The following is a 56550-nucleotide window of genomic DNA, read 5'->3' as shown; positions in this document are numbered from 1 at the left end:
GATGCTGGTGTTGGACGTCCTCGATCAGGCCTTGCCCATCGCCCAGCAGAAACGCATCGAGCTGCTCAACGAGGTCGATGAGCAATGCCAAGAGCGGTTGTTACTCGCCGATCAGAGTCTGCTGACGCGCGCCCTGTTTAACCTGCTGGAAAACGCGATCAAGTACAGCCCGGCAGACAGCACGGTGCAACTGACGGTCAGCTGTGATGGGCAGTGGCTGCGCTGCGAATTGTCCGATCAGGGCAAGGGCATTGCCGCCGATGAATTGCCTGACCTGTTCAGCCAATATCGGCGTTTCTCCTCCGCCCAGGGCATCGACGGCGTAGGCCTGGGTCTGTCGATGGTCAAAGCCGTGATTGATCATCATGGCGGCACAATCGAGTGTCGCAGCGTGGTCGACGCGGGAACCACATTCCGCATCGAGTTGCCGCTGATTGCTGAATGAAAAAGGGGCACAAAAAAACCGGCTATAACGACCGGTTTTTTTACATCCGAATAAAACTTATGCACGGATTTCGTTCAACTTATCGATTTAAAAATATCGATGAAAATCAATAAGTTACAAAACGACCACGGACTTTTGAAGCAAAAGCGTACACAGGTTATCCACAAAATTCAGACAGCCAGTTGATCACTCGCGGCCGGTGCCTGTGGCGCCGGTGGCAGCGAGCCCATTTCGCGCTGGGTCTTCTCGTTCCATGCCTGCACACGGTCATTCAGATCAGCGATGGCGCGCGGCCCGCTGCCTTCGGCATACATCGGTTCGCCGATGACCACAGTGATCACTCCAGACTGTTTGCCCCAGCCGATTTTTGGCCAGAATTTGCCGGCATTGTGTGCAATCGGCAGCACCGGAAGCGCCGCATTCACCGCCAATGCGCTGCCACTGCGGGAGAATTTTCCGACAGTGCCGTAGGGGACTCGTGTGCCTTCGGGGAAGATCAGCACCCAGACGTTATCCTTGAGCAGCTCGTCGCCTTTGGCCGCGACTTGTTTGAGCGCGGCCTTCGGGTTGTCGCGGTCGATGGCGATCGGGCGCAGCATGGCCATGGCCCAGCCGAAGAACGGCACGTAAAGCAATTCGCGCTTGAGCACTTGGCTCAATGGCGAGAAATAAGCGGAGAGAAAGAACGTCTCCCATGTGCTCTGGTGGTTCGATTGAATCACGCAGGGCCGGTCCGGCACGTTTTCCGCGCCTTTGATTTCGTAGCGGATGCCGAGGAAAACCTTGGTCAGCCACAGGGCGCAACGGCACCAGTACACGTTGATGAAACGATAGCGCGCCTTGAAGGACAGAAACGGCGCGATGAAAAAGCTCAGGCTGCACCACAGCAACGCTGTTGTGCCCAGCAGCAGATAAAAAACAAAGATTCTGAAGGCCCGCAGTATCGACATGGCGACGGTTACCGTTACGGGGCAATGCCCCGACTGTTCAAGCGCACTCCCGAGCAATCCCTGGCCAGGAAATTCAGAAGTACTCTAGTTGTGGATAAGTTCTGCGGCAATCGCCGCCAGATCGTCAAAAATCAGGGTGCCAACCGGCAAGGTTTTGCCCTGAGTCTTTTCGCCTTTCCCGGTCTTCACCAAAACTGGCTGTGAATCGACGGCTTTGGCGGCCTCCAGGTCACCAAGGCTGTCGCCGACGAACCAGACGTTGGTCAACGGCACCGTGTAATGCTCGGCAATGGTTTTGAGCATTCCCGGTTTCGGTTTGCGGCAATCGCAACCTTCGTCCGGGCCATGCGGGCAATACACGATCAAACCGACTTCACCGCCCTGCTCCGCGACCAGCTCGCGCAGGCGCGCGTGCATGGCCTCGAGGGTGGCGAGGTCGTAATAGCCGCGAGCAATGCCCGACTGGTTGGTGGCCACCGCCACCGTCCAGCCGGCCTTGCTCAACTGCGCAATCGCTTCGATCGAGCCGGGCAACGGAATCCACTCCTCCACCGACTTGATGTAGGCATCGGAGTCGTAATTGATCACGCCGTCACGATCGAGAATCAGCAGTTTCAACAGCAATCCCTCAACCCAGCAGCGAAATGTCGGCAACACCGAGGAACAGGCCACGCAGACGCGCCAGCAGCGCGTAACGGTTGGCCCGCACATTGGCATCGTCGGCATTGACCATCACCGCGTCGAAGAACGCATCGACCGGCTCGCGCAGTGCCGCCAGGCGTGCCAGCGATTCGTTGTACTGACGCGCCGCGGCCATTGGCTGCACGGCCTGATCCGCTTGCTGGATTGCCGAATACAGCGAGAACTCGTTGGCGTTGTCGAAATACTTGGCTTCGACCACGGTCGGTACCGAGCCTTCGACTTTGCTCAACAGGTTCGATACGCGCTTGTTCACCGCCGCCAGCGCTGCCGCTTCCGGCAGTTTGCGGAAGGCCTGCACCGCCTGCACACGCTGGTCGAAGTCCAGCGCCGAACCCGGCTTCAGTGCACGTACCGACAGGTAGGTGGCGACGTCGACGCCTTCGTCTTCATAACGCGCACGCAGACGGTCGAAGATGAATTCCAGCACGGCTTCGTTGAGACCGGCCGCCTTGACCTTGCCGCCGAACGCATTCACCGCGAAAGCCACGGCGTCGTTCAGGTCCAGATCCAGTTGTTTCTCGATCAGGATCCGCAGCACGCCCAGTGCCGCACGGCGCAGGGCATACGGGTCTTTGCTGCCGGTTGGCAGCATGCCGATACCGAAGATGCCGACCAGAGTGTCGAGCTTGTCGGCGATGGCGACGGCTGCACCGGTCAGGGTCGCCGGCAATTCGGCACCGGCACCGCGTGGCATGTACTGCTCGTTCAGTGCCAGCGCGACATCCTGTGGCTCGCCGTCATTGAGGGCGTAGTAGTAACCGGCGACACCTTGCATCTCCGGGAACTCGCCGACCATTTCGGTGGCCAGGTCGCACTTCGACAGCAGGCCCGCACGGGCAGCCCACGAGGCGTTGCCGCCGATGCGTGCGGCGATGTACGCGGCCAGTTTGGAAACGCGCTCGGCCTTGTCGTAGACGCTGCCGAGTTTTTCCTGGAACACCACATTTTGCAGGCGCAGGTTGAAGTCTTCGAGCTTCTGCTTCTTGTCCTGCTTGAAGAAGAACTCGGCGTCGGTCAGGCGTGGGCGAACCACTTTCTCGTTACCGGCGATGATCTGCTGCGGGTCTTTGCTTTCGATGTTGGCCACGGTAATGAAACGTGGCAGCAACTTGCCGTCGGCATCCAGCAGGCAGAAGTACTTCTGGTTGTCCTGCATGGTGGTGATCAGCGCTTCCTGCGGCACGTCGAGGAAGCGTTCCTCGAACGAGCACACCAGCGGCACCGGCCATTCGACCAGCGCGGTCACTTCGTCAAGCAATGCCGGCGGAACGATCGCCGTGCCTTCCTGACGGGTGGCCAGCTCTTCGGTGCGCTTGCTGATGATCTCGCGACGCTCGTTGGCATCGGCCAATACATACGCGGCACGCAGGTCGGCGAGGTAGCTCGACGGCGAACCGATGCGTACGGCTTGGGGATGGTGGAAACGGTGACCACGAGATTCACAGCCAGCCTTCTGCGCGAGGATCGTGCAGTCGATGACCTGGTCACCGAGCAGCATCACCAGCCACTGGGTCGGACGCACGAATTCTTCCTTGCGCGCACCCCAACGCATGCGTTTCGGGATCGGCAGGTCGTTCAGCGAATCTTCGACGATGGTCGGCAGCAGGCTCGCAGTCGGCTTGCCGGCGATGTTCTGGCTGTAGCGCAGTTTCGGACCGCTCTGGTCGATTTCGCTCAGCTCGACGCCGCACTTCTTGGCGAAGCCCAGGGCGGCCTGAGTCGGATTGCCATCAGCGTCGAACGCGGCCTGACGTGGCGGGCCATCGAGGTTGATGCTGCGATCCGGCTGCTGAGTGGCCAGCGCAGTGATCAGCACGGCCAGACGACGTGGCGCGGCATACACGGTTTTGCTTTCGTAGCTCAGGCCGGCGGCTTGCAGGCCCTTGTCGATACCGGCGAGGAACGCATCAGCCAAAGTGTTCAGGGCTTTGGGTGGCAGTTCTTCGGTGCCCAGTTCAACCAGAAAATCTTGCGCACTCATTGTGCAGCCTCCAGCTTGGCCAGTACTTCGTCACGCAGGTCCGGGGTCGCCATCGGGAAGCCCAGCTTGGCGCGTGCCAGCAGGTAGGCTTGCGCAACGGAACGCGCCAGGGTGCGCACGCGCAGAATGTATTGCTGACGCGCAGTCACCGAGATCGCCCGGCGCGCATCCAGCAGGTTGAAGGTGTGCGACGCCTTCAGCACCATTTCGTAGCTCGGCAACGGCAGCGGCTGGTCGAGTTCGATCAGGCGCTTGGCCTCGCTTTCATAGAAGTCGAACAACTCGAACAGTTTGTCGACGTTGGCGTGTTCGAAGTTGTAGGTGGACTGCTCCACTTCGTTCTGGTGGAACACATCGCCATAGGTGACTTTGCCGAACGGGCCGTCAGCCCAGACCAGGTCGTAGACCGAATCGACGCCTTGCAGGTACATCGCCAGACGCTCGAGACCGTAGGTGATCTCGCCGGTCACCGGGTAGCACTCGATGCCGCCCGCTTGCTGGAAGTAGGTGAACTGGGTGACTTCCATGCCATTGAGCCAGACTTCCCAGCCCAGACCCCAGGCGCCGAGGGTCGGCGATTCCCAGTTGTCTTCGACGAAGCGGATGTCGTGCACCAGCGGGTCGAGGCCGACATGCTTGAGCGAGCCCAGGTACAGTTCCTGGAAATTGTCCGGGTTCGGCTTGAGCACGACCTGGAACTGGTAGTAGTGCTGCAGACGGTTCGGGTTTTCGCCGTAACGGCCGTCAGTCGGACGGCGGCTTGGCTGCACGTACGCGGCGTTCCAGGTTTCCGGGCCGATGGCGCGCAGGAAGGTCGCGGTGTGGAAAGTGCCGGCGCCTACTTCCATATCGTAGGGCTGAAGTACCACACAACCTTGCTCGGCCCAGTATTGCTGGAGCGCGAGGATCAAGTCTTGGAAGGTACGCACGGCTGGCGTAGGCTGGCTCACGAAATTCACCTGTTTCTTGGGCTGCGATTTAAAGAGCGGGAGTATACCCGATTCGTTGCTGCGCACGCCCCCTGGAGCCTTATGCCACGCTGCTTTTGGTGTACCGAAGATCCGCTGTACATGGCTTATCACGACCAGGAGTGGGGCACGCCGCTACGCGATGCGCAGGGTTTGTTCGAGTTGCTTTTGCTCGAAGGGTTCCAGGCCGGGCTGTCGTGGATCACTGTGTTGCGCAAACGTGAGCGCTATCGCGAGGTGCTGTTCGGCTTTGACGTGCAGCGCGTGGCGCAGATGAGTGACGCCGAAATCGACGAGCTCATGCTCGACCCGGGCATCATCCGCAATCGCCTGAAACTCAACGCCGCCCGACGCAACGCCCAGGCGTGGCTGGCGCTGGAGGATCCGGTGGCATTGCTCTGGTCGTTCGTGGGCGACCAACCGATCATCAATCATTTCAAGGATCGCAGCGAAGTCCCGGCGATCACCCCGGAAGCGCTGGCAATGAGCAAGGCGCTGAAAAAAGCCGGGTTCACCTTCGTCGGTCCGACCATTTGCTACGCGCTGATGCAGGCGTCGGGCATGGTCATGGACCACACCCAGGATTGCGACCGCTACGCGCAGCTCGCCAACGCCGGTTAGAATGCCCGCCTCGCGCACAGCACAAAGATCAGGAGTGACCTGTGGAAAAGTTTAAAGGCGCCTTGCTGGTAGGCGCTCTGCGGCTGTTTGCCCTGCTGCCATGGCGAGCCGTGCAGGCCGTGGGGTCGGCGATCGGCTGGATCATGTGGAAAACCCCCAACCGTTCCCGCGACGTGGTGCGGATCAACCTCGCCAAGTGTTTTCCCCAGATGGATGCGGCCGAACGTGAGCGTCTGGTCGGGCAGAGTCTGAAGGACATCGGCAAGTCGCTGACCGAAAGCGCCTGCGCGTGGATCTGGCCGGCGCAGCGCTCGATCGATCTGGTCCGTGAAGTCGAAGGCCTTGATGTGTTGAAAGACGCGCTGGCCTCGGGCAAAGGCGTGGTCGGCATCACCAGCCACCTCGGCAACTGGGAAGTGCTCAACCACTTCTATTGCAGCCAGTGCAAACCGATCATTTTCTACCGTCCGCCGAAGCTCAAGGCAGTGGATGAATTGCTGCGCAAACAGCGCGTGCAGCTGGGCAACAAGGTCGCAGCGTCGACAAAGGAAGGCATTCTCAGCGTCATCAAGGAAGTGCGCAAGGGCGGTGCCGTGGGCATTCCCGCCGACCCGGAACCGGCCGAATCCGCCGGGATTTTCGTGCCGTTCTTCGCCACACAGGCGCTGACCAGCAAATTTGTGCCGAACATGTTGGCCGGCGGCAAAGCGGTCGGTGTGTTCCTGCATGCGCTGCGCCTGCCTGACGGCTCGGGCTACAAAGTCATTCTCGAAGCCGCGCCCGAAGCGATGTACAGCACCGATACCGCAGAGTCCTGCGCGGCGATGAGCAAGGTAGTGGAACGTTATGTTGCGGCGTATCCGAGCCAGTACATGTGGAGCATGAAACGCTTCAAGAAGCGTCCGCCGGGCGAGGCGCGCTGGTACTGAGCAACTTCGATGGGGTGACGGTTGATGCAGACGGGCTCGCCTTGCTCATTCGGTAGCTCAAGGCGCCTGCCGCTCGAGCTTTTTCAGGAATACCGTCATCTCCTTCTCGGCCTGTTTGTCACCATGGGCGCGGGCCGCTTCCAGGCCCTGTTCCCAGGCCTGGCGCGCAGCGGCGTGATCGCCCAGCGCCAGCTGCGCCTTGCCCAGCAACTTCCACGCCGCTGAGTATTTCGGATCGAAAGCGACACAACGCTGAAAATGCTCGGCAGCCTTGGAGTTTTCACCCAAATCCAGATAACCCTTGCCCAGACCGAAGCGCAGCAGAGCGTTATCCACACCCTTGGCGAGCATTTTTTCCAGGGATTCGAGCATTTTTTGCAACCTCGTTTGAGTGATCGTTCCCACGCTCCGCGTGGGAATGCCTCAATGGACGCTCTGCGTCCGCTTATGGGGCGCAGAGCGTCCCGGGCTGCATTCCCACGCTGAGCGTGGGAACGATCAACCTCAGAAAAAGCTCAACCCCACATGAAACAGCTTCTCCACATCGCGAATATGCTTTTTATCCACAAGGAACAGAATCACGTGGTCGCCCGCTTCGATCACCGTGTCGTCGTGGGCGATGATCACTTTCTCGTTGCGGATCACCGCGCCGATGGTGGTGCCGGGCGGCAGGCCGATCTTCTCGATCGGCTTGCCGATGACCTTGCTCGATTTCGCATCACCGTGGGCAATCGCCTCGATCGCTTCCGCCGCGCCGCGTCGCAGTGAGTGCACGCTGACGATATCGCCTCGACGCACATGGGCAAGCAAAGTGCCGATGGTCGCCAGTTGCGGGCTGATGGCGATATCGATGTCGCCGCCCTGGATCAGATCGACGTAGGCCGGGTTGTTGATGATCGTCATGACCTTCTTCGCCCCCAACCGTTTGGCCAGCAGCGACGACATGATGTTGGCTTCGTCATCATTGGTCAGGGCGAGGAAGATATCGGCGTCGGCGATGTTCTCTTCCAGCAGCAGATCGCGGTCCGAGGCACTGCCCTGCAAGACCACGGTGCTGTCGAGGGTGTCGGAGAGGTAGCGGCAGCGCGCCGGGCTCATCTCGATGATCTTCACCTGATAACGGCTTTCGATGGCCTCGGCCAGGCGCTCGCCGATCTGTCCGCCACCGGCGATGACGATGCGTTTGTAGGTTTCGTCGAGGCGGCGCATTTCGCTCATCACCGCGCGAATGTCTTCGCGGGCGGCGATGAAGAACACTTCGTCATCGGCTTCGATCACCGTGTCGCCCTGAGGCAGGATCGGCCGGTCACGGCGGAAGATCGCCGCCACGCGGGTTTCGACGTTCGGCATGTGCTCGCGCAACTGGCGCAGTTGCTGACCGACCAGCGGCCCGCCGTAATAAGCGCGCACCGCCACCAGTTGCGCCGCGCCTTCGGCGAAGTCGATCACCTGCAAGGCGCCGGGATGCTGGATCAGGCGTTTGATGTAATTGGTCACGACCTGCTCGGGACTGATCAGCACGTCGACCGGAATCGCTTCGTTCTGGAACAGCTGTTCCTCGCGATTGAGATACGACGCTTCGCGCACCCGGGCGATTTTGGTCGGCGTGTGGAACAGCGTGTGCGCGACTTGGCAGGCGACCATGTTGGTCTCGTCGCTGTTGGTCACCGCGACCAGCATGTCGGCGTCGTCGGCACCGGCCTGGCGCAGCACCGACGGCAGTGAGCCCCGGCCCTGCACGGTGCGGATGTCGAGGCGGTCGCCGAGGTCGCGTAGCCGCTCGCCATCGGTGTCGACCACAGTGATGTCGTTGGCCTCGCTGGCCAGATGTTCGGCCAGCGAACCGCCGACCTGTCCCGCACCGAGGATGATGATTTTCATCCAGTCACTCCATGAATCCGTTTAGCCGCGCGCGGCGGCGATCTTGATCAGCTTGGCGTAGTAGAAGCCGTCATGCCCGCCCTGCTGGGCCAGCAACTGGCGACCATGGGGCTGCTTGATGCCGGCCGCGGTGGCCAGATCCAGTTCCCGCGCGCCGGGGGTGCGCTCGAGGAACGCGGCGATGACTTCGGTGTTCTCGGTCGGCAGCGTCGAGCACGTGGCGTAGAGCAGGATGCCGCCGACTTCGAGGGTTTTCCACATGGCGTCGAGCAGTTCGCCTTGAAGTTGCGCGAGCGTGACGATGTCGTCGGGCTGGCGGGTCAGTTTGATGTCCGGATGGCGGCGGATCACCCCGGTGGCCGAGCATGGCGCGTCGAGGAGGATGCGCTGGAACGGTTTGCCGTCCCACCATTTGTCGATATCGCGACCGTCGGCGGCGATCAGTTCAGCGTCGAGGCCGAGGCGCTCGAGGTTTTCCTTTACGCGCACCAGACGCTTGGCCTCCAGATCCACCGCCACCACCCCGGCCAACGCCGGTTCGGCTTCGAGGATGTGGCAGGTCTTGCCGCCAGGGGCGCAGCAGGCGTCGAGCACCCGCTGGCCCGGCGCCAGATCGAGCAAGTCGGCGGCCAGTTGCGCGGCTTCGTCCTGCACGCTGATCCAGCCTTCGGCGAAACCCGGCAGGCTGCGCACATCGGCGGCGGTTTCAAGGACGATGCCGTCGCGGCTGTAAACGCACGGCGTCGCGGCGATCCCGGCTTCGCCCAGCAACGCAAGATAAGCATCGCGGCCGTGATGACGGCGGTTGACCCGCAGGATCATTGGCGGATGCGCGTTGTTCGCTGCGCAGATGGCTTCCCACTGTTGCGGCCAGAAAGCCTTCAGGGATTTTTGCAGCCAGCGCGGGTGGGCCGTGCGCACCACCGGGTCGCGTTCCAGTTCGGCGAAGATCGTCTCGCTTTCGCGCTGGGCATTTCGCAGCACGGCGTTGAGCAGACCTTTGGCCCAGGGCTTTTTCAGCTTGTCGGCACAACCGACGGTTTCGCCGATGGCGGCGTGGGCCGGCACGCGGGTGTAGAGCAATTGGTACAGACCAACCAGCAGCAACGCCTCGACATCAGCGTCGGCGGCCTTGAACGGTTTCTGCAGGAGTTTTTCCGCCAGTGCCGACAGGCGTGGCTGCCAGCGCGCGGTGCCGAAGGCCAGATCCTGAGTGAAACCGCGATCGCGATCCTCGACCTTGTCCAGTTGCGTCGGCAGGGAGCTGTTCAGCGAGGCTTTGCCGCTGAGTACGGCAGCGAGAGCCTTGGCGGCGGCCAGACGCGGATTCATTGTGAGTCCACCGCTGCGCCGAGCACGCTGCCGACGGCGAACTTCTCGCGGCGGCTGTTGAACAGGTCGCTGAAGTTCAGCGCCTTGCCGCCGGGCAATTGCAGGCGGGTCAGGCACAGCGCTTGTGCACCGCAGGCGACGATCAGGCCGTCCTTGCTGGCGCTGAGGATTTCACCCGGAGCGCCAGTGCCTTCGGCCACGGTGGCGGCCAGCACTTTCAACGCTTCGCCATTGAGTGTGCTGTGGGTGATCGGCCATGGATTGAAGGCGCGGACCAGACGTTCCAGCTCCACCGCCGGACGGCTCCAGTCGATGCGTGCTTCGTCTTTGTTGAGTTTGTGTGCGTAGGTGGCGAGTTCGTCATTCTGCACCTCACCTTGCAGGGTGCCGGCAGCCAGACCGGCAATCGCCTGCACCACTGCGGGCGGCCCCATCTCGGCGAGGCGATCATGCAGGGTGCCGCCGGTATCTTCAGCGCTGATCGCAGTGACAACCTTGAGCAACATCGGTCCGGTGTCGAGACCGGCTTCCATGCGCATCACGGTCACACCGCTTTCGGCATCGCCGTGTTCGACCGCGCGCTGAATCGGCGCCGCACCGCGCCAGCGCGGGAGCAACGACGCATGGCTGTTGATGCAACCCAGACGCGGAATATCCAGCACCGCTTGCGGCAGGATCAAACCGTAAGCGACCACCACCATCAGATCCGGCTTCAGCGCGGCCAGCTCTGCCTGGGCGTCGGCATTGCGCAAGGTCGGCGGCTGCAACACCTGGATATTATTTTCCAGGGCGAGTTGTTTGACCGGGCTCGGCATCAGTTTTTGCCCACGGCCGGCCGGCCGATCCGGCTGGGTGTAGACCGCGACGATCTCGTATGGGCTGCTCAGCAGGGCCTTGAGGTGTTCGGCGGCGAATTCCGGGGTACCGGCAAAAACAATGCGCAGTGGCTCAGTCATGAAAGGCGTCTCATAAAAAGAAAAAGGCTTGCCGCAGCAAGCCTTTGAAGAGGGGCATCAAGCGTTCTGGCGGTGCAGCTTTTCCAGCTTCTTCTTGATCCGGTCGCGTTTGAGCGTGGACAGGTAATCGACGAACAATTTGCCGTTGAGGTGGTCGCATTCGTGCTGGATGCACACCGCGAGCAGACCTTCGGCGATCAGCTCATAAGGCTTGCCGTCGCGGTCCAGCGCCTTGATTTTGACCTTCTGCGGGCGGTCGACGTTTTCGTAGAAGCCCGGTACCGAGAGGCAGCCTTCCTGATACTGGTCCATCTCGTCGGTCAGCGGTTCGAACTCGGGGTTGATGAACACCCGTGGCTCGGTACGGTCTTCGGACAGGTCCATCACGACGATACGTTTGTGCACGTTGACCTGGGTCGCGGCGAGGCCGATGCCCGGCGCTTCATACATTGTTTCAAACATGTCGTCGACCAACTGACGCACTTCGTCGTCCACTACAGCCACTGGTTTGGCGATAGTGCGCAGACGCGGGTCCGGAAATTCGAGGATGTTTAAAATGGCCATAGGCTTCGCTTGCTGCACACGTTGAGTAAAGTCGGGTCGATGGCCTGGCGGGTCCGAGGATGCAGGCTACCGTTGTGAAGCGTAGCTTCTGAAAAACAGAAGCGAGCCACGGGGGCTCTGACGATTCACGCGAATGCACATGATAAAGGGATTCACTGCATGAGGAAAACACTACTCGCCCTGCTGCTTCTGGCTTCGGCCGGCGCCGCGCAAGGGCAAGTGCAACTCAGGGATGGTTTTCCACAGCAATACACGGTGGTTTCCGGGGACACGCTCTGGGACATTTCCGGCAAATACCTGCGCGAGCCCTGGCAGTGGCCACAATTGTGGCGGGCCAATCCGCAGGTCGAAAACCCCAACCTGATCTATCCCGGCGACACGCTGACGCTGAGCTACGTCAACGGCCAGCCGCAACTGACCGTCAATCGTGGCGAGTCGCGCGGCACCATCAAGCTCTCGCCACGGATTCGTACCAGCGCGGTGGCCGAGGCGATTCCGAGCATTCCGCTGAAATCGATCAACAGCTTTCTGCTGAGCAACCGCATCGTCGACAAGGCCGAAGACTTCGACCAGGCGCCGTATATCGTCGCCGGCGATGCCGAACGGGTGCTCAGCGGTACCGGTGACCGCATCTTCGCTCGTGGCCATTTCGATCCGGAACAACCGGTCTACGGCATCTTCCGCCAGGGCAAGGTCTACACCGACCCGCAGACCAAGGAGTTTCTCGGCATCAACGCCGACGATATCGGCGGCGGCGAGATTGTTGCCACCGAAGGCGACGTCGCCACCCTCGCCCTGCAACGCACCACTCAGGAGGTACGGCTCGGTGACCGCCTCTTCGGCGGTGAAGAACGTTCGATCAATTCGACTTTCATGCCCAGCGCGCCGAAGCGTTCCATCGACGGCCTGATCATTGACGTGCCGCGCGGCGTTACGCAGATCGGTGTGATGGACGTGGTCACCCTGAACAAGGGCAAGCGCGACGGCCTCGCCGAAGGCAATGTTCTGGCGGTCATGAAAACCGGCGAAACGGTGCGCGACCGGATCACCGGCCAGCCGCTGAAGATTCCCGATGAACGCGCCGGTCTGCTGATGGTGTTCCGCACCTACGACAAGCTCAGTTACGGCCTGGTCCTCAATGCTTCACGCTCGCTGGCGGTGCTCGACAAGGTGCGAAATCCGTAAGCTTGCTTAACAAGTTACCAACAGAGTTATCCACAGCTTGTTCCGAATGGTTCGGAGCATAGAACGATCAAGGATGATCCATTCATGTTGCCTGTCAGCACTGCCATTTCCCCGGCGGAACTGGAAGCGCGTCTGCGCCTGCACCGCATGCCGGATATCGGCCCCAAGCGTTTTGCCAAGTTGCTCGAAGCCTTCGGCTCGGCGTCGAAAGCCCTCAGCGCGCCGGCCAGTGCCTGGCGCTCGCTGGGATTGCCGGCGGCCTGTGCCGAAGCACGGCGTTGTCCGACAGTGCGCGACGGCGCCAGCCACGCCATGCGCTGGCTAGAGCGTCCCGGTCAATATTTGCTGATGTGGGACCAGGCGGATTATCCAGCGTTGCTGGCGCAAATTGCCGATCCGCCGCCACTGTTATTCGTCGCCGGCGATCCGTCGATTCTGGAGAAGCCGCAGCTGGCGATGGTTGGCAGCCGCCGCGCTTCGCGTCCGGGCATGGACACGGCGGCTGCGTTTTCCCGCAGTCTGGCCGGAGCCGGTTTTGTCATCAACAGTGGTCTGGCGCTGGGCATCGATGCCGCTGCCCATCAGGCTGCTCTGGACGTTGGCGGGTTGACCGTGGGGGTGCTTGGCACGGGCCTGGAGAATTTTTATCCACAGCGCAATAAACGCTTGGCTGAGGCAATGATCGCCTCGGGTTGCGCGGTGCTTTCCGAGTTCCCGCTGGACGCCGGGCCGAGCCCGAGCAACTTCCCCCGGCGCAACCGCATCATCAGCGGGTTGTCCCTCGGCGTGCTGGTGGTCGAGGCCAGTGTTGCCAGCGGTTCGTTGATCACCGCGCGGCTGGCAGCCGAACAGGGTCGCGAGGTTTATGCCATTCCGGGCTCGATCCATCACCCCGGCGCGCGCGGTTGTCACCAATTGATTCGCGACGGGGCGGTGCTGGTGGAGACTATCGAACATATCCTCGAAGCCCTGCGCGGCTGGCAGCAGCCGTTGCTATCCACAGCGGCGGTGCAGGCCGATCACCCGTTGCTGGCGCTGCTGCACGCGGCGCCGCACACCAGCGAGGCCTTGGCCGCGAGTTGTGGCTGGCCGTTGCCGAAGGTGCTGGCAACGTTGACCGAGCTGGAAATCGAAGGCCGTGCGGTATGCGAAAACGGTCGCTGGCTGGCGCGGTCGAGCTAGGTTTTACGAGGAAGATCGGTAAACTGCGCGAAACCTGTTTGTGGGAGAGTTTTTTCATGGTCAACAGTTGGCGTGTGCAACAAGCCGCGCGTGAAGTTCGCGCCGGCGCGGTGATTGCCTATCCAACCGAAGCCGTTTGGGGGCTGGGTTGCGACCCGTGGAATGAAGACGCGGTGGACCGCTTGCTGGCGATCAAGAATCGCTCGGTGAGCAAAGGGCTGATCCTGGTCGCCGACAACATCCGCCAGTTCGATTTCCTCTTCGAGGACTTCCCGCAGGACTGGATCGACCGCATGGCCAGTACCTGGCCGGGGCCGAACACCTGGCTGGTGCCGCATCAGAACCTGTTGCCGGAATGGGTCACAGGCGTGCATGACACCGTGGCGCTGCGGGTCAGCGATCACCCGCAGGTGCGCGACCTGTGCTCGCTGGTCGGGCCATTGATTTCCACATCGGCCAACCCCCAGGGGCGACCGCCGGCGCGCACGCGTTTGCGCATCGAGCAGTATTTCCGTGGTCAGGTCGATCTGGTGCTGGGCGGCAGCCTTGGCGGGCGCAAGAATCCCAGCGTGATCCGCGACCTGGCCACCGGTAACGTCGTTCGTCCTGACTGACGCCATTCTTTTTATTTTTTTGCGGACTCCTCGGCGTCGACGAGGAGTTCTGCGCATGCCCGCACTTTATTCCTGCATTCGTTCAAAACTTATCCGTTGCCATTGTTCTTTCATGCGTCAGACGAATCTTTGAGTCTGAAATATCTGTAAGTTTTCCCACGTGATTCTCAGAACGCGTGCAGTGGCGAGATTTCCAAAAGCATCCATTCTTTCAATGTGCTTGAAGCAACTTCGAAATATTAATGGCTGCGGAGAAGTAATGGATATTACCGATTTACACCTCAAGGATTATCTGCAGGGCTTTCAGGAGACACTCAAGAATCAACAGGCCGACTATCGTGTGGCCATTGTCGAGGCAGGATCGGATGCCGGGGAATTTGAACGCTTCATCAATCGACAGTTTCGCCTGCGATTGCAGCATTACATGCTCACCTCCAGAGCCCGGGCGCTGGAAACTCGACTGGCGATCACCTCACGCAGCACGCACTTCTTGTTGTATCAGCGTGATCAGCTTATTGCGGTGCTGCGGGCAACTCCGGCGCCCTTCGAATGGGCTTCACTGGCGCAGCATCATGTGTCTCCCACTGTGGCATTGGCGCGCCACGTCGAGTTCAGCCGTCTGATCACCCATTCCCAGCAGCACCGGCCGGTGTCGGTCAATGGTCTGCTTGCCACCGCTGCGGAATGGGCGATTGATCGCGGATATCAGGGAGTCACGGCCTTGTGCAGATCGCCACAGCGGCAAATGTATCAGCGCTTCGGCCTGACACCGATCGCTTCGCAGGCAATGCATATCGAGCAGCGTGCCCGGGGCGATTATTGGCTGTTGTCTGCCGAGTGGCGACAAATCCTGATGGCCCTGGATCAGCCTGTGAACATGAACGCGCATCAGCCGGAGTATCGTGATGTTTTTAACCGTCAGTATTGATCCGCCAGTGATTGAAGAGTGGGCTGAGAAATGGCTCGTATATGAATCGAAGAAGTTGCGCAGGAAGTTCGCCGGTCGTAGACCAGCGGCGAAGAAACTTCACCGCAAGATGTACTTGATATAGCCGCAAGATACTCGGCGAACTCATGGAAGAGTTCACCGAGTATCAACTTGAAGCGTTATGGCAGCAGAATCGTGGAACCGGTCGTGCGCCGTGCCGACAGTTCAGTTTGTGCTTTCGCCGCATCCGCCAGTGCATGGCGCTGGCTGATGTCGACCTTCAGTTTGCCACTGATGATCATCTCGAACAGCTCGTCGGCCATGCGTTGCAGGTTCTCGGCGTTGTTAGCGTAGGTCGCCAGCGTAGGCCGGGTGACGTACAACGAGCCCTTCGCGGCAAGAATGCCCAGATTGACGCCATCGACCGCGCCGGAAGCATTGCCGAAGCTCACGACCAGGCCCCGAGGTGCGACGCTGTCCAGAGACGTGAGCCAAGTGTCCTTGCCGACGCCGTCATACACTACCGGGACTTTCTTGCCGTCAGTCAGTGCCAGCACGCGCTCGGCAACGTTTTCATGGCTGTAGTCGATGGTGGCCCAAGCGCCGTTGGCTTTGGCCAGCTCGGCTTTCTCCTTCGAGCTGACGGTGCCGATCAGCTTCACGCCCAGCGCTTTGGCCCATTGGCAGGCCAGCGAGCCGACGCCACCGGCTGCGGCGTGGAACAGAATGGTTTCGCCGCCCTGCAGTGGGTAGGTCTGGCGCAGCAGGTATTGCACGGTCAGGCCCTTGAGCATGACGCCGGCGGCAGTTTCGAAACTGATTTCATCGGGCAGGTGCACCAGATTGTCCTGCGGCAGAACATGCAGCTGGCTATAGGCGCCGAGCGGGCCGCTGCCGTATGCCACGCGATCGCCGACCTTGAACCGGGTGACGTCGCCGCCCACCGCTTCGACCGTGCCGGCGCCTTCCGAACCCAGCCCGGACGGCAACGCGGGCGGCGCATAGAGGCCGCTGCGGTAATAGGTGTCGATGAAGTTCAGGCCGATCGCCTGATTGGCCACGCGCACCTGATTCGGCCCGGGCGCAGCGGGTTCGTAGTCTACATATTCGAGCACTTCGGGACCGCCGTGGGCGCGGAACTGGATACGCTTTGCCATCTGCCTGCTCTCCTTGGGTCGTTGCTAAGCCCTCTATCCAACTCCCCTGCTTGATCTTCGTCAACTGCGGCGCGCCGGTCTGCGATGGTATGCTACGCGCCCATTTGCGCCGCCCGCCTGCCGGGGCGCCGCCCGATTCAAGGTGAAGCCATGACGACCCGCACCGACGCCGTAAAGGCCTATCTGCTCGATCTGCAAGACCGCATCTGCGCTGCACTGGAAACCGAAGACGGCGGCAAATGCTTCGTCGAAGACGCCTGGACCCGGCCGGCGGGCGGTGGCGGGCGCACCCGCGTGCTGGAAAACGGCACGCTGATTGAAAAGGGCGGGGTCAACTTTTCCCACGTGTTCGGCAGCGGTCTGCCGCCGTCGGCCAGTGCCCATCGGCCGGAACTGGCCGGGCGTGGTTTCGAGGCGCTCGGCGTGTCGCTGGTGATCCACCCGCACAACCCGCATGTGCCGACCTCCCACGCCAACGTGCGTTTTTTCATTGCTGAAAAAGAAGGCGAAGAACCGGTCTGGTGGTTCGGCGGCGGTTTCGACCTGACCCCGTACTACGGCGTTGAAGAAGACTGCATTCATTGGCACCGCGTCGCCGAGCAAGCCTGTGCGCCGTTTGGTGCGGACGTCTATCCGCGTTACAAGGCCTGGTGCGACACCTATTTCCATATCAAGCATCGTCATGAGCCGCGCGGCATTGGCGGTCTGTTCTTCGATGATCTGAACGAATGGGACTTCGACACCAGTTTCGCCTTCATGCGCGCCATCGGCGACGCCTACATCGAGGCCTACCTGCCGATCGTGCAGCGGCGCAAGAATGACGCGTTCACCGCACAGCAGCGCGAATTCCAGGAATTCCGTCGTGGCCGCTACGTCGAATTCAACCTGGTTTACGACCGTGGCACGCTGTTCGGCTTGCAGTCGGGTGGCCGCACTGAATCGATCCTGATGTCGCTGCCGCCGCAAGTGCGCTGGGGCTATGACTGGAAGGCCGAACCTGGCAGCGCAGAAGCGCGTCTGACCGAGTATTTCCTGCAGGATCGTGACTGGCTGGCCGAGGCCTGAGGACGGGTGATGGATCGTTACGTTGTTTTCGGTAATCCGATTGGCCACAGCAAGTCGCCGATGATTCACCAGTTGTTCGCCGAACAGACCGGCCAGCGCCTCGACTACAGCACGCTGCTGGCGCCGCTGGATGATTTTGCCGGCTGCGCCACGGCATTCTTTCGCGAAGGCCGCGGCGCCAACGTGACAGTGCCGTTCAAGGAAGACGCTTACCGGCTGGCCAACAGCCTGACCGCCCGCGCGCAGCGCGCCGGTGCGGTGAACACCTTGAGCAAACTGGAAGATGGTTCACTGCTCGGCGACAACACCGATGGCGCCGGCCTGGTCCGCGATCTGACGGTGAATGCCGGGTTCAGCCTGACCGGCAAGCGCATCCTTTTGCTCGGCGCCGGCGGCGCGGTGCGCGGTGCGCTGGAGCCGTTGCTGGCAGAGAAACCGGCCTCGGTGATCATCGCCAATCGCTCGGTGGACAAGGCTGAGCTGCTGGCGGAATTGTTCGGCGATCTCGGGCCGGTGTCGGCCAGTGGTTTCGACTGGCTGCGCGAGCCGGTGGACGTGATCATCAACGCCACCTCCGCCAGCCTGACCGGTGACGTCCCGCCGATCGCGCCAAGCCTGATCGAGCCGGGTCAGACCCTGTGCTACGACATGATGTACGGCAAGGAACCGACCGCGTTCTGCCGCTGGGCGACTGAGCACGGCGCGGCGCTGGCGATGGACGGTCTGGGCATGCTCGCCGAACAGGCGGCCGAGGCGTTCCTGCTGTGGCGCGGCGTACGCCCGGATACCGCGCCGGTACTCGCCGAGCTGCGCCGCCAGCTAGCCCTTTAACTTTTGCTCCCACATTGAAATGCGATCAATGTGGGAGCGAGCCTGCTCGCGAATCGCATCACCACCGATATCAGCTCAATCCTCAAACCTGATCGGGCACTTCTCCGCCCCTTCCAGTTTGCGCAACTCCTCCACCACCGGCGGCCGCGCCCGGCGCAAGGTCAGGCTGCGACCCTGGCCCAGCAGGCGCCGCGCTTCCTGATGCAGCATCTCTACCCCTGAATAATCGATGAAGTTGATCTGCTGTGCCTCGATTACCACCCGCGCGCCATGCAGGCGTTGCAGGCGCACTTGCAGGTAATGGCTGGCGCCGAAAAAGATCGAACCGCCCACCCGCAGCACATCGTCGTCACCGTCGCGCCAATGCTGCACCCGTGGTTGCGAGGTGCGCTTGAGGTAGAAAAACAGCGACGCCAGCACCCCGGCGTAAATCGCCGTCTGCAATTCCAGCAGCAAGGTCGCGAGACAGGTCAGGGCCATCACCACGAACTCGGCACGGCTGACTCGCAGCAAAGCGCGAATGCCCCGGTGATCGACCAGACCCCAGGCAATCAACAGGATGCTGCCGGCCATGGCCGGGATCGGAATGTGCGCGATCAGCCCCGCGCCGAACACCGCAAACAGCGCCACCCAGATTGCCGAGAACACTCCGGCCAGCGGCGAGCAGGCACCCGCCTCATAACTCAGACCTGAGCGGGTAAACGATCCGGCTGACAGCGACCCGGAAAAGAACGCACCGACAATGTTCGACAGACCCTGTGCGCGGACTTCCTGATTGGCGTCGAGCAACTGTTGCGAGCGCGCCGATATCGAACGGGCGATCGACAGACTGGTGACCAGCCCGAGCATGCCCACCGCCACGGCGCTCGGCAGCAGGCGCAGGATCACCTCCAGATCCAGCGGCAAGGCGCTCAGCGGCGGCAGGCGTCCGACGAAGGCGCTGACCAGATGCACATGACCGAACATCGCCGGCCAGATCCACACCAGCAGGCTGGCCAGCACCAAGGTTATCAACAGCGTCGGCCAGCGCGGCAGAAGTTTTTTCAGGGTCACGCCGACGATTACCGTGGCGACGCCGAGCGTCAGTGAAGGCTTATCCACAGCCCCCAGATGTCGCAGCAGATCCATCAGGCTGGCGAGCGCTGTGGTGTTGGCCGGCAATTCCAGCCCGAGCAGATTGGGCAATTGCCCGATGGCGATCACCACGGCGGCACCGAGGGTGAAGCCGAGCACTACCGAATGCGAAACGAAATTCACCAGCGCGCCGAAGCGCAGCAAACCGAGCAGCCACTGGAAAATCCCGGCAAGGAACGTCAGCAGCAGGATCAGGGTGATGTAGTCCTCGGACGCAGGCACGGCGAGCGGGCTGACGCTGGCGTACAGCACAATCGAAATCGCCGCCGTCGGGCCGCAGATCAAATGCCATGACGAACCCCACAGGCAGGCGATCAATACCGGAATGATTGCGGCGTACAGCCCGTATTCCGGTGGCAGCCCGGCGATCAGTGCGTAGGCAATCGACTGGGGTAAGGCGAGAATCGCACCGCTGAGGCCGACGATCAGGTCCCGCCCGACGCTGGCGCGGGTTTGCCGTGGCAACCAGCTCAGGAAAGGAAAAAGTGAATGGCGGCTGGGGAAGGCCATGGGTCCTCGCGGTTGGGGGTTTTTCCGGCAAGCCTATCAGGACACGGCAATCATTGTGGCGAGGGGATTTATCCCCGATGGGCCGCGAAACGGCCCCAAACCCAGAGTTCTCGGTGAGTCAGGTATATCGAGTTCACGGATCTTGCGACTGCTTCGCAGCCGATCGGGGATAAATCCCCTCGCCACAGGTAAGTGGTCGACAGTCAGGTGGCATTACAGTTTGGCTTTCACCGCCACCAACGCATCCTTGCCATCCACGGTCTTCACCCCATCCAGCCACTTGTCCAGCACCGCCGGGTTGGCTTTGATCCACGCCTTCGCCGCTTCGGCATTGCTGACCTTCTTGTTCACCACCTCGGCCATGATGCTGTTCTCCATGTCCTGGGTGAACGCCAGATTGGTCAGCAACTTGCCCACATTCGGGCAGGCCTCGGCGTAGCCCTTGCGGGTCAGGGTGAAAACGTTGCCGGTGTCGCCGAAGTATTTTTCGCCGCCCTTGAGGTAACGCATTTTCAGCTGCACGTTCATCGGGTGCGGGGTCCAGCCGAGAAAGGTGACGAATTTCTGTTTCTTCACCGCCCGCGACACTTCGGCGAGCATCGCCTGTTCGCTGGACTCGATCAGCTTCCACTGCCCCATGTTGAAGTCATTCTTCTTGATAATTTCCTGCAACGAAATGTTCGCCGGCGCGCCTGATCCGATGCCGTAGATCTTCTTGTCGAACTTGTCGGCGAATTTGTTCAGGTCGGCAAAATCATGCACACCCGCCTCCCAGACATAGTCGGGGACGGCGAGGGTGAATTCGGTGCCTTCGAGGTTTTTCGCCAATTGCGTCACATCACCGGTGGCGACGAACTTGTCATAGAAGCCCTGCTGCGCCGGCATCCAGTTGCCGAGGAACACGTCCACCTGGCCATCCTTCAAGCCGCCGAAGGTGATCGGCACCGCGAGGGTGTCGACCTTGGCCTTGTAGCCCATGCCGTCGAGCAGAAATCCGGTGATGGCATTGGTCGCGGCGATGTCGCTCCAGCCCGGATCGGCCATCTTCACGGTTTCGCAACTTTGCTCGGCGAAGGCCGAGGCGCTGCTCAATGCGATCAGGCCAACGGTGACAGCTGTGGATAACTTGCGCATGGACTTCCCCTTAACGTTATTGGTTTTGGCAGGGTTGTGGATAACGGGCCTTGCGCTCCAGATCATCAAGGTCGATGTGGTTGCGCATGTACTGCTGACTGGCATCGACCAGCGGCTGGTGATCCCAGCTCTTCAGCTTGCCGATGGTTAACGCATCGGCGACGAAACGGCGTCGGCGCTGGCTGGCCAGTACGTCCCGATGGATCGACGGAATGTCCCACTTGGCCCGCGCTTCCGCGAGAAAATCGTCGAACAGCTGACGATGTTGCGGCGATTGGCTCAGTTCCTCTTCTTCGCGCGGATCGTTATCCACATCGAAGAGTAGGCACGGGTCGCTTTCGCTGTAGATAAATTTGTAGGCGCCGCGGCGGATCATCATCAGCGGGCTGACAGTGCCTTCGGCCATGTATTCGCCGAACACCTCGTCATGCCCGCCCTGCCCTTGCAGGTGCGGCAGCAAGGAACGGCCGTCCAGTGGCAAGCCCGGCTCAAGCGTGCCACCGGCCAGATCCACGAACGTCGGCAGCAGGTCGGCGGTGGAAACCGCGGCGCTGACTCGGCCCGCCTCAAATTGTCCCGGGGCGCTGATCAGCAGCGGCACCCGCGCGGCCATCTCGAACCAGTGCATTTTGTACCAGAGGCCCTTCTCGCCGAGCATGTCGCCATGGTCACCGGAGAAGACGATGACGGTGTCGTCGATCAGCCCGGTTTCTTCAAGGGTTTGCAGCAGTTTGCCGACATTGGCGTCGATATAGCTGCAAGCACCGAAGTAGGCGCGACGGGCATCGCGGATCTTATCCACAGGCAGCGGCTTGTCCCACAGATCGTAAACCTTGAGCAGACGTTGCGAGTGCGGATCGAGTTCGTCCTGGTTCAGGGCTGTAGGCGACGGAATATCAGCATCGTCATACAGATCCCAGAAAGCCTTGGGAATCGTGTACGGATCGTGCGGGTGGGTCATCGACACGGTCAGGCAGAATGGCTGGTCGCCATCCTCGCGGATGTGATCGAACAGATACTGCTGCGCCTTGAACACCACCTCTTCGTCGAAATCCAGCTGATTGGTGCGCACGCACGGCCCGGCCTGCAGCACCGACGACATGTTGTGATACCAGCTCGGCCGCACGTCCGGCTCGTCCCAGTTCACCGCCCAACCGTAATCGGCCGGGTAGATATCGCTGGTCAGGCGTTCTTCATAACCGTGCAACTGGTCCGGCCCGCAGAAATGCATCTTGCCCGACAGCGCGGTGCGGTAGCCGAGACGCCGCAGGTAATGCGCGTAAGTCGGAATGTCGGCAGGAAAGTCAGCCGCGTTGTCGTAGGCGCCGATCTTGCTCGGCAACTGGCCACTGACCAGGGTGAAGCGCGACGGCGCGCACAGCGGGCTGTTGCAATAGGCAGCATCGAACACCACGCCTTGGGCGGCGAGGCGGGACAGATTCGGCAGTTTGATCGGCGATGGGCCGTAGAACGGCAACATTGGCGCGGCCATTTGATCGGCCATGATGAAAAGAATGTTCTTGCGCTTCATGTGATCGCGGCATTCCATGTTGAATATTTATGCGAGAGTGCTGCGATCGAGCATGGATTCCATGCCTGTTCCGGTAAAGCCCGCGCCGGACAATGACTAGGATAAGTACAGCTTATGTATGACGCCCTCGGTGACCTCTCCCTCGATCTGCTGCGCGCTTTTGAAGCGGCGGCCCGCCATCGCAGTTTTACCGCCGCTGCGGTGGAGCTTGGCACCACGCAGCCTGCGATCAGCCAGCAAATGAAACGTCTGGAAGAGCAGCTCGGTACGCGCCTGTTCGACCGGATTTACCGGGGTATCGAGTTGACAGAGGTTGGCGCCCTGCTGTTCGAGCAAGTTACCCTCGGTTTGCAGAATATCGACGCAGGATTGAGCGCAATCAGCACTCAGCAGCAACATGAAGTGCTGCAAGTGGCCACGGATTTCGCTTTCGCCGCTTATTGGCTGATGCCGCGCCTGCATCGCTTCCATGAGGCCAATCCGCATATCGATGTCAGCCTGGTCACCAGCGAGCGCAACCACAACATGCTGCGCACCGACATCGACGTGGCGATCCTGTTTGGCGATGGTCGATTCAAGCAGGGTGAGAGCCACTGGCTGTTCAGCGAAGAAGTGTTCCCGGTGTGCAGCCCGCTGCTGCTCAAGGAGCGGTCACTGCCGTTGCCCGCGCAGGCCCTGCTGGAATTTCCGCTGCTGCACCTGCGTGGGGAAAACAGCAGCAACTGGTTCGACTGGAGTGGCTTGTTTCGTCAATTGGGCCTGACTACGCCGCCAGCGCCGGGGCAATTGCGCTTCGACAATTACACCTTGCTGATTCAGGCGGCGATTGGCGGACAAGGCGTGGCGATTGGCTGGCGGCACCTTGTGGATAACTTGCTGGTGCAGGGTTTGCTGTGCCGGCCGCTGGCGGAAACCACGCTGTCGCGCCTTGGCTATTACGTTGTGCTGCCGCAACGCAAACGTCGGGGTGCGTTGATTCAGGAATTTGTTGATTGGTTAATGGCGGAACAGGCCAGCAGTGCCGAATCGCTTAACGGTCTGGCCCTGCCCTCAATTGCGGTGTGAAGAGCAAAAGGTCGTCGATCGCGGCCCGAGCCTCCGGACGATCTTTTACGAATCAGAAGCCGCCACAAAATTCACATGCTGCCCCACATGCAGATTCAACCGCAGCTCATCGGCGATGCCCACCGCCACGCGGTTCAATCGCTCCAGCGGTTCGGCCAGTCCCGGTTCGAGATTGCCGCCGACCTGACTGAAGTGCTCGATGGTCAACCCGGCCACGCCATGCGGCGCATTGACCAAGGTCCAGCGCAGTGAGCTGCTTTGTACCGCCTCGAGGATTTCTTCGGCAGCGTGACGTTGCAGACGCTCGTCATTGTCAGGCTCGTCGAGCACACCGAAGTTGCCGACCAGAAACAGGCGCGGCACGCTGGCCAGTTGCAAACCTTCGACCAGCGCGTCGACTGCCAGCACTTGTTCCACCGGCCCCAGCGTCACCGAGCGCTCAACGTGGTCGCTGCTGAACGGCAACCCCGGAGCGTCCAGCAGGCAGATCACCGCCGAACTGCCGGCGACGCTCTGATTGACCCGCTCGGCATCGAACAGATCGCCGGTTTTGGTGCGCAACCCCGGACGCGGCGCAAGTGCGGTGAGATCGTCGAGGATGGCGATGACTTCGTGTTGGCGACGGAGCAATTCAGCCATCAATGCACCGCCCAAGCTGGCCATGGCACCATAAAGCACCACTTTGACCACTGGGGTCTCGGCATTTTTCATGGCTGTTTTCCTTATAGTTGTCCTATATGACCTGTGACGGTGGAAACAGCCAAGGGTTCGAACCGATTGAGAGGCGACACGATGCAAGGGATCAAGGGCTATCACGCCCATGTCTATTTCGACGCGCAAACCATCGACCAGGCGCGGGCCTTGTGCGAACAGGCCGCGCAGTTGTTTGCGCTGAAAATGGGTCGCGTGCACGAACGCCCGGTGGGGCCGCATCCCGAGTGGAGCTGCCAACTGGCTTTCGGTCCCGAGCTGATCGGCGAAGTGCTGCCATGGCTGGCGCTCAACCGCAAGGGCCTGGTGGTATTCCTGCATCCGGAGACTGGCGATGACTTGCTTGACCACACCGAACACGCGATCTGGATGGGCGCGGTGCGGCCGCTGAATCTGTCGATTTTTTAACCAGATGCTGACGCTGAACTGATAACGGATATGTCCAGACTGCCAGCCAGCGCTGACTGTCCGTTTATCCGCATCGCTACCAACCCCGTATTCATTGGCTGTCGTTGCATCCGACCGCCGGTTGATCATTCATTGATCGCTTTCGCTCGCGAAAGGTAGCTGAAAGCTTCCCCGATTAGGATCGCCCCACTCCCGGCAACAGACCGGTTGGCCCAAGCCCTGTGTTTGTTCCACAGGCCCGGCCCAATTAACAACAACAATGGTGATTCTGATGTCTTCTGCAACCCGCCGTTTCTCCCGCTTCCTGCTGGTCACTCCGCCCGTACGCCTCGCGCCTGCCGTTCTGCGCTGATCCCGCCCGATCCGCTCATTCCATTAGCCGCGCTACGCCTGGAGTATTCCCATGCTGACTTTCCTTGGCTTCGCCATGGTCATCACGTTCATGTTCCTGATCATGACCAAGCGCCTGTCCGCGCTGATCGCCCTGATCATCATCCCGATCCTGTTCGCGCTGTTCGGTGGTTTCGCGCCGAAGATCGGCCCGATGATGCTTGAAGGCATCACCAAACTGGCGCCGACCGGCGTGATGTTGATGTTCGCCATTCTGTATTTCGCCCTGATGATCGACTCCGGCCTGTTCGACCCGGCCGTGCGCAAGATCCTCAAACTGGTCAAGGGCGACCCGTTGAAAGTTTCGGTCGGCACCGCCGTTCTGGCGCTCGTCGTTTCCCTCGATGGTGACGGCGCGACCACTTACATGATCTGTGTGGCCGCCATGCTGCCGCTGTACAGCCGCATCGGCATGAGCCCGCGGATCATGGCCGGTCTGATCATCCTCGCCGGTGGCGTGATGAACATGACCCCGTGGGGCGGCCCGACCGCCCGCGCGGCGAGTGCCCTGCATGTCGATCCGTCGGACATTTTCGTACCGATGATCCCGGCCATGGCCGCCGGTGTCTTGGCGATCCTGGTGATTGCCTACTTCTACGGCAAGCGTGAGCGTGCCCGTCTCGGCGAGCTGCACCTGGTCGGCGATGAGATCGATCACAGTGAAATCAGCGTCTCGCAATTCCCCGACGCACGCCGTCCGAAGCTGATCTGGTTCAACGCCGCACTGACGTTCGGACTGATGTGCACGCTGATCGGTGGCCTGTTGCCGCTGCCGGTGCTGTTCATGGTGGCGTTCAGTATCGCCATGATCGTCAACTACCCATGCCTGCAAATGCAGAAGGATCGCGTCGCCGCGCATTCCGGCAGCGTGCTGGCAGTGGTCGGGCTGATCTTTGCGGCGGGTATCTTCACCGGTATCCTGTCGGGCACCGGCATGGTCGATGCGATGTCGAAGAGCCTGTTGGCGGTGATTCCGGATTTCCTCGGCCCGTACCTGGCGGTGATTACGGCGCTGGTGAGCATGCCGTTCACCTTCTTCATGTCCAACGATGCGTTCTATTACGGTGTATTGCCGGTGCTGACCGAAGCGGCCAGCCACTATGGGATCACTGCGGTGGAAATGGCCCGTGCCTCGATCGTCGGCCAGCCCGTCCACTTGCTGAGCCCGTTGGTGCCGTCGACCTATCTGTTGGTGGCGCTGGCCGGCATCGATTTCGGTGATCACCAGCGTTTCACCCTGAAATGGGCGATCCTGGTGTGCATCTGCATTCTGATTGCTGCACTGCTGTTGGGGACTTTCCCGATGTTCAGCACTCTATAAGCCCAAGACTCACCGTTACGGGTCCCGGCTTCGCGGTTTGAAGCCCGGACCTTTTTCGGTTCAACAATTGCTCAAAGGAATACACATGGATTGGCTGACCAACCCCGAAATCTGGGTTGCCTTCTTTACCCTGACCGCCCTGGAAATCGTCCTCGGTATCGATAACATCATCATGATTTCGATCCTGGTCAGCCGCATGCCCAAACACATGCAGCAGCGCACGCGGATCTTCGGTCTTGGCCTGGCCATGGTCACGCGGATCCTGTTGCTGCTGTCGATCACCTGGGTCATGCGCCTCACTGCCGATCTTTTCGAAGTGTTCGGCCAGGGCATCTCCGGTCGCGACCTGATCCTGTTCTTCGGTGGCCTGTTCCTGCTGTGGAAAAGCTCGCAGGAGATGTACCACGCGCTGGAAGGCGAAGACGAAAGCGACGACGCGCCGTCGGGCAAGGGCGGCAATTTCCTCTACACCATCATCCAGATCGCGATCATCGATATCGTCTTCTCGCTGGACTCGGTGATCACTGCCGTCGGCATGGTCTCCCACGTTCCGGTCATGGTCGCGGCGATCGTCGTGGCAGTGCTGGTGATGATGCTGGCGTCGGGCAAGATCAGCGAATTCATCGACAAGCACCCGTCGCTGAAAATGCTCGCCCTGTCCTTCCTGCTGGTGGTTGGTACCGTGCTGATCGCCGAATCGTTCGACGTGCACGTGCCAAAAGGCTACGTCTACTTCGCCATGGCGTTCTCTCTGGCGGTTGAGGCTATCAACATCAAACTGCGCGGCGCGATGGCCAAGAAGAGACAGCAACAGGATCCGGTGAAACTGCGCAAGGATGTTCCGGGCCAATAATCCGGTAGTCCCGGCAGCACGCTACACCCCTGTGGGAGCGAGCCTGCTCGCGAAGACGGAGCGCCAGTCGACAACAATGTTGGCTGGCCCACCGCTTTCGCGAGCAGGCTCGCTCCCACGTTGTTTTGGGCAACACAGTGGAATGCATGTCGGATGCAGTGGGCGGATGCATCTGTTTTCATGACACTTTTGTTTCAATCCACGCTTTAGCTGTGCAATGCTGGCGCCGAGACCGTTAGCCAACTACAGCTTAAGTATCAAGAACGTAGAAACCGCGCGGTGCCGTCCATTTGCCCCTCTGGGGCGCTGCTACTACAGGGGGTCTGCATGCTCACCCTGCTCAATCTGTTGTCCGCCGTCGCCCTGTTGATCTGGGGCACGCACATCGTCCGAACCGGCATCCTGCGGGTTTACGGCACCAATCTGCGACATGTCATCGGCCAGAACATGTCGAAGAAATGGCTGGCGTTCATCGCCGGTATTCTCGTCACCGCCATGGTGCAGAGCAGCAACGCTACGGCGATGCTGGTCACTTCGTTTGTCGGGCAAGGTCTGATGGCGCTGACCCCGGCGCTGGCGACCATGCTGGGCGCCGATGTCGGCACCGCACTGATGGCGCGGGTGCTGACCCTCGATCTGTCGTGGCTGTCGCCGCTGCTGATTTTCCTCGGGGTGATTTTCTTTCTGTCGCGCAAACAGACGCGGCTCGGGCAGATGGGTCGGGTGTCGATCGGGCTGGGGCTGATCATTCTCGCCCTGCAATTGATCGTCGAGGCCGCCGCGCCGATTACGCACGCGCAAGGGGTGAAGGTGATTTTCGCCTCGCTGACCGGCGACATTCTTCTCGACGCCCTGGTCGGCGCGCTGTTCGCGATGATTTCCTACTCCAGCCTCGCCGCCGTGCTGCTCACCGCTACATTGGCCGGGGCTGCGGTGATCAGCTTGCCGGTGGCGATCGGTCTGGTGATTGGCGCCAACATCGGCAGCGGCATCCTCGCGTTCATGAGCACCAGCATGCAGAACGCCGCCGGCCGCCAGGTTGCGCTGGGCAGTCTGTTGTACAAACTGATCGGCCTGCTGCTGATCATCCCGGTGCTCGACCCGCTGGTGCACTGGATCGACGGCCTTGATTTCAGCCCGCAGGAAATGGTCATCGGCTTCCACCTGCTCTACAACACCGCGCGCTGCCTGATCCTGCTGCCCAGCGTCGGGCCGATGGCGCGGCTTTGTGCGTGGCTGCTGCCAGAGCGGCCGGAGGTCAACGGCGCCGCCAAACCGCGCCATCTCGACCCGACCGCGCTGGTCACTCCGAGCCTGGCGCTGGCCAACGCCGCGCGGGAAACCCTGCGCATGGGCGATCTGCTCGACAACATGCTCGATGCTTCCCTCGATGTGCTGCGCGGCAAGCAGACCGCCGTCACGCAGGAGATGCGCCGCCTGACCGATGACGTCGAAGCGCTGTACAGCGCGATCAAGCTGTATCTGGCGCAGATGCCCCGCGAGGATCTCGGCGAGCACGACAGTCGGCGCTGGGCCGAGATCATCGAACTCGCGATCAACCTGAAGCTCGCCGCCGACCTGATCGAGCGAATGCTGCGCAAGATCCAGCAGCAGAAGACGTCGCAGCGCCGTTCGTTTTCCGAAGAGGGCCTGGAAGATCTTGCCGGGCTGCAACAGCAACTGATCGCCAACCTGCGCCTGGGCCTGTCGGTGTTTCTCAGCGGCGACCGCGAAAGCGCGCGGCAGTTGTTGCGGGAGAAACGCCGCTTTCGTGCGCAGGAACGGCGTCTGGCCCATGCGCACGTCAGCCGTTTGCAACGCAAGGTCGTGCAGAGTCTGGAGACCAGCTCGCTGCATCTGGAGTTGATCGCCGACATGAAACGGCTCAATTCGTTGTTCTGCAGCAGCGCCTATGTCGTGCTGGAAACGGCGGACACCGGCGCGCTGGCAGTGGATGACATGGCCGACATTACGCATTCGCCTTGAACGTCTGGGGCTGGGGCCAGTCAGTTACAGTGGTTCAGCCTTGAGACCGTCATCGCTGGCAAGCCAGCTCCCACAGGGTTTTGTGAGCGCCGCAGATCCTTATGGAACTGGCTTGCCAGCGATGGGGCCCTGACTGACGACACGGATCTCCAAATCAGCCGTATGGAAGCCTGTTATGCGTTGCCTGTTGTTCGCCTGTCTGTTGCTCGGTTCCCTCCCCGCCTTTGCCCTGGATCGGTTTCAGGTCGAAGGCTATGCGCTGCCCAACGGTTTGCAACTGATGCTCAAGCCCGGCACCGAGCGTGGGCATGTGGCGATCCGGCTGGTGGTCGGCGTTGGCCTCGATGACTTCGATTGCGACGAAAAAGAGCTGCCGCATTTGCTCGAACACCTGCTGTTCAGCGGTATCGATGCCACTGGCGAAGGTGGTCTGGAAGAGCGCATGCAGGCGCTGGGCGGTGACTGGAATGCCTTCACCAGCAACGCCGACACCACGTTCGTCATCGAAGCCCCGGCGAAAAACCAGCGCAAGGTGCTCGACCTGCTGCTCGCGCTGCTGACCCAGACTCGCATCGACGACAACGCAATCAACGCCGCCAAACGCGTGGTCGAGCGAGAGGACGGCGGGCATTACACCAAGCTGCAACGTTTCCTCGACCGTCAGGACCTCGGTCATACCGCGAGCAATCAACTGGCTGTCGAGCTGGGACTGAAATGCCCGCAGCGTGCCGAAGTCGGCCATCTGACCCAAGAGCAATTGGAGAAGGTGCGCAAGGCCTGGTACGCGCCGAACAACATGACCCTGATCGTCGTGGGCGAACTCGACAAACTGCTGCCAGCCTATCTCGAGCGTACCTGGGGTGAGCTGGAGCCGGTCGAGCCTACCGAACACCGGGCGCTGCCGGACATCCGCACCAGCGCCGCCCATGAACGCACCCTTACCCGTGGCTTTATCGGCGACAGCGCCAAGCTGCACTGGCTGGTGCCGGAACCGGTGCTCGACGATCAGTACGACCAGACGTTCGACATTCTCAAGGATTACCTCGACTGGGCGCTGTACCGGCAGATTCGCCTCAACCACGGCTTGTCGTACGGGCCGTGGGCCGAGCGCGAAGTGTTCGGCGGTGTCGGCTTCATGAGCCTCAACGCTGACCTGGATCGCGATGACGTCGACGAAGCCATCCAGGTACTCGATGACCTCAAGGCCGACCTGCTGAAAAACGGCCTCGACCCGAGCACCTTCGCCCGCATCAAACAAGCCGCCATCGCCCACCAGGCCTGGGCCGTGCAGGGCAACAGCGCGCTGGCGGACTATTACTGGAGCGCGCTGGCCGACTATCAGGATGGCCGCTTTGCCAATCCCGCGCGGGAGCTGCAAGGGGTGACGCTGGAAGCGGCGAACAAAGCGATGCGCGAGCTGTTGCTGCAGCCGGGGTATATCCGGATCGAGAAGCCTTTAATCAGTGATGATCAGGTGTTGTGGCTGGCTGCAGGTGGGGTGGGTCTGGTGCTGCTGATGTTGATCGGCTGGCGTGTGTATCGCCGCCACAAAATTGCTGGAAGCCATTAATCCTCTGGTGAGTGAGCACTTGTGGCGTTAACCTTTCCGGGATTTTCCCCATATCGTCGTGAACCGCCAAAATGCCAAAACTGACCCTCCTTATCCAGCGCCTTCTCGAGCTGATGAAGCGCTACCCCGGGTTGATCGCGGCGGGTGGTTTCATTTCCGGGGTCGGCAGTTTCATCCTCGTCGATCGCCAACAGGGGCTGGCCAGCTGGATCACGGTGATCATGCTGCTCAGCTGGATCTGGCTGATGCTGGAAAACACCCTGACCGGGCTGTTCACACGGATTTTCAAGCGCGAGATTCCCCAGCCGCTGCTGCGCTACGCGACGCAGATGATCCATCAGGAAAGCCTGTTTTTCGTTCTGCCATTCTTCTTCATCACCACCACGTGGAACAGCGGCCAGTTTGTCTTCACGGGGCTGCTCAGCGTTGCTGCACTGATCTCTATCGTCGATCCGCTGTACTACAAATGGCTGGCGCCACGGCGCTGGGCGTTTCTCGCGCTGCACACCCTGACCCTGTTCGCCGCCCTGCTCACCGCGCTGCCGGTGATCATGCACCTGACCACCGCGCAGAGTTTCAAATGGGCGCTGGGGATTGCCGTGCTGCTGTCGTTCCCGAGCCTGGCATCGATCTTCCCGATCCGCACGGTGCGCAATGCCCTGGCGATTCTGTTCATCACAGTCGGCATCGGCGGCGTCGGTTGGGCGCTGCGTTCGTGGGTGCCGCCGGCAACGCTGTGGATGACCGACGTGGCGATCAGCACGCAGCTGCAGGATCGCACCCCCGGCGCCAGCCTCGAAACCGTCAGCGCCGAGCAGATCCGCAGCGGCGGGCTCTACGCCTACACCGCGATCAACGCGCCGCGCGGCCTCGATGAGCGGATTTATCACGTGTGGACCTTCAACGGCAAAGAGGTCGACCGCATCGCCCTCGACATCCATGGCGGGCGCAAGGAAGGCTACCGGGCGTGGACGCACAAGCAGAACTTCCCCGGCAACCCGGCGGGCAAATGGCAGGTGCGGGTGTTGACCGAGGACGGGCAGTTGATCGGCGTGCTGCGTTTCGCAATCACCGACAGCACACCGGCCAAAGAAAAGTAATCCGGTTCGTGCTATTACGTAGGATCTCGTAACGGCCGTACAAGCACGGAGCTTATGACCAGCAGCCCAACCCCCGGCAGTGCCCACCTGGATACCGCGCTCAGCCCTGCCCGCTTGCGGGTCAGCGGCGACTGGACGCTCGCCCACTACACCGCGCTCAAGCATCTGAGCGAAAAGCTCCGCGGCCAGTACGACGCCAATACTTCCATCGATCTGAACGGCCTCGGCGCCCTCGACACCGCCGGCGCCTCGTTGCTGGTCGAACTGCTCGGTTCCGAACGCTTGGGCAAAACCGCCGAGCACCCTGACTGTACACTTTCAACGGCCGACCGCGCCTTGCTGCAAACCGTGTATTGCTCACTGAACGATTTCTGCGTGCCGGTCAAGGAGCCGGAGGTCAGCGTCAGCGTGCAACTGCTGACGCGCATTGGCCGCGCGGTGGACAAGGTCTGGACCGACACGCTGCAACTGCTCGGCTTCGTCGGCCTGATCCTTGAAGTCATCGCCCGTGGGCTGTTGCGGCCCCAGCGCTGGCGCATCACGCCGATGATCGCGCACATCGAGCAGACCGGCCTCGACGCCGCGCCGATCGTGGCCCTGCTGACGTTTCTGGTCGGCGCGGTGGTGGCGTTTCTCGGCGCCACAGTGCTGGCCAGTTTCGGCGCGACGATTTTCACCGTGGACCTGGTCGGCTTCTCGTTCCTGCGCGAATTCGGCGTGTTGCTCACGGCGATCCTGATGGCCGGGCGCACCGCCAGTGCTTTTACCGCACAGATCGGCTCGATGAAGGCCAACGAAGAAATCGACGCGATCCGTACTCTCGGCCTCGACCCGATCGAATTGCTGGTGGTGCCGCGCGTGCTGGCGCTGCTGGTGGCGCTGCCGATGCTGACGTTTCTGGCGATGCTCTCGGGGATCGTCGGTGGCGGTGTGGTCTGCGCAGTGTCGCTGGACATCTCGCCGGCGATGTTCCTCTCGCTGCTGCAATCGGACATCGGCATTCAGCATTTTCTGGTCGGGCTGGTGAAGGCGCCGATCTTCGCCTTCCTGATCGCGGCGATCGGTTGCCTGGAAGGTTTCAAGGTCAGCGGCAGCGCCGAATCGGTCGGCGCGCACACCACCTCCAGCGTGGTCCAGTCGATTTTCGTGGTGATCGTGCTCGATGCGGTGGCCGCGCTGTTTTTCATGGAGATGGGCTGGTGAGTCGTCTACCCCGCGCGCCCTCGGAGGCGGTGATCGAAGTCCGTGGCCTGTGCAATCGCTTCGGCCCGCAGAGCGTGCACGAAAACCTTGATCTGGACGTGTACAAGGGCGAGATCCTCGCCGTGGTCGGCGGCTCCGGTACCGGTAAATCGGTGCTGCTGCGCAGCATCGTCGGGCTGAATCGGCCAAGCGAAGGCATGGTCAAGGTCTTCGGCCAGAACCTGCCGAATCTGCCCGAGCATGAGCGCTCGCTGATCGAAAGGAGCTTTGGTGTGTTGTTCCAGAAGGGCGCGCTGTTCTCGTCGCTGACCGTGACCGAGAACGTCGCCCTGCCCCTTATCGAACACGCCGGCCTCAGCCGTCACGACGCCGAGCACCTGGCGGCGGTGAAACTGGCGCTGGCCGGGCTGCCGCTGTCGGCTGCGGACAAATACCCGGCGTCGCTGTCCGGCGGCATGATCAAGCGTGCGGCGCTGGCGCGGGCCCTGGCGCTGGATCCGGACATTCTGTTTCTCGACGAACCCACCGCCGGCCTCGATCCGATTGGCGCGGCGCAGTTCGATCAATTGATCCTGACCCTGCGTGATGCGTTGGGTCTGAGTGTGTTTCTGGTCACCCACGACCTCGACACGCTGTACACCATCACCGATCGCGTGGCGGTGCTGGCGCAGAAGAAAGTGCTGGTCGCCGGCCCTATCGACGACGTCTCGGAAACCGCCGACGCGTGGATTCACGAATACTTCCACGGCCCGCGCGGCCGCTCGGCGCTGGACGCCGCCAAACAGCTCAACGAGGTCTGATATGGAAACCCGAGCCCATCATGTGTTGATCGGCCTGTTCACGGTGATCGTCGTGGCCGGCGCCCTGCTCTTCGGCCTGTTTCTGGCCAAATCCAGCGTCGACACCGAGTTCAAAGACTATGAAGTCGTATTCAACGAGGCGGTCAGCGGTCTGTCCAAGGGCAGCTCGGTGCAGTACAGCGGGATCAAGGTCGGTGACGTGGTCAGCCTGCGCCTCGACCCGCAGGACCCGCGCCGGGTGCTGGCGCGGATTCGTCTGGCGGGCGATACGCCGGTCAAGGAAGACACCCAGGCCAAGCTGGCACTGACCGGCATCACCGGTACCTCGATCATCCAGCTCAGCGGCGGCACACCCGAGAGCCCGAAACTGCGCGGGCATGACGGTAAGCTGCCGACGCTGGTCGCCTCGCCCTCGCCTATCTCACGTCTGCTCAACGACAGCAGCGACTTGATGACCGGCATCAGCGCCCTGCTGCAAAACGCCAACCACATGTTCTCCGCGGAAAACGTCGAGCGTGTGAGCAAGACCCTTGCCCATCTGGAACAGACCACCGGCACCATCAACGACCAGCGCGGCGACATCAAACAAGCCATGCAGCAACTGGCGACCGTCGGCAAACAGGCCGGCAGCATGCTCGAGCAGACCTCACTGCTGATGCGCAACGCCAACGGCCTGCTCAATGATCAGGGCAAGCAGGCCTTGGGCAGCGCCGAACAGGCGATGAAGTCGCTGGAGCAAAGCAGCGTGACCATTAACGGCTTGCTCAGCAAAAACCAGAATTCGCTGGATAACGGCATGCAGGGCCTCAACGGCCTGGCCCCGGCGATTCGCGAACTGCGCGAGACGCTGACCTCGCTGCGCGCCATTTCCCAACGGCTTGAGGCCAACCCCAGCGGCTACCTGCTGGGCAGCGACAAGAACAAGGAATTCACCCCATGAAGCTGACTCGAATCGCCCTGCTCGGCGCTGGCCTGACCCTGATCGGCGCGTGCTCGATCTTGCCCAAGTCGGAACCCTCGGACGTCTACCGCCTGCCCGCCGCGCAAGCGCCCGCCTCGGCCAGCCCGGCGGCGACGCAGTCGTGGTCGCTGCGCTTGAATAAATTGCAGGCCAGCGAAGCACTGAACCGGCCGAGCATTGCCGTTATCCCGCAGGGCGATGTGATCAGCAGCTACAAAGGCTCGCGCTGGAGCGATCCGGCGCCGGTGCTGCTGCGCAATCGCCTGCTCGATGGATTCCAGCGTGACGGCAGAGTGACGTTGCTGAGCACCGACGACAGCAACTTCCAGGCGGATCTGGAACTGGGCGGCAGTTTGCAGGCGTTTCAGACGGAATATCAGGGCACCCAGGCCGGCGTCGTGGTGCGGGTCGATGCGTTGCTGGTGCGCGGCTATGACCAGCGCATCCTCGCCAGCCGCCGTTTTGAAGAGCGCCAGCCGTTAAGCGATGTTCAGGTGCCGGCGGTGGTCGCCGGGTTTGGCCAGGCCAGTGATCGCCTCACGGCCAAGGTTGTGGTCTGGGCCGTGGAGCAAGGCCAGAAACTCGCCCCGCAACCCCGCTGACACACCACAGCTCCTGTGGGAGCGAGCCTGCTCGCGAAAGCGGTGTATCAGTCACTTAAGCGTTGACTGACACTCCGACTTCGCGAGCAGGCTCGCTCCCACATGGGAATTTTGCTCAGCCGAAGAACCAGTAGCAGACCCCGATAGCGCCCACCACACCGGCGAACTCAGCCAGCAACGCACACCCGACCGCGTGCCGCGCGCGCTGAATCCCCACCGCGCCGAAGTACACCGCCAGCACATAGAACGTGGTTTCGGTACTGCCCTGCACCGTCGCCGCGACCAGCGCCGGGAAGCTGTCGACGCCGGAAGTCTGCATGGTCTCGATGAGCATCGCCCGCGCGGCGCTGCCGGAAAACGGTTTGACCATCGCCGTCGGCAGCGCATCGACGAAGCGCGTATCCCAACCCGCCCACTCGACCAGATGGCGAATGCCGTCCAGGCCGAAATCCAGCGCACCAGAGGCGCGCAGCACGCCAACCGCACAGAGCATCGCCACCAGATACGGCAGCAAGTTTTTCGCCACATCGAAGCCTTCTTTCGCGCCTTCGACGAACGCTTCGTACACCTTGACCTTGCGCAGCGCGCCGATCAGCAGAAACAGCATGATCAGGCCGAACAGCGTGAGATTGCCGAGGATCGACGACAATCCCGCCAGCGCTGTCGCGGAAAGCGTGCCGAGCAGCGCCATGAAGCCGCCAAGGATCAGCGCGCCGGGCAGCAGATAGGCGAGCACCACCGGGTCCCAGATGCGCAGGCGTTGCATGAAAGCTACGGAGAGAAAACCGACGATAGTCGAGCAACTGGTCGCCAGCAGAATCGGCAGGAACACCAGCGTCGGATCCGGCGCGCCTTGCTGGGCGCGGTACATGAAGATGGTCACGGGCAGCAGGGTCAGCGACGAGGCGTTGAGCACCAGAAAGAGGATCTGCGCGTTGCTGGCGATGGTGGCGCTGGGATTGAGCTCCTGCAACGCTTTCATGGCTTTCAGGCCAATCGGCGTGGCGGCGTTGTCCAGGCCGAGGCCGTTGGCGGCGAAATTCAGCGTGATCAGGCCAAGGGCAGGGTGGCCGGGCGGGACTTCCGGCATCAGCCGCAGAAACAGCGGGCCGAGGACCTTGGCCAGCCACTCGACGATCCCGGCCTTTTCGGCGATGCGCAGAAAGCCCAGCCACAGGGTGAGGGTGCCGAATAGCAGCACCATGACTTCGACCGACAGCTTGGCCATGGCGAAAATGCTTTCCACCATCGCCGCGAAGATCCCGGCGTTGCCGCCGATCAGCCACTGCGCCAGCGCCGACACGGCTGCAACGATGAAGAAGCCAAGCCACAGGCCATTAAGCATCAGTCAAATCCCCCGAAGAATGCGGCGAATGATAGCGGGGTCGCCAGAAACGACAAACCCCGGATTGCTCCGGGGTTTGTTGGTGGGGCTCGCTCCCACAGGGTTTCGCATCAGTTCTTGGAAATTTCGCCAGCCGGCAGTTTTTCCTTGCTGCGCCAGTGCGGCAGGGAGTTCCAGTAGCGCTCGCCCTTGGCGTCGTCGTACATGCCTTCCCAGCGCGCGATAACCAGCACTGCCAAGGCATTACCGATCACGTTCAGTGCGGTACGCGCCATGTCCATGATGCGATCGACACCGGCGATGAACGCCAGACCTTCCAGCGGGATGCCAACGCTGCCCAAAGTGGCCAGCAGCACCACGAAAGACACGCCCGGTACGCCGGCGATACCTTTAGAGGTGACCATCAGCGTCAACACCAGCAGCAGTTGCTGGCTGATCGACAGGTCGATGCCATACAGCTGGGCAATGAAGATCGCCGCGATCGACTGGTACAGGGTCGAGCCGTCTAGGTTGAACGAGTAACCGGTTGGTACCACGAAGCTGCAAATGGCTTTCGGCGCGCCGTAGGCTTCCATTTTCTCGATGACACGTGGCAGCACGGTTTCCGAGGAGGCGGTGGAGTAGGCCAGTACCAGCTCATCCTTGAAGATGCGCATCAGCTTGAGCACCGAGAAGCCGAACAGCTTGGCGATCAGGCCCAGCACGACGAAGGCGAAGAAGGCGATGGCGACGTAAACCAGGATCACCAGTTTCGCCAGCGGCAGCAGCGAGGCGAAGCCGAAGTTGGCCACGGTCACCGCGATCAGTGCGAATACGCCGATCGGGGCGTAGTTCATGATCATGTGGGTGACCTTGAACATGCTTTCCGAAACGCCCTGGAACATCTTCACCAGCGGCTCGCGCAGGTCCGACTGCAGGCTCGACAGGCCGAGACCGAACAGTACGGAGAAGAAGATGATCGGCAGCATTTCGCCGCGAGCCATGGCCGCGAAGATGTTCGACGGGATCAGGTTGAGGATGGTTTCGATGAATGCATGTTCATGCTGCACTTCGGCGGCGGTCGCCTGGTACTTCGAAATGTCGACCGTGCCCAGGGTGCTCATGTCGATGCCGGTGCCCGGATGGAACACGTTGGCCAGCACCAGACCGACAACGATGGCGATGGTGGTGACGATCTCGAAATAGATGATGGTCTTCAGGCCGATACGCCCGAGTTTCTTGGCGTCGCCGACGCCAGCGATGCCGACGATCAGCGAGGAAATGACGATCGGGATCACGATCATCTTGATCAGACGGATAAAGATATCGCCTGCCGGTTGCAGGACGTTGCTGATCCACCAAGCCTTTTCAGCACTGAAGTGGTTGAGCAACGCACCAATTGCAATCCCCAGAATCAGACCGATGAGGATCTGCCAGGCGAGGCTGATTTTTGCCTTCTTCATTATCTTTACCCTTACTTGCGTTTGACTCAGGCACATGCAGGAACTGGAACGCTCATCAGCGGAAAAGTCTGTGCATCTGCCTCCGTATAAGGTGCCCCGAAGCGCGTGTTTACGGCTCTTCGGCAGGCGAAAAAAGGCGCAACTATTCCGATGCAAGGTGGCGCCGTCTAATGCCGTAAACGCCTACCCTATGCCTAATCGGCATGAGCTTTTTCATTTGAAACTGGCGTCCCAAGCGGTTCGATTGTGACATTTGTGCCAGCATAAGTGCCGTCAACCGGCCGTTACAGCGTAGGCTGGTTAAATTTTGCACAGGCAAAACCGGCGGAAATTTCCGGAAAAAGTCTGAATCGCAAGACTAGAAGTCACACGGAACGAGCGCGATCTTTGTCGATATACGGTCGCCAGGAAACACCGCGAAATGTTTTCCTCGCAGTGTCGACGATTGAAAAAAGGAATTTGGCGTGCTGGATCAATGTTTTAGCGGATTCAAAGCCCAGCGCAGATTCGTCAGACCACCGGGTCGACGAACCTGCGGCGCAGCTTTTACCCTGACCCGGCCCTTGCGCAGGTACTCCCTGTACCCGTAGGTCACTCCGACCCTGTATCAGTCAGAACATCCCGGCCCCCTGGTCATGCACCGACCCTCATCGGGCGGTGCAATGGAAAGCAGCGGGGCGCTGCATTCGTGTTCGAAACCTTTGCGTCCTGCGTCAGTACCACTTCGGATCTTTCTTCAGGGTTTCCATCAGCAGATCCTGCATGCCCTGATCAGGTTTGCCGAAGAAGCGATAAGTCGCGTGTCGCGTCGGCGACTTGTCCTGCGGCAGACCTTCCGGCACATCGACCAGCATGGCGTAGGCGTCATCCTTGTCGAAGCTGAAGGCCACGATCAAACGGTGATTCAGGCACTTGTCCTGACTCTCGCAGAGCGGGCCGACCAGATACTGATCGCCATCTTCCGTAACGGCATGCATCTGTTGTTCGGAGGTGCCGGACAGGTTGATCACCCATTCCGGTACGCGCTCTTCCTTTTTGATCACGCCTTCCCAGGTTTCACGGTACTGCGCGTCGGAGGCGAGCAGTTCGTTGACCCGGGTCTGGCCGTCATTGGCCGCCATGGCCATGGCACTGCCGCCCAGAAGCAGGGCGGCGGCCAATGTCTTGAGACCGATCATCGTTAACCTCGGCCGCGACGGCCAAAGAAGAAGGAAGCGATGAACATCACCAGGAACACGACAAAGAGAATCTTGGCGATACCCGTGGCGGTGCCCGCGATACCACCGAAGCCCAGAACGGCGGCGATGATGGCAATGATCAAGAATGTAATTGCCCAGCTCAACATGGTGATTCTCCTTACTTCTCTATTTAGGGGTGTTTCCGGTTTCCGGCGCTACGCGCCTGAATGTGTTCAAAGGCTTAGAAAACCCAGCGCTCTTCCCGTGGCAATTGATCCAGCGGTTGCGCCTGGTCGACATCGATCATGTGCATCGAAGCGTTTTCAACCTGGCTGCTGCTCACGGCACTGAAGTGCGTTTGAGTGCTGTGCTGCATCGAAATCAGTGGCTCGGGTTTACGGCTGTTTTCCCAGCTCATGTACTGCTGGCAAACGATCAGGGTGATCAGCAACGCCAGTACACCGAACAGACCTTGCTGGATCTGCAGTGGCGAAATACGTACTTGGGCGGCGATTGGGCGAGTCATCCTGTGTTCCTCACGCTTGTTCGGTTGGGGCAGTGCTGTTCTGCCCGGGCTGAGTGAGGTATTGCAGCCTGCATGCCAGTTTTTTCATCTGTGAAAAAACCAATGAAAACAATGAGTTATGCGTGGTTGAGAAATTTCCTAAGACGCATCCTGCACGATGGCTCTTCTGCGGTCGTGCGCAATGCACGATTATTTCGTGGGAAATTTCGATGATATGGAATTGCTACCGGTACGCAGATGTCAGAAGAGGACGCAGGATGTGCCCTGCCAAACGCAGAATGTTTTAAAACTCAACGAAATCAATGAATTGGCCGTTATGGCAGTAGAGAGCTACCCTCCTATGGCTGGTATCGTTCAGAATCAACCATGCAACTTGCCCGATTTTTCCGGGACTAACCCAAGACTAATCACTATGGAGCGTAGGAAAAATGGAATCTGCCACTGAGCAACAAGGCCGCATTCTGCTGGTGGACGATGAATCCGCCATCCTGCGTACGTTTCGTTATTGCCTCGAAGACGAAGGCTATACGGTAGCCACCGCCAATAGCGCGGCCCAGGCCGATGCTTTGATGCAACGTCAGGTCTTCGATCTGTGCTTCCTTGATTTGCGCCTGGGCGAGGACAACGGTCTCGACGTCCTCGCGCAGATGCGCATTCAGGCGCCGTGGATGCGCGTAGTGATCGTCACCGCCCACTCGGCGGTCGACACCGCGGTTGATGCCATCCAGGCTGGCGCCGCCGATTATCTGGTCAAGCCGTGCAGCCCTGATCAACTGCGCCTGGCCACCGCCAAGCAGTTGGAAGTGCGCCAGCTCTCCGCACGCCTTGAAGCGCTCGAAGGCGAGATCCGCAAACCGAAAGACGGTCTCGATTCCCACAGCCCGGCGATGAAAGTCGTGCTGGAAACCGCACGGCAGGTCGCAAGCACCGACGCCAACATTCTTATCCTTGGCGAGTCCGGTACGGGTAAAGGTGAACTGGCCCGTGCGATCCACGGCTGGAGCAAGCGCGAGAAGAAATCCTGCGTCACTATCAACTGCCCGTCGCTGACTGCCGAACTGATGGAAAGCGAGCTGTTTGGCCATAGCCGTGGCGCGTTTACCGGTGCCAGCGAAAGCACGCTGGGTCGGGTCAACCAGGCCGACGGCGGCACGCTGTTTCTCGACGAGATCGGCGACTTTCCGTTGACGTTGCAACCCAAGTTGCTGCGTTTCATTCAGGACAAGGAGTACGAGCGGGTCGGCGACCCGGTCACTCGCCGCGCCGATGTGCGCATCCTTGCCGCCACCAACCTCAATCTCGAAGACATGGTCCGCGACGGCCGTTTCCGCGAAGACCTGCTCTATCGCCTCAACGTCATCACCCTGCATCTGCCGCCTCTGCGCGAGCGCGCCGAAGACATCCTGACCCTCGCCGATCGGTTCCTTGCACGTTTCGTCAAAGAGTACGCACGCCCAGCGCGCGGCTTCAGCGATGAGGCGCGCGAAGCGCTGCTCGGTTATCGCTGGCCGGGCAATATTCGCGAACTGCGCAACGTGGTCGAGCGGGCCAGCATCATCTGCCCGCAGGAACGCGTGGAAATCAGCCACCTGGGCATGGCCGAGCAACCGGCCAACAACGCGCCACGGGTCGGCGCGGCGCTGAGCCTGGACGAGCTGGAGAAAGCGCACATCGGCGCGGTGCTGGCCACTGCCGGTACCCTGGACCAAGCGGCGAAAACCCTTGGCATCGACGCCTCGACCCTGTATCGCAAACGCAAGCAGTACAACCTGTGAGCACTGCGCGATGAAACTGGCGATCAAGCTGCGCACGCGCCTGTTCCTGAGCATTTCTGCGTTGATCACCGTGGCCTTGCTCGGGCTCTTGCTCGGGCTGGTCAGCGTGATGCAGATGGCCGGGTCACAGGAAGCGCTGGTGCGCAGCAACTTCGTCACCCTGGATCTGGGCCTCAAGCTGCGCCAGACCCTCGGTGATCAATTGATCATCATGCTCGCCGAAAAACCCGATCCCGTTGCGTTCGAAGCGTCCAAACAGCACTACTTCGAGTTGCTCGACCAAGGCATCGCCCAGCAGCCGGAGGGCGATGACCAGCCTTACGGTTTCCGCCAGGCCAAGGCCGACTACCTGAACTTCCTCGCCTCATTCGACGTGACCGCCGAAGCGGCGAAGAACGCGAGTACCAGCGCGGATTTCCGCGAGCGCTTCAACATTCTGCGTAATGGCCTGATTGCTGAGCACAAACACGCACTGGAAACCATCAATGCCGTCCAGCACGCTGCCCGCGAACGGGCCTTGCTGATTGCCGGGCTGCTTGGCCTGGTCGGGCTGGCGGTGCTGATCATCGGTTTTGTCACCGCCCAGGGCATCGCCCGACGTTTCGGCGCACCGATCGAAGCGCTGGCCAAGGCTGCCGACAACATCGGCCAGGGCAACTATGACGTGACCCTGCCGATTTCCACGGCCATGGAAGTCAACCTGCTGTCGCGACGCTTCGGCCTGATGGCCGAGGCGTTGCGCGAACACCAGGCGATGAATGTCGACGAACTGTTGGCCGGTCAGCAGCGCTTGCAAGCGGTGCTCGACAGTATCGACGACGGTTTGTTGATGATTGACCGCCAGGGTCAGCTCGAACACCTCAACCCGGTGGCTCAGCGCCAGTTGGGCTGGGAAGACGATCGACTGGGCCAAGGCTTGGGCACCGCACTTGGGCGCCCGGAGCTGGATGCGCAACTGCAATTGGTCCTGCGCGGCGGCACGCTGGAGCGTGCGCCGGAAGATCTGAGTATCGAAGTCGATGGCGAATCGCGCCTGCTGACCTACAGCCTGACGCCGGTCAGTCATACCCAGGGGCATATTCTCGGCGCGGTGATGGTGCTGCACGACGTCACCGAGCAACGCGCGTTCGAGCGCGTGCGCAGTGAGTTTGTCTTGCGCGCTTCCCATGAACTGCGCACGCCGGTCACAGGCATGCACATGGCCTTCGGGCTGTTTCGCGAGCGGGCGAAATTCCCGGCTGAATCGCGCGAAGCCGACCTGCTGGATACGGTCAACGAAGAAATGCAGCGGCTGATGCAATTGATCAACGACTTGCTGAATTTCTCGCGCTACCAGAACGGTCTACAGAAACTCACCTTGGCGCCATGTTCCATTGAGGACCTGCTGGAGCAGGCGCAACTGCGCTTTGCCGACGTGGCTGCGGCCAAAGGTGTGGCGCTGAACGTCGAGATTCAAGGCCCGCTGCCGAGGTTGCAGGCTGATCAGGCGCAACTCGATCGGGTCCTCGACAATCTGATCGACAACGCCTTGCGCCATACCGCCCGCGACGGGCAGATCCGTCTGCAGGCGCGCCGGCATGGCGAGCGGGTCATCATCAGCGTCGAAGACAATGGTGAAGGCATCGCCTACGGCCAGCAGGGGCGGATTTTCGAGCCGTTCGTGCAGGTCGGGCGCAAGAAGGGCGGTGCCGGGCTTGGCCTGGCGCTGTGCAAGGAAATCGTCCAGTTGCACGGCGGGCGCATGGGCGTTTATTCGCGGCCGGGGCAGGGCACCCAGTTCTACATGGCGCTGGCGGTTTAGGCTTCATCGTCCATACGCCGTCCGGCCAGGCGTCGTCCACGGGTGATCAGTTCAATGAACTGCACGGCGCTCAGTGCGTGAGCGAACAGCCAGCCCTGACCGAACTTGACTCCCTCACTGCTGAGCAGTGCGGCTTGGGATTCCAGCTCGATGCCTTCGGCAATCACTTTCAGATCCAGCGCCTGCGCCATGTGAATGATGTGCGGAGCGACGCCGCTGCTCGCTGCGTCATGGCCGAGCGCATCGATGAACGCCTTATCGATCTTCAGGCAGTCCACCGGCAAGGTCTGCAGATAGGCGAGGCTGCAATAGCCGGTGCCGAAATCATCGATCAGCACCTGATGGCCGACGTCGCGCAAGGCTTGCAGGTTTTCCCGCGCCACCACCACATCAATCAGGCCCCGCTCAGTGACTTCGAAGGCTATCTGCCGCGCGGCGACACGGTGCAGCGCGAGCAGCCGCGCCATGACCTGGCCGATGCGCGGCACCATGACATCGCAGGCTGCGAGGTTCACCGAGATATACAGCTGCGGATTGGCGCGCAGTAACTGACCCAGCTGTTCGAGCAGACGCTGCAAGACGAAGTCGGTCATCTGCCGGATCTGCCCGGTGTTCTCCGCCATGGGAATGAACAGGTCGGGGCTGGTCAGCGTGCCGTCCGGGCGCCGCCAGCGCAGCAGCGCTTCGGCACCGACGCAGTTGCGGCTGTCGAGATCGAAGATCGGCTGATACAGCACCTGCAACTCACCCCGGCGGATCGCCCCGTGCAGCTCGGCATCCAGCGACTGGCGCTGACGCACCAGCAACAAGGTCAGAAAGCCGACAACGGCGCCGGCGATCAGGCACACCGGCAACAGCCACCACCACACCGCCGGGACGTGCATGCCCGTGCGCGGCGTAATCAGCACCAATTGATATTCCGGGTTGTCGGTGGGCATGCGATAGATCAGCCGCGTTTGCGTGACTTGCAGCGCATCAGGGCTCTTCGGTGGCCAGGGTTCGGCCGGTGGCCAGGTCTGTGCGGTGCCGAGCACCGGAATCGCGCGAGTGCCGTGATCGAGTACCACCAGCAGGCTGCTGCCGGACGACAGATCGACCATGTCGGTCAAATGCCCGCGCGAGGTAGCGACACGAAAGTTGCCGCGACCGAGCATCAGCGCCGCGCGGTTTTCATCGGGTTCGGTGGTGGTGTTCAGCCAATAGCTGTAGGTCGGACCCTGAATGTCCGGCGCGCGCACCAAAGACAGTCCTTCCTGGCGTGGACGGTTGGAGCAGAACCGCGAGGCGTCCATGTACGCGGCTTCGTAGACGAAGCGGTAGTTGAAGGTGACTTGCTGCAGAGTCGCGATCATTTCTTCGTCGCAGCCGCGCAAGGGCTGGGCTTCAAGGTCGTCGAGACTTTCGCGCAACTGGCCGAACAATTGTTCGAGGCGCGCGAGGAAACGCTCGCCCTGGGCGTTCATTTCCTGGCTCTCGCGCATTTCCATCTGGCGCATCGCCGCGAACATACCTCCGGCAATCAGCAGGCTGGCGCTGAGGACAGCCGCGATCATCGCCAAAAAAACAGGGCGATAAAACCAGCTACGCAGCGTCTCTCGGGTCGCAGCCATCAGGGATTTTCCGAAGAATTACCATGAGTTATAGCTGCTGATTGCGATTTCGCCCTGACCGTCGGGCGGGCGTCATTATTTTGTCTGATTGAGGACTAAAAGAAGTGCTGCGGTTTGTGCGTCCGGCGTGCCGTCGAAGCGGGCAGGACGGTAGTGCATCTGGAACGCGGCGAGGACATGCCGCGTGGCGACGTCCAGCTCGCCGGTCTGCGGCGTGTCGTAACCCAGACGCGCGAGTTGCGCCTGGAACCAGCCGATCTCCGGCAACGGGTTGCTGTTAAAAATAGCCTGCTGACGCGCCACCGCTTGCTCGTTCGGCCACAGGCCAAGGCCTTCGGCGGCGAGACGTTTCCAGGGGAACAGTGGCCCCGGATCAAGCTTGCGCAACGGCGCGATGTCGCTGTGACCGATGATGTGCCGCGGGCTGATGCCGTTGCGTTTGCTGATGTCCTTGAGCAGGGTGATCAACGATTCGATCTGCGCTTCGCTGTACGGATACCACAGGCGCCCTGTCGAGGTGTCCTTGTAGCCGGGATTGACGATTTCGATGCCGATGGAACTGGAGTTCAGCCAGGTACGGCCCTGCCACTGACTTTCGCCGGCGTGCCAGGCGCGCTGGTTTTCGTCCATCAGCTTGTACACGGTGGCGCTCTTGTCATCGCCAATCAGGTAATGACTGCTGACGTCGCCATGGGTCAGCAATTGCAGCGAGCGCTCCAGCGACGCGGAGGTGTAATGCACCACGACAAACTGGATGCGGCTGTCGTAATTGGCCGAAGGGTGGCTGGTGTCGTAACGCGGGCCGCTGGCGCAACCGGCGAGGACGAACAGCGAGGCAACAAGGGCAAGGAATTTCATGGCAGAGGACGATACGCTGAAAACGATAATGCAACAGTGTAACGTACGGATTTGCTCAGAGTCCGCCAGCGGGCGGATTTAAACAAAATGGAACAATTGCCTTAGCCGAGCTCGACTCGGTTGCGCCCGGCGTTTTTTGCTCGGTAGAGCGCCTGATCGGCTCTTTTCAGCACCAGATCGCTGTGTTCTCCCACTCGGAACGCGGCCAGCCCCATGGAAATGGTGATGGTCACTCGCTCGCCCTTGAAATGAAACGGGCAGGCTTCGATCGCCGCGCGCAGGGTTTCCAGCAGTTTCGCGCCGACCGCTGGTGGCGTCGCGGGCAGCAACAGCACGAACTCTTCACCACCAAACCGGGCGATGAAATCCGAGCCGCGCAGGCGTTTGCGCAATACCGTGGCGATGATCTTCAGCACTTTGTCGCCGGCCAGATGGCCATAGCTGTCGTTGATCCGCTTGAAGTGATCGAGGTCGAGCATGGCCAGGCTGAGGGTGTTGCCGTGCTGCTGCCATTGCTGGATTTCATGCTCAAGGCGTTCGCTCCACGCCGCACGGTTGGGCAGGCCGGTCAACGGATCGATCAGGGCTTTCTGCCGCTGCTCTTCAAGGTGTTCACGGAAGCCCATGGCTTCCTGTTCCATATGCGCCACTCGCTCCGACAGGCTCTTCAATCTGGCAGCGACTTCCTGTTCGCGGGCGTCGCGCTGTTTCTGGTGCTGGTCCATCGTTCCCAGCAGGCCTTCCAGGTGATTCTCCAGCACATGCTTGAGGTCATCGAGGTCGGCTGCTTGCTGGACGCTGCTCTGCAAGCCGTCGACCTGCTCGCGAATCTGCGTGTCCATGGCCCGCGCCGCCGAGCTGTTGTCGGCATGCCCTTCGCTGGCCGCTTGCAGGTTGCTCTGAAACGCTTCGAGGCGTTCGTTGAGCTGTTGCAGATAGGCTTCGAATTCGTGCTGACCGCTGTCGGTAATCGCCAGCATCAAAGTCGCGAGATCGTCGAGGATCGGCAACAGTTCGTACCAGTTCAACCCGTGTTTGAGCCGCTCGCGCATGGCTTCGGCTTGCGGCCGGTGGCGCTCGGGCAGGGTCAGGTCGTCGAGCAGGCCGATCAGCGTGTCTTCGATATGTCGGGCCACGGAGCTGTAGGACGGCTCCGGAGAATCCGGCAGAGCGAAGAGGATGTCGTGTTCCGGCTGCTCCGGGTCGATGGCGGCCAAGGCCTGAGCGATCGGCTCGGGCAAGGGCAGGCTATCGAGAATCAGCGGCGACGGATCGCCGGGGTGGATCAGTTCATCGGGGTTAAACGCCTCGGTTGCTGGCGCAGCGACGGTCATCTCGGTGTCAGGGGCTGGTTCAACCTGCACTGGCTCGGCTTCAACGGCGACCACAGGCGTAGCGAACGCAACGACTTGCGGCTCATCAGGCGGCGTCTGGACAGGCGTTTCGATGACGGTCTCGGGCGCTGCGATCGCTGGCTCCGCGTTGGCCACCGGTGTCGATTGCGCAGGCTCCGGTTCAGGCTGCTGAGCTTCGACCAGCTGCGGCACTGGTGTTGCTGGTATGTCGGCCGCCGGTGCAACGGCTTCTTCACTGTCGCGACTACCAAACAAACGCTGCAACAACCCCGGTCGCCCCGGCTCGACAGGCGTTTCCAACTGACTCAAGGCCTTGCCCTGCAAGCCACTGAGTTCGCTCAACAGCAGCGGCATTTCCCGTGCCTGACCGACGCGGCTGTCCAGTTGCTTGGCGAATTTCTTCAGCGGTTGCGCGACTTCGCGCGGCAGTGGCAGGGCCTGCAACTGGGTGACCAGCGCTGTCAGCGCGGTGCTGACCTGATCAATGCGCGTTTCACGGCGCTGCTCGGAGTCGAGCACGGCCTTTTCCAGACGCGGCAGCAGGGCGGCGAGGCCTGCGTCCATGTCATCGGTACGCACGACTTCGCGCATTTCTTTCATGCACTGATCGACAACCTTGTCGGTGCCCTCGGCCGCCAGCGTGCTGCGCACCAGACCGCGCCGCAGCAGGTCGAGTCGCGCGGCCCAGCGGCGTTCGAGCTTGTCCTGCTGTTCGATGCTCTTGAGGTACTTCTCTTTCCAGCGCTGGGCGTCGTCGCTCATTCACAGGTTCCGCGAGGGGCAGGGCTCAACGCGGGCAATGCGTCGGCCGTGAGCGAACCCGGCAGACGAATTTCCACCGCGACCGGCAGGTGATCGGAAATGGGCTGGGCCAGCACCTCGACCTTTTCCAGAGTCAGGGTCGGGCTGAGCAGGATATGATCGAGGCAACGCTGTGGGCGCCAGCTGGGGAAGGTCGCTTCCACCTGCGGGGCCAGCAGGCCGAGATCGCGTAACGGCGAGTGTTCGAGCAGGTCGCTGGCATGGGTATTCATGTCGCCCATCAGCACCTGATGCTTGAACCCGCTGATCAAATCACGAATGTAGGCCAGTTGCAGGCTGCGCGTCCGCGCGCCGAGGGCCAAATGCATCATCACCACCACCAGTGCCTCCGGACCTTCGCCGAAGCGCAGCAGGATCGCGCCGCGACCTTTCGGGCCGGGCAGCGGGTGATCCTCGATCGCCCACGGCTTCAGGCGACTGAGCACGCCATTGCTGTGCTGGGCCAGTCGACCGAGGTTGCGATTGAGTTGTTGATACCAGTAGGGAAAGGCGCCGAGGTGGGCCAGATGTTCGACCTGATTGACGTAGCCTGAGCGCAGGCTGCCGCCATCGGCTTCCTGCAGGGCGACCAGATCGAAGTCGCCGAGCAGGTCACCGATCTTTTGCAGATTGCCGGAACGCCCGGTGTGCGGCAGCAGATGCTGCCAGCTGCGGGTCAGGTAATGCCGATAGCGCTCGGTGCTGATGCCGACCTGAATGTTAAAGCTGAGCAAGCGCAGACGCTGGTCTGCGGGCAGGCCCGTAGACGCCAGATGATGCTCGTTGACCTGCGGATCATGCAGGCCAACGATGCGTTCGGACTTCCAGCGGCGCATGGCGAATGCCGCGCTTAGTTGGCAGCAGCCTTGTTAGCCGCTCGCTCTTTGGCGACCAGATCGTCAGCCAGCTTCAATGCTTGCTCGGCACCACCGGCAGAGCCGATGTCGAAGCGGTATTTACCATTGACGATCATGGTTGGCACGCCAGTGATTTCGTACTTCTTCGCCAGCTCACGGGCCTTGACGATCTGGCCTTTGATAGCGAACGAGTCGAAAGTGGCGAGGAACTTGTCCTTGTCCACGCCTTGAGTGGCGAGGAAGTCAGCCATGTCGTTCTTGTCGGTGAGCTTCTTGTGCTCTTTCTGGATCGCGTTGAACACGGCGTTGTGTACCTGATGCTCGACACCCATGGCTTCCAGAGTCAGGAACATCTGACCGTGAGCGTCCCATGGGCCGCCGAACATGGCGGGGATGCGCACGAAGTTGACGTCGGACGGCAGTTTTTCAACCCATGGATTGATCACTGGCTCAAAAGCGTAGCAATGCGGGCAGCCATACCAGAACAGCTCGACCACTTCGATTTTGCCAGGCTTTGCCACCGGCACCGGGTTGGCCAGTTCGACGTAAGGGGCGGCAGGGGCTTCAGCGGCCTGGGCGGTGACGCCGAACAGGCTGGCAGCGACGAGGGCGGCGCTGATGATCAGATTACGCATGCTTTACTCCTGAACAATTTGGGTCGCCTCGCTCGACCTGTTGCGACACAGATCCTGGCGGGCATGAGTGCTGTAGTGTAACGGCAGCGGCCACAAAAAAGGGCGGCCAAAGCCACCCTTTTTATACTTGCTGCGAAGGATTAATCGAGCGTTAACGTGGCCGGCGCTGCGCGCCTCGTTCAGCCCTCGATTCAGGGCCTCAGTGCAGGCCCTGGATGTAGCTGGAAACCGCAGCGATGTCTTCGTCGCTCAGCTTGCGTGCGATGGTGCGCATGGTCATCGCGTCGCCGTCGTTGGCGCGACCGCCGTCTTCCTTGCGGAAATCGGTCAGCTGCTTGGCGATGTATTGCGCATGCTGGCCACCCAGATGGGGGAAGCCTGCTGCAGCATTGCCGGAGCCGTTCGGCGAGTGGCAGCCGGTGCAGGCCGGCAGACCTTTTTCCAGGTTGCCGCCACGGAACAGCGCTTCACCGCGAGCGACGATCTTCGGATCGGCGGCGCCGACGCTGCCTTTCTGGCTGGCGAAGTATGCGGCGATGTCGGCCAGATCCTGATCGTTCAGGTTGGTCAGCAGCCCGGTCATTTCCAGCACCACGCGCTTGCCCGACTTGATGTCGTGCAATTGCTTGTCGAGGTAGCGTTCACCTTGACCTGCCAGTTTCGGAAAGTTTGGCGCCATGCTGTTGCCGTCCGGGCCATGGCAGGCTCCGCACACGGCAGCTTTGGCCTGGCCTGCTGCGGCATCGCCGGCAGCATGGGCGACACCTGAAATTCCCACGGTCAACAGCAGACTCACGATCAATTTGTTCATCAGCTAATCCAACTACGGCTAAGGGTTAAGTTATGGACCGGGCTTACTCTCGCTCATCCACAGGATGATGGCCTGGTAATCCTCGGCACTGCAGTCCATGCACAAACCACGCGGCGGCATCGCCTTGAAACCCTGGGTCACGTGTTGCACCAGCGTCCCCATACCTTTCGCCAACCTCGGCGTCCAAGCTTCCTGATCGCCTCTTGCGGGCGCCATGGGTAGTTGGCCGGAATGACAGGCACCACAAACACGGTTGTACACAGCTTCCGGATCCTGTGTAGCCTGTGCGCTGTAAAGCGGCATCAAGACTCCGGCAGCCAGCAGCCATTTCGTCATAAAACGACCTTTTCAGGGTTGAGAGCGTTCTGCGTTCTAATGCGCAATCAAAGTCTGTCGCTCTCGTGAACTTCATCCTTCGCTGGGACAAAGCACACACAAAATCTGCGGCATTATATACTGGCGTCACTGAAACGGAAGCGACACCGCGTTCCGCGCCCAATCCCGGCGCCGCCCACATCGGAAATCCCATGCAACTCAAGAATCCCATCCTCGGCCTGTGCCAACAGTCCACGTTCATGCTCAGTGCCGCCAAAGTCGATCAATGCCCTGACGACGAAGGCTTCGAAGTGGCGTTTGCCGGTCGTTCCAACGCTGGCAAATCCAGCGCGCTGAACACCCTGACCCACGCCAGCCTGGCGCGCACCTCGAAAACTCCGGGTCGCACACAGCTGTTGAACTTCTTCAAGCTAGACGATGATCGCCGTCTGGTCGACCTGCCGGGCTACGGTTATGCAAAAGTACCGATCCCGCTCAAGCAACACTGGCAGCGCCACCTCGAGGCTTACCTCGGTGGTCGGGAGAGTTTGAAAGGTCTGATCCTGATGATGGACATCCGCCATCCGATGACCGACTTCGACCTGCTGATGCTCGACTGGGCCGTCGCCGCCGGCATGCCGATGCACATCCTGCTGACCAAAGCCGACAAACTCACCTACGGCGCAGCCAAGAACACCCTGCTGAAAGTACAGTCGGAAATCCGCAAAGGCTGGGGCGACTCGATCACCATCCAGTTGTTCTCCGCACCAAAACGCATGGGCCTGGAAGAGGCCTACACTGTACTGGCCGACTGGATGGAACTGGCAGACAAAGGCGCCGAGGCGGCAGCCGAGTAAGACAATTTCAAAACTGACTGTGGTGCTGTCAGGCAAGGCGAAAGCACCGCTAAAAAGCGGAGTTTAGGGTACCTAAATGAGCATTTTTAGCGGTGCTTTTAACGCAGCATGACGGCATCACAGCCAGTTTTGGGGCAAAAAAAGCCCCGGACTTCATTGGGGAGGGAGAAGTTCCGGGGTTCAAGTTCCGAACCGCTAGGGCGGGGTTCAGATATCTGCCAACACTTAACACAACATAGGAGCATCGAAGGGCTTCACCAGCCATTCAGTACCTCTGAGTGTTCGATCGACAGATTAGTTCAGATTTTTTTCAAAAAGCTTTGGAATAGCCTCAAGCGTCTTTCGATCTAAGCCGGATTCCCGGCAGTTGCCGCGACGGTAGGTCGCGGCAACTCTGGCAATACTCAGTGCGCCTCATCCCAGTTGTTGCCCACGCCAACTTCCACTAGCAGCGGCACATCCAGTTTCGCCGCTTCGCTCATGTGCGTACGAATTTCGGCGCTGACCTGCTCGACCAGATCCTCGCGAACCTCCAGCACCAGTTCGTCGTGCACTTGCAGGATGACCCGCGCGTCCAGACCCGACGTCGCCAGCCAGTTATCCACAGCCACCATGGCTTTCTTGATGATGTCCGCTGCCGTGCCCTGCATCGGCGCGTTGATCGCCGTGCGTTCTGCCGCAGCGCGTTCCTGCGGCTTGTTCGAGTTGATCTCCGGCAAGTACAGGCGACGGCCGAAGAAAGTTTCGACGTAACCCTGATCCGCCGCTTGCGCGCGGGTACGCTCCATGTATTCGCGCACGCCTGGATAACGGGCGAAGTAGGTGTCGATGTAAGCCTTGGCGGTCTTGGTGTCGACGCCGATATCCTTGCCGAGCTTCTGCGCGCCCATGCCGTAGATCAGACCGAAGTTGATCGCCTTGGCGCTGCGACGCTGGTCGGAGGTCACTTGATCAAGCTCGACCTTGAATACTTCGGCAGCGGTTGCAGTGTGCACGTCGAGATTGTTGCGGAAGGCGTTCATCAGGCCTTCGTCACGGGACAGGTGCGCCATGATCCGCAGTTCGATCTGCGAATAGTCCGCCGCCAGCAGTTTGTAGCCTTTGGGCGCGACGAACGCCTGACGAATGCGTCGGCCTTCGGCAGTGCGCACCGGAATGTTCTGCAGGTTCGGATCACTGGAGGAGAGGCGCCCGGTCGAAGCCACAGCCTGGTGATACGAGGTGTGGATGCGCCCGGTGCGCGGGTTGATCTGCTCCGGCAGGCGATCGGTGTAGGTGCTTTTCAACTTGCTCATCGAGCGGTGCTCCATCAGCACCTTCGGCAAGCGGTGATCGTCTTCGGCGAGTTTCGCCAACACTTCTTCAGCGGTGGACGGCTGGCCCTTGGCGGTTTTCTTCAGCACCGGCAGGCCGAGCTTTTCATAAAGAATCACGCCCAGCTGCTTCGGCGAGCCGAGGTTGAATTCTTCCCCGGCGATTTCGAAGGCTTCACGCTCCAGCGCGACCATTTTGTTGCCCAGCTCAATGCTCTGAATGCCCAGCAACTCGGCATCGACAAACGCACCCTGGCGTTCGATGCGCGCCAGCACTGGCACCAGCGGGATCTCAATGTCGGTCAGCACGCTGGCCAGGCTCGGAATCGCGCTGAGCTTGTCGAACAGGGCCTGATGCAGGCGCAGGGTGATGTCGGCGTCTTCAGCGGCGTACGGCCCGGCCTGTTCCAGGGCGATCTGGTCGAAGGTCAGCTGCTTGGCACCTTTGCCGGCGATGTCCTGGAAGCTCACCGTGGTGTGGTCGAGGTATTTCTGCGCGAGGCTGTCCATGTCATGGCGGGTTGCGGTGGAGTTGAGTACGTAGGACTCAAGCATGGTGTCGAAGGCGATGCCGCGCACGCTGATGCCTTCACTCTGATCGCCGCCAATGGCGCAGTTGGCCAGAATGTTCATGTCGAACTTGGCGTGCTGGCCGACCTTGAGTTTGTTCGGGTCTTCCAGAATCGGCTTGAGTGCGCGCAGCACGGTGTCGCGATCCAGCTGCTCCGGCACGCCGATGTAGGAATGGGTCAGCGGGATGTACGCGGCTTCGTTGGCCTGTACGGCGAACGACAGGCCAACCAGTTGCGCCTGCTGCGCGTCGATGCCAGTGGTTTCGGTGTCGAAGGCGATCAGTTTGGCGTTGCGCAGTTTTTCCAGCCAGACGTCGAAGCGGGCCTGATCGAGGATGGTTTCGTACGCGGCCTCGGCAGGGGCAGCAGGTGCCTCGGCTTGCGGGGCGCTGAACAGATCGCCCGCCGGCGCAGGTTCGGCCGCCGCGCTCAGTTCCAGACGCTTGGCATCGCGATCCAGATCATTGAGCCAGCTCTTGAATTCCAGCAGGGTGTACAGCTCGTAGAGTTTGGCCGGATCCTCCTGGCCCATCTGCAGATCCTCGAGACCGATATCCAGCGGCACATCGACCTTGATGGTCGCCAGTTGATAGGACAGGAAAGCCATCTCCCGGTGCTCTTCGAGCTTGGCCGGCAAGGTTTTTGCGCCACGGATCGGCAGGGTCGGCACGATGTCGAGGTTGGCGTACAGCTCGGTCAGACCGCCGTTGACGCCAACCAGCAGGCCGGACGCCGTCTTCGGGCCGATGCCCGGCACGCCCGGGATGTTGTCGGACGAATCGCCCATCAGCGCCAGATAATCGATGATCTGCTCCGGTGCGACGCCAAATTTCTCCTTAACGCCCTCCACATCCATCGAGCTACCGGACATGGTGTTGACCAAGGTAATGTGGCCATCGACCAGTTGCGCCATGTCCTTGTCACCGGTGGAGATGATCACCGGGCGATCCGCCGCTGCGCTACTGCGGGCGAGGGTGCCGATCACGTCGTCGGCCTCGACGCCGTCGACGCACAGGAGCGGGAAGCCGAGGGCGATCACGCTCTGGTGCAGCGGCTCGATCTGCACGCGCATGTCATCGGGCATGCTTGGCCGGTTGGCCTTGTATTCGGCGTACATCTCATCGCGAAATGTTCCGCCCTTGGCGTCGAACACCACGGCGAAGGGGCTGTCCGGGTACTGTTTGCGCAGACTCTTGAGCATGTTCAGCACGCCTTTGACCGCACCGGTCGGCAGGCCTTTGGACGTGGTCAGTGGCGGCAGTGCATGAAAGGCGCGGTACAGGTAAGACGAACCGTCCACCAGGACGAGGGGGGCTTGGCTCATGAGCAGGATCAACCTTTTCGGCGGGTCCGGGGCTAGAATAGCGGGACCGTTGACGACAAAGGGACAAGGTTATCATGCGTACGTTAAATCGCTTGCTGCTGGTCGGGTTGATCGCTGTCTCACCACTGGCCGCGATGGCGGCGGATGATGCGCCGGGCGGCGACCCCGAGGTCACTATCCGCACGGAGGGGGACAAAACCATTCAGGAGTACAGCCGGAATGGCTTCGTCTATGCGATCAAGGTCACGCCCAAGAAGGGCAAACCGTATTTCCTGGTGCGCGCCGATGGTTCGGACGCCAATTACATCAGATCCGACCAGCCGGATATGCTGATTCCGTCGTGGGAAATCTTTACCTGGAAGTAAGCTTCCCGATTTTTAATCGGCGTCGCCTGACTGCGGCGCCAAAACTGAGCAGTTTTCAATGTCTGTGTTCACTCCCCTGGCTCGGCCCGAGCTGGAAACCTTTCTCGCCCCTTACGGGCTCGGCCGCCTGCTTGATTTCCAGGGGATCGCCGCCGGCAGCGAAAACACCAATTTCTTCATCAGTCTGGAGCAGGGCGAGTTTGTCCTGACCCTGGTCGAGCGCGGCCCGGTGCAGGAGATGCCGTTCTTCATCGACCTGCTCGACGTGCTGCACGAAGCCGAACTGCCGGTGCCTTACGCCCTGCGCACCACCGACGGCTTGGCCCTGCGTGAGCTCAAAGGCAAACCGGCGCTGCTGCAACCGCGCCTGTCCGGCAAGCACATCAAAGTCGCTAACGCCCAGCACTGCGCCCAGGTCGGCGAGTTACAGGCGCATCTGCACCTGGCGACCCAAGGCGAGCGCATGATCAAGCGCAAGACCGATCGTGGTCTGGACTGGATGCTGGAGGAGGGCACTGAATTTCTCTCGCACCTGAGCGATGAGCCGCGTGCCTTGCTGCAAAAGGCGCTGGATGAGATCACCGAGCGCAAAGACAAGATCCTTGCACTGCCTCGGGCGAACATTCACGCCGACCTGTTCCGCGACAACGCCATGTTCGAAGGCACCCACCTGACCGGGCTGATCGACTTCTACAACGCCTGCTCGGGGCCGATGCTGTACGACGTGGCAATTGCCTTGAATGATTGGTGTTCTGACGAGGAGGGCGTGATCGATGGCCCGCGTGCGCGTGCGTTTCTCGGTGCCTATGCGGCGCTGCGCCCGTTCACGGCGGCGGAGGCTGAGCTCTGGCCAACGATGTTGCGTGTGGCCTGTGTGCGGTTCTGGCTGTCACGCTTGATCGCCGCCGAGCAGTTCGCCGGGCAGGATGTGTTGATTCACGATCCGCAGGAATTCGAGCAGCGGTTGGCGCAGCGGCAGAAGGTCAATACACCGTTGCCCTTTGCCCTGTGAATCGATTCTGAAAGACAACCCGAACCTGTGGGAGCGAGCTTGCTCGCGAATGCGTCGGCACATTCAGCATATCCGTTGACTGGCCCACCGCTTTCGCGAGCAAGCTCGCTCCCACAGGGTTTTGCGGATTACAACGATTCCAGGCATCCGGCCAGATCATTGCCGAGTTTTTCCAGCACCTGCTCATATCCCTGAGCGGTCGCCGGCGTATAACCACCCAGCGCATCC

The 56550-nt window shown here is 61.0% G+C and carries 53 protein-coding genes (2 of these 53 only partly in view); 25 read left to right on the top strand and 28 right to left on the bottom strand.

What is annotated here, in order from left to right; translation table 11 throughout:
- Positions 1-445, top strand: the 3' portion of a protein-coding gene (locus JWU58_RS00545; protein ID WP_206421321.1) for a sensor histidine kinase. Its footprint begins 1091 nt before the window's first position; the window shows 445 of its 1536 coding nt (coding positions 1092-1536); its start codon lies beyond the left edge, outside the window; the stop codon is at positions 443-445.
- 170 nt (positions 446-615) lie between these two features.
- On the opposite strand, the gene JWU58_RS00540 is transcribed toward JWU58_RS00545, so the two are convergent.
- From JWU58_RS00540 to glyQ, 4 genes are all read right to left on the bottom strand, one after another.
- Positions 616-1395 carry a lysophospholipid acyltransferase family protein gene (locus JWU58_RS00540; protein WP_137214499.1) on the bottom strand — a complete coding sequence of 260 codons (780 nt, stop codon included), beginning with the start codon at positions 1393-1395 and terminating at the stop codon, positions 616-618.
- Positions 1396-1479: 84 nt separating this feature from the next.
- The gene (gene gmhB, locus JWU58_RS00535; RefSeq protein WP_164488352.1) at positions 1480-2019 is read right to left on the bottom strand and encodes a D-glycero-beta-D-manno-heptose 1,7-bisphosphate 7-phosphatase; all 540 of its coding nucleotides are present in this window, start codon (positions 2017-2019) and stop codon (positions 1480-1482) included.
- 4 nt (positions 2020-2023) lie between these two features.
- The gene (gene glyS, locus JWU58_RS00530; RefSeq protein WP_016772385.1) at positions 2024-4078 is read right to left on the bottom strand and encodes a glycine--tRNA ligase subunit beta; all 2055 of its coding nucleotides are present in this window, start codon (positions 4076-4078) and stop codon (positions 2024-2026) included.
- Positions 4075-5028, bottom strand: coding sequence for a glycine--tRNA ligase subunit alpha (glyQ, locus tag JWU58_RS00525; RefSeq protein ID WP_003187265.1), 954 nt, complete (start codon positions 5026-5028; stop codon positions 4075-4077). The genes glyS and glyQ overlap by 4 nt, the downstream gene beginning before the upstream one ends.
- A gap of 81 nt (positions 5029-5109) precedes the next feature.
- Between glyQ and JWU58_RS00520 the strand changes: the two genes are divergently transcribed.
- The gene (locus JWU58_RS00520; RefSeq protein WP_024014954.1) at positions 5110-5667 is read left to right on the top strand and encodes a DNA-3-methyladenine glycosylase I; all 558 of its coding nucleotides are present in this window, start codon (positions 5110-5112) and stop codon (positions 5665-5667) included.
- A gap of 41 nt (positions 5668-5708) precedes the next feature.
- A complete protein-coding gene (locus JWU58_RS00515; RefSeq protein ID WP_024014955.1) occupies positions 5709-6596 on the top strand; it encodes a lysophospholipid acyltransferase in 888 nt (295 codons plus the stop codon).
- A gap of 57 nt (positions 6597-6653) precedes the next feature.
- Here the strand turns inward: JWU58_RS00515 and JWU58_RS00510 are convergent, their stop codons facing one another.
- The 5 genes from JWU58_RS00510 to def all read right to left on the bottom strand — a co-directional run bounded on the left by JWU58_RS00510 (position 6654) and on the right by def (position 11329).
- Positions 6654-6968, bottom strand: coding sequence for a tetratricopeptide repeat protein (locus JWU58_RS00510; protein ID WP_110599673.1), 315 nt, complete (start codon positions 6966-6968; stop codon positions 6654-6656).
- Between the two features lie 132 nt (positions 6969-7100).
- Positions 7101-8477, bottom strand: a complete 1377-nt coding sequence (trkA, locus tag JWU58_RS00505; protein ID WP_016772381.1) for a Trk system potassium transporter TrkA — start codon at positions 8475-8477, stop codon at positions 7101-7103.
- 21 nt (positions 8478-8498) lie between these two features.
- Positions 8499-9809, bottom strand: a complete 1311-nt coding sequence (gene rsmB / locus JWU58_RS00500) for a 16S rRNA (cytosine(967)-C(5))-methyltransferase RsmB (RefSeq protein WP_206421320.1) — start codon at positions 9807-9809, stop codon at positions 8499-8501.
- The gene (fmt, locus tag JWU58_RS00495) at positions 9806-10765 is read right to left on the bottom strand and encodes a methionyl-tRNA formyltransferase (protein WP_206421319.1); all 960 of its coding nucleotides are present in this window, start codon (positions 10763-10765) and stop codon (positions 9806-9808) included. The genes rsmB and fmt overlap by 4 nt, the downstream gene beginning before the upstream one ends.
- Positions 10766-10822: 57 nt before the next feature.
- Positions 10823-11329 (bottom strand): peptide deformylase, encoded by a 507-nt coding sequence (gene def / locus JWU58_RS00490; protein ID WP_016772378.1) that lies wholly within the window; start codon positions 11327-11329, stop codon positions 10823-10825.
- Positions 11330-11488: 159 nt separating this feature from the next.
- On the opposite strand from def, the gene JWU58_RS00485 reads away from it, so the two are divergent.
- From JWU58_RS00485 to JWU58_RS00470, 4 genes are all read left to right on the top strand, one after another.
- Positions 11489-12514 (top strand): LysM peptidoglycan-binding domain-containing protein, encoded by a 1026-nt coding sequence (locus JWU58_RS00485; RefSeq protein ID WP_123441922.1) that lies wholly within the window; start codon positions 11489-11491, stop codon positions 12512-12514.
- Between the two features lie 84 nt (positions 12515-12598).
- A complete protein-coding gene (dprA, locus tag JWU58_RS00480; protein WP_206421318.1) occupies positions 12599-13696 on the top strand; it encodes a DNA-processing protein DprA in 1098 nt (365 codons plus the stop codon).
- A gap of 56 nt (positions 13697-13752) precedes the next feature.
- The gene (gene tsaC / locus JWU58_RS00475) at positions 13753-14310 is read left to right on the top strand and encodes an L-threonylcarbamoyladenylate synthase type 1 TsaC (protein WP_039757175.1); all 558 of its coding nucleotides are present in this window, start codon (positions 13753-13755) and stop codon (positions 14308-14310) included.
- Between the two features lie 259 nt (positions 14311-14569).
- Positions 14570-15238: a hypothetical protein gene (locus tag JWU58_RS00470; protein ID WP_125927328.1), complete on the top strand. Its 669-nt coding sequence runs from the start codon at positions 14570-14572 to the stop codon at positions 15236-15238.
- A 179-nt stretch (positions 15239-15417) separates the two neighbouring features.
- On the opposite strand, the gene JWU58_RS00465 is transcribed toward JWU58_RS00470, so the two are convergent.
- Positions 15418-16395, bottom strand: a complete 978-nt coding sequence (locus JWU58_RS00465) for a quinone oxidoreductase family protein (RefSeq protein WP_206421317.1) — start codon at positions 16393-16395, stop codon at positions 15418-15420.
- 150 nt (positions 16396-16545) lie between these two features.
- Here JWU58_RS00465 and hemF point away from each other — a divergent pair, with 150 nt between their 5' ends.
- The gene (gene hemF, locus JWU58_RS00460; protein ID WP_071173933.1) at positions 16546-17460 is read left to right on the top strand and encodes an oxygen-dependent coproporphyrinogen oxidase; all 915 of its coding nucleotides are present in this window, start codon (positions 16546-16548) and stop codon (positions 17458-17460) included.
- A gap of 9 nt (positions 17461-17469) precedes the next feature.
- Positions 17470-18291, top strand: coding sequence for a shikimate dehydrogenase (gene aroE, locus JWU58_RS00455; RefSeq protein WP_123441926.1), 822 nt, complete (start codon positions 17470-17472; stop codon positions 18289-18291).
- A 75-nt stretch (positions 18292-18366) separates the two neighbouring features.
- Here aroE and JWU58_RS00450 read toward each other — a convergent pair whose 3' ends face one another.
- From JWU58_RS00450 to betC, 3 genes are all read right to left on the bottom strand, one after another.
- Positions 18367-19935 (bottom strand): SulP family inorganic anion transporter, encoded by a 1569-nt coding sequence (locus tag JWU58_RS00450; protein ID WP_206421316.1) that lies wholly within the window; start codon positions 19933-19935, stop codon positions 18367-18369.
- 213 nt (positions 19936-20148) lie between these two features.
- Positions 20149-21069, bottom strand: a complete 921-nt coding sequence (gene choX / locus JWU58_RS00445) for a choline ABC transporter substrate-binding protein (protein WP_024014966.1) — start codon at positions 21067-21069, stop codon at positions 20149-20151.
- A 16-nt stretch (positions 21070-21085) separates the two neighbouring features.
- Positions 21086-22600, bottom strand: coding sequence for a choline-sulfatase (betC, locus tag JWU58_RS00440; RefSeq protein ID WP_206421315.1), 1515 nt, complete (start codon positions 22598-22600; stop codon positions 21086-21088).
- A 114-nt stretch (positions 22601-22714) separates the two neighbouring features.
- On the opposite strand from betC, the gene JWU58_RS00435 reads away from it, so the two are divergent.
- Complete coding sequence (locus tag JWU58_RS00435) at positions 22715-23665, top strand: choline sulfate utilization transcriptional regulator (RefSeq protein WP_016772368.1); 951 nt, start codon at positions 22715-22717, stop codon at positions 23663-23665.
- A gap of 45 nt (positions 23666-23710) precedes the next feature.
- Here the strand turns inward: JWU58_RS00435 and JWU58_RS00430 are convergent, their stop codons facing one another.
- Positions 23711-24376 (bottom strand): NAD(P)-dependent oxidoreductase, encoded by a 666-nt coding sequence (locus tag JWU58_RS00430; RefSeq protein ID WP_041476500.1) that lies wholly within the window; start codon positions 24374-24376, stop codon positions 23711-23713.
- A gap of 81 nt (positions 24377-24457) precedes the next feature.
- Between JWU58_RS00430 and JWU58_RS00425 the strand changes: the two genes are divergently transcribed.
- The 10 genes from JWU58_RS00425 to JWU58_RS00380 all read left to right on the top strand — a co-directional run bounded on the left by JWU58_RS00425 (position 24458) and on the right by JWU58_RS00380 (position 35570).
- Positions 24458-24784: a DOPA 4,5-dioxygenase family protein gene (locus JWU58_RS00425; protein WP_206421314.1), complete on the top strand. Its 327-nt coding sequence runs from the start codon at positions 24458-24460 to the stop codon at positions 24782-24784.
- A gap of 403 nt (positions 24785-25187) precedes the next feature.
- The gene (locus JWU58_RS00420; protein ID WP_016772365.1) at positions 25188-26495 is read left to right on the top strand and encodes a CitMHS family transporter; all 1308 of its coding nucleotides are present in this window, start codon (positions 25188-25190) and stop codon (positions 26493-26495) included.
- An 85-nt stretch (positions 26496-26580) separates the two neighbouring features.
- The gene (locus tag JWU58_RS00415) at positions 26581-27348 is read left to right on the top strand and encodes a TerC family protein (RefSeq protein WP_122698793.1); all 768 of its coding nucleotides are present in this window, start codon (positions 26581-26583) and stop codon (positions 27346-27348) included.
- Positions 27349-27675: 327 nt separating this feature from the next.
- On the top strand, positions 27676-29334 hold the full coding sequence (locus tag JWU58_RS00410; RefSeq protein WP_206421313.1) for a Na/Pi cotransporter family protein: 1659 nt from the start codon (positions 27676-27678) through the stop codon (positions 29332-29334).
- Positions 29335-29509: 175 nt separating this feature from the next.
- On the top strand, positions 29510-30904 hold the full coding sequence (locus JWU58_RS00405; protein ID WP_206421312.1) for a M16 family metallopeptidase: 1395 nt from the start codon (positions 29510-29512) through the stop codon (positions 30902-30904).
- 71 nt (positions 30905-30975) lie between these two features.
- Positions 30976-32004, top strand: coding sequence for a DUF5924 family protein (locus JWU58_RS00400; RefSeq protein WP_122705410.1), 1029 nt, complete (start codon positions 30976-30978; stop codon positions 32002-32004).
- A gap of 54 nt (positions 32005-32058) precedes the next feature.
- Positions 32059-33207: an ABC transporter permease gene (locus JWU58_RS00395; protein ID WP_125917009.1), complete on the top strand. Its 1149-nt coding sequence runs from the start codon at positions 32059-32061 to the stop codon at positions 33205-33207.
- Positions 33204-34007 carry an ABC transporter ATP-binding protein gene (locus JWU58_RS00390; RefSeq protein WP_206421311.1) on the top strand — a complete coding sequence of 268 codons (804 nt, stop codon included), beginning with the start codon at positions 33204-33206 and terminating at the stop codon, positions 34005-34007. Before JWU58_RS00395 ends, JWU58_RS00390 begins: the two co-directional genes overlap by 4 nt.
- Position 34008: 1 nt before the next feature.
- Entirely contained in the window at positions 34009-34947 is a 939-nt protein-coding gene (locus tag JWU58_RS00385) for an MlaD family protein (RefSeq protein ID WP_016772359.1), read from the top strand.
- Entirely contained in the window at positions 34944-35570 is a 627-nt protein-coding gene (locus JWU58_RS00380; RefSeq protein WP_206421310.1) for an ABC-type transport auxiliary lipoprotein family protein, read from the top strand. The genes JWU58_RS00385 and JWU58_RS00380 overlap by 4 nt, the downstream gene beginning before the upstream one ends.
- 115 nt (positions 35571-35685) lie before the next feature.
- Here the strand turns inward: JWU58_RS00380 and JWU58_RS00375 are convergent, their stop codons facing one another.
- The 5 genes from JWU58_RS00375 to JWU58_RS00355 form a co-directional block, all read right to left on the bottom strand.
- A complete protein-coding gene (locus JWU58_RS00375) occupies positions 35686-36915 on the bottom strand; it encodes a nucleoside recognition domain-containing protein (RefSeq protein WP_122880234.1) in 1230 nt (409 codons plus the stop codon).
- A 110-nt stretch (positions 36916-37025) separates the two neighbouring features.
- The gene (gltP, locus tag JWU58_RS00370) at positions 37026-38357 is read right to left on the bottom strand and encodes a glutamate/aspartate:proton symporter GltP (RefSeq protein ID WP_024014978.1); all 1332 of its coding nucleotides are present in this window, start codon (positions 38355-38357) and stop codon (positions 37026-37028) included.
- Between the two features lie 713 nt (positions 38358-39070).
- Entirely contained in the window at positions 39071-39535 is a 465-nt protein-coding gene (locus JWU58_RS00365; protein WP_016772356.1) for an inhibitor of vertebrate lysozyme family protein, read from the bottom strand.
- A 2-nt stretch (positions 39536-39537) separates the two neighbouring features.
- Positions 39538-39702 carry a DUF1328 domain-containing protein gene (locus JWU58_RS00360; RefSeq protein WP_003177151.1) on the bottom strand — a complete coding sequence of 55 codons (165 nt, stop codon included), beginning with the start codon at positions 39700-39702 and terminating at the stop codon, positions 39538-39540.
- 74 nt (positions 39703-39776) lie between these two features.
- Positions 39777-40061, bottom strand: a complete 285-nt coding sequence (locus tag JWU58_RS00355) for a hypothetical protein (protein ID WP_016772355.1) — start codon at positions 40059-40061, stop codon at positions 39777-39779.
- 428 nt (positions 40062-40489) lie between these two features.
- On the opposite strand from JWU58_RS00355, the gene algB reads away from it, so the two are divergent.
- Both algB and JWU58_RS00345 read left to right on the top strand, forming a co-directional pair.
- Positions 40490-41836, top strand: coding sequence for a sigma-54-dependent response regulator transcription factor AlgB (algB, locus tag JWU58_RS00350; RefSeq protein ID WP_206421309.1), 1347 nt, complete (start codon positions 40490-40492; stop codon positions 41834-41836).
- A gap of 10 nt (positions 41837-41846) precedes the next feature.
- Positions 41847-43637 carry an ATP-binding protein gene (locus JWU58_RS00345; protein ID WP_071173949.1) on the top strand — a complete coding sequence of 597 codons (1791 nt, stop codon included), beginning with the start codon at positions 41847-41849 and terminating at the stop codon, positions 43635-43637.
- Here the strand turns inward: JWU58_RS00345 and JWU58_RS00340 are convergent.
- The 7 genes from JWU58_RS00340 to JWU58_RS00310 form a co-directional block, all read right to left on the bottom strand.
- A complete protein-coding gene (locus JWU58_RS00340) occupies positions 43634-45247 on the bottom strand; it encodes an EAL domain-containing protein (protein ID WP_206421308.1) in 1614 nt (537 codons plus the stop codon). The genes JWU58_RS00345 and JWU58_RS00340 overlap by 4 nt on opposite strands.
- Positions 45248-45322: 75 nt before the next feature.
- Complete coding sequence (locus JWU58_RS00335) at positions 45323-46105, bottom strand: N-acetylmuramoyl-L-alanine amidase (protein ID WP_206421307.1); 783 nt, start codon at positions 46103-46105, stop codon at positions 45323-45325.
- Positions 46106-46206: 101 nt separating this feature from the next.
- Positions 46207-48222, bottom strand: coding sequence for a GGDEF domain-containing protein (locus JWU58_RS00330; protein WP_206421306.1), 2016 nt, complete (start codon positions 48220-48222; stop codon positions 46207-46209).
- Positions 48219-49097, bottom strand: coding sequence for an endonuclease/exonuclease/phosphatase family protein (locus JWU58_RS00325; RefSeq protein ID WP_016772350.1), 879 nt, complete (start codon positions 49095-49097; stop codon positions 48219-48221). Before JWU58_RS00325 ends, JWU58_RS00330 begins: the two co-directional genes overlap by 4 nt.
- A gap of 14 nt (positions 49098-49111) precedes the next feature.
- A complete protein-coding gene (locus JWU58_RS00320) occupies positions 49112-49753 on the bottom strand; it encodes a thiol:disulfide interchange protein DsbA/DsbL (RefSeq protein ID WP_016772349.1) in 642 nt (213 codons plus the stop codon).
- Between the two features lie 199 nt (positions 49754-49952).
- Positions 49953-50564 (bottom strand): c-type cytochrome, encoded by a 612-nt coding sequence (locus JWU58_RS00315; protein WP_016772348.1) that lies wholly within the window; start codon positions 50562-50564, stop codon positions 49953-49955.
- A 30-nt stretch (positions 50565-50594) separates the two neighbouring features.
- The gene (locus tag JWU58_RS00310) at positions 50595-50900 is read right to left on the bottom strand and encodes a c-type cytochrome (RefSeq protein WP_016772347.1); all 306 of its coding nucleotides are present in this window, start codon (positions 50898-50900) and stop codon (positions 50595-50597) included.
- A gap of 191 nt (positions 50901-51091) precedes the next feature.
- Here JWU58_RS00310 and yihA point away from each other — a divergent pair, with 191 nt between their 5' ends.
- Entirely contained in the window at positions 51092-51736 is a 645-nt protein-coding gene (gene yihA / locus JWU58_RS00305) for a ribosome biogenesis GTP-binding protein YihA/YsxC (protein WP_039757139.1), read from the top strand.
- A 404-nt stretch (positions 51737-52140) separates the two neighbouring features.
- Here the strand turns inward: yihA and polA are convergent, their stop codons facing one another.
- Positions 52141-54945: a DNA polymerase I gene (gene polA, locus JWU58_RS00300; protein ID WP_206421305.1), complete on the bottom strand. Its 2805-nt coding sequence runs from the start codon at positions 54943-54945 to the stop codon at positions 52141-52143.
- 74 nt (positions 54946-55019) lie between these two features.
- Here polA and JWU58_RS00295 point away from each other — a divergent pair, with 74 nt between their 5' ends.
- Positions 55020-55310, top strand: a complete 291-nt coding sequence (locus tag JWU58_RS00295; RefSeq protein WP_024014988.1) for a DUF2782 domain-containing protein — start codon at positions 55020-55022, stop codon at positions 55308-55310.
- A gap of 58 nt (positions 55311-55368) precedes the next feature.
- The gene (locus JWU58_RS00290) at positions 55369-56322 is read left to right on the top strand and encodes a homoserine kinase (protein ID WP_110644676.1); all 954 of its coding nucleotides are present in this window, start codon (positions 55369-55371) and stop codon (positions 56320-56322) included.
- A gap of 128 nt (positions 56323-56450) precedes the next feature.
- Here JWU58_RS00290 and JWU58_RS00285 read toward each other — a convergent pair whose 3' ends face one another.
- Positions 56451-56550, bottom strand: the 3' portion of a protein-coding gene (locus JWU58_RS00285; RefSeq protein WP_081489867.1) for a zinc ABC transporter substrate-binding protein ZnuA. 821 nt of this gene lie beyond the right edge of the window; the window shows 100 of its 921 coding nt (coding positions 822-921); its start codon lies off the right edge, out of view; its stop codon occupies positions 56451-56453.

It is taken from the genome of Pseudomonas atacamensis (genome assembly GCF_017167965.1).
GTDB classification, from domain to species: domain Bacteria; phylum Pseudomonadota; class Gammaproteobacteria; order Pseudomonadales; family Pseudomonadaceae; genus Aquipseudomonas; species Aquipseudomonas atacamensis.
The sequence above is the reverse complement of the archived record's forward strand: the minus strand, read 5'-3'. Positions and strand labels throughout refer to the sequence as shown.

What these genes read in the sequence shown, in the direction of transcription:
- hemF (WP_071173933.1), top strand. Translation starts at nt 16,546, where the DNA reads ATGACGACCCGCACCGACGCCGTAAAGGCCTATCTGCTCGATCTGCAA.
- JWU58_RS00520 (WP_024014954.1), top strand. Translation starts at nt 5,110, where the DNA reads ATGCCACGCTGCTTTTGGTGTACCGAAGATCCGCTGTACATGGCTTAT.
- JWU58_RS00335 (WP_206421307.1), bottom strand. Translation starts at nt 46,105, where the DNA reads ATGAAATTCCTTGCCCTTGTTGCCTCGCTGTTCGTCCTCGCCGGTTGC.
- JWU58_RS00540 (WP_137214499.1), bottom strand. Translation starts at nt 1,395, where the DNA reads ATGTCGATACTGCGGGCCTTCAGAATCTTTGTTTTTTATCTGCTGCTG.
- fmt (WP_206421319.1), bottom strand. Translation starts at nt 10,765, where the DNA reads ATGACTGAGCCACTGCGCATTGTTTTTGCCGGTACCCCGGAATTCGCC.
- rsmB (WP_206421320.1), bottom strand. Translation starts at nt 9,809, where the DNA reads ATGAATCCGCGTCTGGCCGCCGCCAAGGCTCTCGCTGCCGTACTCAGC.
- polA (WP_206421305.1), bottom strand. Translation starts at nt 54,945, where the DNA reads ATGAGCCAAGCCCCCCTCGTCCTGGTGGACGGTTCGTCTTACCTGTAC.
- tsaC (WP_039757175.1), top strand. Translation starts at nt 13,753, where the DNA reads ATGGTCAACAGTTGGCGTGTGCAACAAGCCGCGCGTGAAGTTCGCGCC.
- JWU58_RS00385 (WP_016772359.1), top strand. Translation starts at nt 34,009, where the DNA reads ATGGAAACCCGAGCCCATCATGTGTTGATCGGCCTGTTCACGGTGATC.
- JWU58_RS00415 (WP_122698793.1), top strand. Translation starts at nt 26,581, where the DNA reads ATGGATTGGCTGACCAACCCCGAAATCTGGGTTGCCTTCTTTACCCTG.
- trkA (WP_016772381.1), bottom strand. Translation starts at nt 8,477, where the DNA reads ATGAAAATCATCATCCTCGGTGCGGGACAGGTCGGCGGTTCGCTGGCC.
- JWU58_RS00310 (WP_016772347.1), bottom strand. Translation starts at nt 50,900, where the DNA reads ATGACGAAATGGCTGCTGGCTGCCGGAGTCTTGATGCCGCTTTACAGC.
- JWU58_RS00420 (WP_016772365.1), top strand. Translation starts at nt 25,188, where the DNA reads ATGCTGACTTTCCTTGGCTTCGCCATGGTCATCACGTTCATGTTCCTG.
- JWU58_RS00340 (WP_206421308.1), bottom strand. Translation starts at nt 45,247, where the DNA reads ATGGCTGCGACCCGAGAGACGCTGCGTAGCTGGTTTTATCGCCCTGTT.
- JWU58_RS00465 (WP_206421317.1), bottom strand. Translation starts at nt 16,395, where the DNA reads ATGGCAAAGCGTATCCAGTTCCGCGCCCACGGCGGTCCCGAAGTGCTC.
- glyS (WP_016772385.1), bottom strand. Translation starts at nt 4,078, where the DNA reads ATGAGTGCGCAAGATTTTCTGGTTGAACTGGGCACCGAAGAACTGCCA.
- JWU58_RS00450 (WP_206421316.1), bottom strand. Translation starts at nt 19,935, where the DNA reads ATGGCCTTCCCCAGCCGCCATTCACTTTTTCCTTTCCTGAGCTGGTTG.
- JWU58_RS00380 (WP_206421310.1), top strand. Translation starts at nt 34,944, where the DNA reads ATGAAGCTGACTCGAATCGCCCTGCTCGGCGCTGGCCTGACCCTGATC.
- aroE (WP_123441926.1), top strand. Translation starts at nt 17,470, where the DNA reads ATGGATCGTTACGTTGTTTTCGGTAATCCGATTGGCCACAGCAAGTCG.
- JWU58_RS00320 (WP_016772349.1), bottom strand. Translation starts at nt 49,753, where the DNA reads ATGCGTAATCTGATCATCAGCGCCGCCCTCGTCGCTGCCAGCCTGTTC.
- JWU58_RS00410 (WP_206421313.1), top strand. Translation starts at nt 27,676, where the DNA reads ATGCTCACCCTGCTCAATCTGTTGTCCGCCGTCGCCCTGTTGATCTGG.
- JWU58_RS00290 (WP_110644676.1), top strand. Translation starts at nt 55,369, where the DNA reads ATGTCTGTGTTCACTCCCCTGGCTCGGCCCGAGCTGGAAACCTTTCTC.
- algB (WP_206421309.1), top strand. Translation starts at nt 40,490, where the DNA reads ATGGAATCTGCCACTGAGCAACAAGGCCGCATTCTGCTGGTGGACGAT.
- JWU58_RS00435 (WP_016772368.1), top strand. Translation starts at nt 22,715, where the DNA reads ATGTATGACGCCCTCGGTGACCTCTCCCTCGATCTGCTGCGCGCTTTT.
- betC (WP_206421315.1), bottom strand. Translation starts at nt 22,600, where the DNA reads ATGAAGCGCAAGAACATTCTTTTCATCATGGCCGATCAAATGGCCGCG.
- JWU58_RS00315 (WP_016772348.1), bottom strand. Translation starts at nt 50,564, where the DNA reads ATGAACAAATTGATCGTGAGTCTGCTGTTGACCGTGGGAATTTCAGGT.
- JWU58_RS00330 (WP_206421306.1), bottom strand. Translation starts at nt 48,222, where the DNA reads ATGAGCGACGACGCCCAGCGCTGGAAAGAGAAGTACCTCAAGAGCATC.
- JWU58_RS00345 (WP_071173949.1), top strand. Translation starts at nt 41,847, where the DNA reads ATGAAACTGGCGATCAAGCTGCGCACGCGCCTGTTCCTGAGCATTTCT.
- JWU58_RS00325 (WP_016772350.1), bottom strand. Translation starts at nt 49,097, where the DNA reads ATGCGCCGCTGGAAGTCCGAACGCATCGTTGGCCTGCATGATCCGCAG.
- JWU58_RS00510 (WP_110599673.1), bottom strand. Translation starts at nt 6,968, where the DNA reads ATGCTCGAATCCCTGGAAAAAATGCTCGCCAAGGGTGTGGATAACGCT.
- JWU58_RS00405 (WP_206421312.1), top strand. Translation starts at nt 29,510, where the DNA reads ATGCGTTGCCTGTTGTTCGCCTGTCTGTTGCTCGGTTCCCTCCCCGCC.
- JWU58_RS00470 (WP_125927328.1), top strand. Translation starts at nt 14,570, where the DNA reads ATGGATATTACCGATTTACACCTCAAGGATTATCTGCAGGGCTTTCAG.
- JWU58_RS00360 (WP_003177151.1), bottom strand. Translation starts at nt 39,702, where the DNA reads ATGTTGAGCTGGGCAATTACATTCTTGATCATTGCCATCATCGCCGCC.
- yihA (WP_039757139.1), top strand. Translation starts at nt 51,092, where the DNA reads ATGCAACTCAAGAATCCCATCCTCGGCCTGTGCCAACAGTCCACGTTC.
- JWU58_RS00395 (WP_125917009.1), top strand. Translation starts at nt 32,059, where the DNA reads ATGACCAGCAGCCCAACCCCCGGCAGTGCCCACCTGGATACCGCGCTC.
- JWU58_RS00365 (WP_016772356.1), bottom strand. Translation starts at nt 39,535, where the DNA reads ATGATCGGTCTCAAGACATTGGCCGCCGCCCTGCTTCTGGGCGGCAGT.
- JWU58_RS00485 (WP_123441922.1), top strand. Translation starts at nt 11,489, where the DNA reads ATGAGGAAAACACTACTCGCCCTGCTGCTTCTGGCTTCGGCCGGCGCC.
- def (WP_016772378.1), bottom strand. Translation starts at nt 11,329, where the DNA reads ATGGCCATTTTAAACATCCTCGAATTTCCGGACCCGCGTCTGCGCACT.
- JWU58_RS00375 (WP_122880234.1), bottom strand. Translation starts at nt 36,915, where the DNA reads ATGCTTAATGGCCTGTGGCTTGGCTTCTTCATCGTTGCAGCCGTGTCG.
- JWU58_RS00400 (WP_122705410.1), top strand. Translation starts at nt 30,976, where the DNA reads ATGCCAAAACTGACCCTCCTTATCCAGCGCCTTCTCGAGCTGATGAAG.
- JWU58_RS00425 (WP_206421314.1), top strand. Translation starts at nt 24,458, where the DNA reads ATGCAAGGGATCAAGGGCTATCACGCCCATGTCTATTTCGACGCGCAA.
- JWU58_RS00355 (WP_016772355.1), bottom strand. Translation starts at nt 40,061, where the DNA reads ATGACTCGCCCAATCGCCGCCCAAGTACGTATTTCGCCACTGCAGATC.
- JWU58_RS00430 (WP_041476500.1), bottom strand. Translation starts at nt 24,376, where the DNA reads ATGAAAAATGCCGAGACCCCAGTGGTCAAAGTGGTGCTTTATGGTGCC.
- gltP (WP_024014978.1), bottom strand. Translation starts at nt 38,357, where the DNA reads ATGAAGAAGGCAAAAATCAGCCTCGCCTGGCAGATCCTCATCGGTCTG.
- JWU58_RS00295 (WP_024014988.1), top strand. Translation starts at nt 55,020, where the DNA reads ATGCGTACGTTAAATCGCTTGCTGCTGGTCGGGTTGATCGCTGTCTCA.
- dprA (WP_206421318.1), top strand. Translation starts at nt 12,599, where the DNA reads ATGTTGCCTGTCAGCACTGCCATTTCCCCGGCGGAACTGGAAGCGCGT.
- choX (WP_024014966.1), bottom strand. Translation starts at nt 21,069, where the DNA reads ATGCGCAAGTTATCCACAGCTGTCACCGTTGGCCTGATCGCATTGAGC.